The organism is Alkalispirochaeta americana, from assembly GCF_900156105.1.
GTDB classification, from domain to species: Bacteria; Spirochaetota; Spirochaetia; order DSM-27196; family Alkalispirochaetaceae; genus Alkalispirochaeta; species Alkalispirochaeta americana.
The window spans coordinates 1-57671 of sequence record NZ_FTMS01000016.1 but is presented as its reverse complement, the minus strand read 5'-3'; the positions used below and the strand labels follow the sequence as shown (position 1 = coordinate 57671).

Here is a 57671-nt window from a genome sequence, read left to right as displayed (position 1 = left end):
TTGTCGATTTCCTGGAGGGTCGTCTCCAGGGTGCGCGCTTCTTCTTCAAGTTTGCCCAGAAGTTTCTCCCGCATCGCCGAAAACTGATCCCGGGTGTCTGCGATGAGGCCTCGGAACTCGGAGGACTGGTCCTCAAGACGTGCCGATATCTGCTTTTCGTGCTCCTCCGTCCGGGCACGCAACTCCTGGTAACGTCGGGAGAACTCTGCCAGAGCGGTCTCTCCCTGTTCTTCAAGCTGGGTTTTGAGACGAGTCACGTCTTCAGCGGTTTTGTCCAGCTCCTCCCGGAGTGCCCGGCGCTGATCCAGGGACTGATCAACCAGGTGTTCCCGCTCGGCAGCAAACTCCCGTTTCAGCTCCTGGATGTTATCCGAGAGGCGAACCCGTGCATCGGCCAGCTGGTTGCTCACCTCAGCGTCGCTGGAACGCAACTCGTTGAGAACTTTGGTTTGCCAGACCGCCACATCGCTTCTGGCAGCCTCCACCATCGCTTCCAGTTCGTCCTTGCCCGCCCCTACGGCATGACGAATTTGACCGACCTTTCCTTCCACCTCATTTTCAAAGTTTTTCAGTTCGCCCCTGATGCGGTCATCGAACTGCGAGAACTCCTGGCGAAAGGTCTGGTTCGATCGATCTTTCAGGGAGACAAGCTCCTCGGAAAGAGTTTCTTCAAAACCTGTCATGGATTGCTCCAGGGCGTCCATACGGGAACCGATTCCTCCGCGAAATGAATCCACCTGGGTATCGATCTTGGTGAGCTGACCGTTGGTACTCTCTTGAACCTCGTGAAGCCGGGCGCGCAGATCATCGGAATACTGCTCTTCCACAGCAGCACGGGACGCCTCGAACTCCGTTTGAAGTGTACCGAGTCTCTCATGGACCTCATCCCGCCAGCTTTCGATGCGGGACTCCATGGTGGCAGAACGATCCCGCAGATCGGCGAAGAATTCGTCTTCGAAGACTTTGAGTTTCTCACTCACGTTATCGTAGGCACGCTGTTTCAGCTCGTTCAATCCGCCCTCAAGCTCGCTCATGGAACCTCGAAGGTCATCCATCCCCTGAATGGCATCCTGCCGATCCTGCTCGCGAAGGGCCCGGAGCTCCTCGCCAAAGGCGAGGAAATCGCTGCGAACACGCTCGCTCACCCTGTCCATGGTGGATCGGAGGTTTTGCTCCAGCTCGTCCACGTCGTTATTAACCGCTTCGATCTTGGAGAACCGGTAGCCCAGGGATTGCTCGTAATCGGTTAGCCGGGAATCAACACTGGAGAGAACCCGCTGTTCCATTTCCTGCGCCGTTGTGTCGATGCGGCGGTCTGCACCGGTTCGGTACTCCTCGATCTTCCGGTCGATTCCGGCGCGGCCCTGATCAAGCAGCTCCTGAAGGCGGGAGAACTCTTCCCGGGCTGCTGCATCGAGTTCCTGGATCTGGCCCTGCCGTTCCTGAAAGGTCTCGGCCAACCGGGTCAGGCTCTCCTCATGGTGCTGACGGATTTCCTGGTATTGGCCTTCCTGGCTGGCCTCCAGAAGCTGGATCCGCTCATCCAGGGACTCTCTCGCCTGGGTGATGTGAGTGTCTATCTCGGTGGATACCCTGGTCAGGCGGTCCGAGATTCCGCCCATCTGTTCCTGTGCTGCCGAATCAAGCTGGCTGATCCGCTCGTCCAGATGCTTTCCGTGTGTTTCGAGACGCCCTTCCGTTTCGGCAATGTGACGATCCAGAGATTCCTTCTGGCTCTGCTCCTGTTGGAGAGCCCGTTCCAGCAACCTCTCTACCTGTTGATCCATCTCCTGAATTGTCTGACGGGTCTTCTCGCTCCACTCGTCGGCGCTCGCCCGGAGCTGGACAAACTGCTCCTGCATTGCCGAAGTTTCGGCTTCGCTATGATTCCGGACGGCTTCTACCTTCTGGTCAATCCGGTCCTGGAGAACAGCGATTTTCTCATCGGCCTCTTCCTCGAGCCGCCCCCTGGCGTCAGCGGTATACTGACGGACCGTGAGAAGGGCTTCTTCGGCGCGTTCCCGCCCGGTAACCTCGATATGCTCCCGCAGCGCTGCCAGAGCCTCTGTTTCCAGGGCAGAGCCCTTCTCGGCCAGTTCCTGCAGGCGGGCTTGAGTACCTTCCAGAAGCTCTTTCAGAGCGTTCCGAATCCCCTGATGCTGCTCCTCCCCCTCACTGCGGTGCCGTTCAAACTGTTCCTGCGACGACACAAGGATTTCGTCCATTTCCTGTCGGGCCGAGGAAAAGGCCCTCCGGGAGGCTTCGGTGGATTCAGAGATGTTTTGCTCCAGTTCGCCAAGAAGGCGATCGTGAAGCTCCTGGATCTCGACGCAGGCCTGGCGAGAGCGGCCCTCGGTTTCGGCCTGTATGCGGGCTGCATCCTCGGAAAAGTCCTGAACTCGCCCGGCAGCTGTCTCGACCCGGCTTTCCAGACCGTTAACCCGCTCTTCTGTCTCTGCAAGGATACGGCTCTCCACCTGATCAAGGCGCTGGGTGTTTTGCTTCTCGAAACCCGTAACGATCCCCGGCAGGGACCGCTCAAGCTCTTCTATTCGAGCCTGGGTTACTTTAATCCGTTTCCCCACCTTGTCGATGTACTCGCTCTCGTTCTGAACCCGCTTCAGGTTTTCCTCGGCCTGTTCGGTCATGGTGATCAGTTCTGTCAGAGCGGTTTCGTAGGCGCCCAGGCGGGTCCCAATCTGCTCGAGTCCTCCCGAGCGCGTGTTCAGGTCTGCCTCGATCGCCTGGATGCGTTTCAGGACCTCTTTGGCGGCCTTCTGGTGGACGTCAACCTCGATCCCGATATCTTTGAGCATGGTGACTTTTTCTGCCACGATCTCGTCCATCTCGCCCTGGACGCGCTCGACAAACCGCTTGACCTTTTCCAGAGACCGATTGTTGTGGTCCAGGCGGCGGTACACCGCCAAAGCCACTGCTACCACGAGCAAAATAATAATATCGCTTATGGAAAAACCCATACGCCCCCTCTTTTCGCGCTACCCGTTATCACCCTGTCTCCTGCAGCTTCTGCTCCCGGCATCATGATCGTGCAGAGACTCCTACCCGGTGTTCCAGCCATTCCCGAAGCGCAGAAAAACGGAAGAAGGAAAAATCAGCCTTCCCGGCAACAACGGGTTTTCTGGTGAGGTGGGCGGTTTGCATTCCTGCTGACGCAGCCCCCAGCACATCGTAATCATAACTGTTTCCTACGTAGAGGATCTCCTCGGCAGGAACCCCCAGATCATGGGCCAGTTTATCAAATGGCGCCCGATGGGGTTTGAGTGTCTCTGTCTCCTCCGAAGAGAAGGCTACATCCCATAGCCCCTCAAGACCCAGAATGCGCAACTTTGATTCCGTAGGAAAATCCGACATGGCCCCCAGAGGCACCCCCTGGTCCTGGAGCCACACCAGGAGTTCCCGTGCGCCGGGATAGAGAGAAACTTTTTTGAGAGTTTGTTCCCACCGATCGTAGATTATTGTCCCGATCGCCCCGGCGGTTTTTTCTTCGGTCCAACCGAGCCGTTCCGCCGTGAGTGCCACCGTTCGCTGTGCCAACGCTCCCCGGGGTGGTGGCCCCTGGTGGTGCTCCCGACGAACCTCTTTTCTTGCCTCGCCAAAGGCCCGAAACAGGCGAAGGTGGCGAAGCGCCAGAAGGGCTGTGGCTCGGTACATCGCCGAGTTTGGATAGAGGGTGCCATCAATATCAAATGCGACTGCTGAAACTCTATTTGTCACGATCACTGTCTTGCCTTTGTCTCCACGATGATTGTAACCGATCCCTCCACAGGGGGCGACCCTTCTGAAGGCTCAAACCGCCATTCCTGCACCGCCCGGCGGATGCGCTGATTTAAGGCATCCGAGGGTGTGGGCGGCGCCAAACGGGCCGAGATTACCTCTCCCCGGGCGTTCACGGAGAAAATAACCCGTACCGGGTACTCTGGCGGGAATCCCGCCGGAAGTGCAAGCCCTTGCAGGTCAGGACTGCCTCCACCAACCCGGAGACGCCGCCCTCCGGAACCGGTATCCCGGGAACGATCCTGGGCGGGGATCGATATCCCCGAGGAATCAGCCCGGTCCCGGGGTTGATCTGAAACAGCGTCAGGGGTCTCGAGATCAGCCGAGGTGACCACCTGCTCCCCCGTCTGTCGCAGCTCGGCCAGCATGCGCGACAATTCTTCGGAGAAGGAGCGTCGCAGGGCAGATCTTTCCTGCTCGGGGAGGCTTTCCGTTGCCGAGAGGCGTTCCTGCTGCTCCTGGTCATGAGCCGCCAGGGTTTCCTGGAACTCCTGTTGCCACTGGTACAACTCCGCGATCTCCTGCTCCACCCGGGGTGCGTCCTCCCGGGCTGGAGCCTCCCGGAGGGCGTTCGGATCGAAGGATCGCTCTCTCGGGGGAGGAGGAGGTGGTGGCGGTGGTGGCACCGGATCAGGCTGCGCCGGTTCCGGTGCAGACGGAGGTGCCGGCGGATCATCGGCAGGCACCGGTGGCGATGGTGATGGCGGAGGTGCCGGTGGAGAATCCTTTTTTTCGGGAGCCTCTTCTTCCTGGAGGGGAGATTCCGGCGAGAGGTCTTCGGGAGGAGGCGGGGGAGGCTCTTCTTCCGGGTCGGGAGAAGGCTCCTGGGGCGGAACCTCCGGAAGAGGATCGAAGGTGACATACAAAGGGGGCTCCAGAACCTCCATGTCTCTTGCGTCGAGAGAAGGAAAGAGAAAAAAGAGCACCCCGTGGAGCACCAGCGCCAGCGCCAGCGCCAGGGCAAAGCGGGCACGATCCGAGGAAGGGAGCCTAATCGGTCCCATGACGCTCCCGGATTTGCTCCGCCACCAGGTTGGCCCCACGAAAGCCGTTCAAACGCAATACGTCAAGAACAGAGATCATCGTGCCGTAGGGAAGAGATGCGTCAGCTTCGATCGAGATCGCCCGGTCCTGGAACTCGTCCTTTTTTTCTCCCAGCAGGACTTCCAGCTCGGCCAGAGTCATACGATCCTCTCCCAGATAAATCTCTTCCCGGGAGACCACCGAGAGAACCACTGAACTGGACACGGTTTCCTGGGAGCTCCTCGCACCGGGAAGATCCAGATCCAACCCTGTGCGGGTGATCAGGGTGCTGGAGAGCATGAAAAAGATGACCAGCTGAAAAACCACATCGATCATGGGGACCAGATCGACCTGAACCTTGGGCTGGAGGCGTCGCTGAAAATGGACCATATCACTCCTTCCTGAGGTAGAGCACCAGCTCGTTCACCCGGTTTTCCAGACGAATGATGGAGTGGTTCACGCGGCTTACCAGGTAATTGTAAAAGGCGATAGCCGGAATCGCGACAATGATTCCCGCCGCCGTAGTAAGAAGCGCCTCGGAGATTCCTCCGGCGAGTATGGCCGGGTCGCCCGTGCCGATTCCTGTCTGCCCCAGCACTCCAAAGGCCTGGATATTTCCCGTCACCGTTCCCAGAAGTCCCAGAAGGGGTGTGATGTGAGCGATCGTTCCCAGAGTCGAGAGAAACCGTTCCATTTGAGGGATTTCCATGTTCGCGGCATCACTGATCGCCATCTTGATCACTTCCCGTGAATACTCCCGGTGATCGATTCCGACCTTCATGAGATTCGTGATGGGACAGGGCATGGTCTCGCAAATTGCCAGGGCCTCGTCAAAGTTTCCCTTGGCCAGCGTTGCCTCAAGGCGTTTCATTATCGTGTTCTCGTCACCCTGGTTCTTCCGGAAATAGAGGAGCCGCTCGATGATAATAGCCACTCCAACCACGGAAAGAAGGATGATCAGGACGATAATCACGCCTCCTCGCTGTACTAACTCAATCATACTGTTCAAGCCTCCTCGCTGAAAATTCGCGATAGCACGTCGGGGTGCCCACGATACGACCCATCTCCATCTGCGGGCAGGGCCGCTCCGGAGAGGACAGGTCCTCAAAGAAAAAAACCGGGACCACTAAAAACTTACCCGAACCGAGGCGCCAGCTTCAAAGCCCGGCTCGATAAAGGGATCTGCCCCCGAAGGCTTGATCCCCCGTCGGGTTCGCCCCTCTGTCTCGAAGGGGGCCAGCAGGTCGGACACAAAGACCCGGAGTTCCACATCCCGGGCCAGGCCATACCGAACCCCCGCTCCCAAAAGAGGAACCTTCATCTCTCCCTTTTCGAGAGGGATATCCATTTCCAGATCAGCAACCAGGCCACCCCGATCCCCCCGGAGAGAGAAGTTCAAACTTTGCTCGGCCACGCCGGTGTCCCGGTCTTCCCAGCGACCCGTCCACCCCATCTCGGCCAGGAGCCAATCCCGGGGCGAGACAGAAAGCCCAACCTTCGTCTCAAGGTGTTCAAACTCATCGATTCTCAAGGGATACACCGCCCGGTCATCCCGGTAGGCCTCGGAAATGAGCCGATCCTGGTGAAGAAACCAGCCAAATCCTGCGTTAGCCTGAAGGAAACCGGGACGAAGATTCAGGGAAAGCTCTCCCTCGGCAAAGAAAACTTCATCCAGAGGAGGATGTTCTGTGGCATCTTCGGGGATTTCCACAACGGGGTACTCCTCCCAGAGGTCGACGTAGGATTGCTCCAGCACCCGGTAGCCTCCTCCACCCCGCAGGGTCCAGCGGTCTCCGTGATTGTACTGAAACCCTGCCTCGACGGGGAAATAGGGCTTGTCGTCAAAGCGGTACCGCACGGCTCCCCTGCCCGTAAGGGACAGCCCCTCCAGGGGGATTCCCTCTATCCGCAGAGATGACCCCACCAACGATGCGGGATCAAGGCCGGCACCGGTGGAAAAATGCCCGCTGTAGTCAAGATCAGCCTCTACGGTCAGCCTCGGCAACTCCATAGTTCCTGAGAGAACAGGAGCAACCCGATAGAACTGCTCTCGCTCGGAGTCACCCGTGGAATCCATGGCCGTCAGGACGCGACTGAAATCATCCACCTCCAGAGCAACTGAGGAGGTTGTCCGGTGATCCCAAAGATATTGCACTTCGGCACGGCCCTGAATGGCCCTTGTCTCGGCCGAGTAATACACAGGCTGTTGCTGAAGTCCAAAGCGGTGATCGCCGTACTCCATCTCCACCTCGAGGCTGATCTTCTCCTGCCGATCTATTCGCAACCACGCTTCGATCAGGTTTTCCTGAAGGAAAAATCCGCTCCCCACTTCCTCGAAGTTGAAGCCGTCGCTTGAGCGGTGGTTGTAGCCCAGACGGAACTGAGGCCCCTCACCAAGGCGAAAGACGTTGATACTTCCCAAAACCGAGTGTATCGAACCGGCTCCGAGGGTGGCGTTAAAAAAGAGCTGCTCCTCCGGAACCGCCACGGCCTCTCCCACAGCTTCGCGGGGGATCGAGGGAACGGGAAGTGCCGCCGCCAGGGCGTCAGCGGGACGGTAGTCCGGATCCAGAAGTTCCTCCACCAGAGGCAGGGTCTCCAGGGCAGGCAGCCCTCCCAGGGCAACCTCTACAGGAGCAACTTCGACGGCTGTTCGCTCGGGGCTGAGATCGATTATCTCCTCCGCTTCCAGGCCCAGGCCCACTCCACCGGTTACTACCAGGAGGGCTGTTATCAGGAGAAAGCAGGCTGTGTTGCGTACCATCTTCATCGGTTCTGCTCCATCAGGCTCTTGGCGCGATCCGCCCAGACCGATCCGCTGAATCGATCGAGCAGCTTCTCCAGGGCCTCCTCCATGGCGGCCCGTTCACCTTCATCGCGCGCCAGCACCGCCACCTCGTAGAGGCTCTGGGCTGCCCGCTCGCTGGAAACCCCGGGGATCCCCGCCGCACGAAGGTATTGCTCCAGGGCAGCCCTGGTTTCTCCCCGGCGACGGTAATACTCCGCCAGGAGAATCGCCGCCTGAGCTCCTTCATCAGTGTCAACACGGGCTCCCTCAAGGAGATATTCTACAATGCGGTTTCGCTGGCTGGTAAGAACAATTTGCTCGCGAATCGCAATCGTTCCAAGCTCGAGAACCGCCCGGAACCAGGCATCGCTGCCGGGAGGCGGCGGGTCGCCCGTGGCGGGTTCCAGAAGAACCCAGAGTTCTGCCTCGCGAGCGCTCAGACCGTCAAGCTCCAGCCGGATTCTGCGACGGTTTCCCTCTGCCTCGGGAGCCCGGTCGTGGTCGGGATGGGCAGCAACAAAGCGGTCGTAGAGTTCCAGAGCCTGGCGTCGCTGCCCCCGTTCCTCGTAGATGCCCGCCGTCTCCACCAGAGCCCGGGGAGTAAAGGCGCTACGGGGGTAATCCCGTGCCAGGGGCTCCCACCACAGGAGGGCCCGAGCCGGCTCCCCCATTTCCAGAGAGATCGCCCCTGCCCAGTAGAGGGCACGGTCCCGATCGGGCCCGTCGGGGTACCGAGCCTGGTATTGACGGAACCGTTCCCGGGCCTCACTGAGGGTCCCCTCGGTGTAAAGAACCTGGCCTGCCTCAAGAAGAGCGCCTTTCCCTGCAGGGGTATCACCCAGGCGGGCGTGAAGCTGATCAAACTCGGCAACTGCCTCCAGGGGCTGGCCCACCAGAGCCAGAGCGGAACCATACTGGCTCCACAAAGCAGCCCGTTGCACCGGATCTGTAGCAAGCCCCGGAAGGGCCTGGTAATGACTGAGGGCATCATCGTAGGCGCCTTTTTCCAGATATACCGAGGCCAGAAGCTGGCGAACCTGAATTTCCCGTTCCCGGGGGGGATTCGCTGCCAGAAGCCGCAGAAGCTGGAGAGAACTTTCCCGGTGGCGCCCTCTCTGGGAGAGAATCCACCCGTAGAGGTAGCCTCCGTCGAAGAAAAGTTCCCGGGGAAGGTCCTCTATCACCGAGGCGATCGCCCCTTCGGCCTGGGGGACTTGGCCCGCCCGATAAAGGGACCAGGCAAAATGATAGGACCGAAGCGGTTCGTAGCTTTCAAGGGTAACACGCTCAAAGAGCTCCGCTGCCCGCTCGTAGCGACGGCCATGAAACGCGGCAAGCCCCTCCAGATACCACAGATCCTGCTGCTGCGCCGGCGAGACCTGGGCCGTGTCGATACGTTGAAGCTCCTGGGAGGCAGCAGAAAACTGGGAGGCCCCTACCAGAGCCCGGATTAGTTCGATTCGGGCGTCCCCATCCCGGGGATGCTCTCCCAGGTACTCCCGGAAGGAACGCACCGCCTCGGCGGGATGGCCCAGATCCAGTTGCAGACGCCCCCGCAGACGCATCAATGCCGGCAGTTCCCGCACCAGGGGCTGGCTTGAGCTCCGATCGAGAATGGTCAGGGCCCGGGAGGTGTCTCCCGCCCGATAGAGGGCGTAGGTCCAGGCGTAGAGGGGCCGTGCCTGGGTCTGTCGTTCCGGAACTTCTTCCATCACCCGAACTGCTTCCCGGGGGTTTTCCCGGGCTATCAGCAATCGCGCCAATACCAGCTTTCGCTGGAGTTGCGCTTGATCTTTCCCATGTTCCCCTTGCAGGGACTCCCTCAGGATTTCCAGAGCTTCGTCGGGCCGTCCCTGCCGTTCGATGGCTCGAGCCAGCAAAAACGGAACTTCGCCGGAAACGGCCTGTTCGGTTCGCAGATCCCAGACACGGTAGAGATGGAGCTCGGCCAACTCGTAGCGGCCTGCAGCTACCGCTTCGGAACCCAGGAAAAACCAGAAGTCGCTCATCCGTTGCGGTTGCGCGGCCAGACGCTGTTCGGCACGCCGAAAGATGGCCTGCATTTCCCCGCGATCACCCTCTTCCCGGGCAATCGCGTAGAGTCGCTGAAACCCCCACTGTGCAGCATCGAGAGAGTGGGAGACCAGGGCTGTGTAGAGTTCCCGGGCAAGATCCCCTTTCCCTGCCGAAAAAGCGGCGTCGGCAGCAAAGCGAAGACGCTGCTCCTGATACCCGTCATCGTCACTCAACTGCCCTCGATAGGATTCCCAGAGGGCCAGGATTTCTTCATTCTGCTCAAATCGGGTAAGGAGCTCCATCAGAACCGCTATGGCAAACCCCTGTTCCCGTCCCTGCAAATCCTTCAGGGCTGCGGTGATATCGTCTCTGGCCCGGGCGGGATCATCCTGTTCTGCCAGGGAGAGGCCCCGATAAAGCCGGGCACGAGCGATCTGACGGGGATCATCGGGGCGATCCTCCAGATAGCGGGTGAAGGCCCGGATTGCCTCGGCATAATCCTCCAGCTGAAAGTGGGTCAGACCGATCCAGAAACGAATTTGCCTGGCCACAGGACCACCAGGCGCACGCAAGGCGGCCCCCTGAAATCGATCCAGCGCCAGCTCGTAGTTAAAAAGGTTATAGTGACTTTGGCCTATGCGAAAATGGGCCCGTGGAGAAAATTCCGATCCCGGATGATCCGAGAGGAGCCGCTCGTACCGTTCGATCGCCAGGGAATAGTTCCCTGCAGCGAAACGCCGTTCCGCCTCCTCAAAAATATCCCGGCCCCCGGCGTGAACCGTCGGGACCGCCAATAACACCATCACCGCCCCGAGCGACAAGAGAAGTCTTCGATACATACGTGCGAGTCTATCCCAGCAGTGGATGAGATTCAATCGGGAATCGCGCGACCTCCGGGTTCCAGGACCGAAAGATCGGGAACCGCCTGGTCCACGCCAGGAGGAGAAAAGGACGATCCTGCCTGAATTCGGACCAAATGAACAAATTCACCCCCGTAGCGACGGTTCAGGGACTCAAGATCTGTCTCGATTCCTCGCTCCATCACAGCCAGGCGGAATCTCCCGGACAGATCGAACCAGGGGAAAAAAACTGCCACATGGGCGTGCTGCCGCAGTACCGGAGCATCTCCAAAACTACGACTCACACTCCCCAGGTAGATGTGGCCCGGTTCCCGCAGGGCCAACCAGTAGAGAACCCGTTCCAGCTGATCCAGAGGGAAACCCAGATTTTCCCGATATTCTCCCAAGGCAGGGTTTCGTACATCCCATTGGCGGGGGTCATCCCGGGAGGGGTCCTTTGTCCGGAAATCGCGCAGTCCGTGATACTGAAGGGCAAGATTCCGCGTCCAATCAAGCCCGAAATAGGGATCCCTGCTCTCTTCCAGACGGGAACTCCAGGACGTGCCCCTCAGATCCCGATGGCGCTCTCTGAGGGGCGCCAGAGGGAGGCCTTCCCCCCGGAGGGGAAGGAGAAAGCCATCCACCACCCACTTGGCAAAGCCGGAGCAGTTGAAGCCGCCGCCATCTTCCTGGGGAAGCTCCGTAGCGATATATACCATTTCACCGGCGGCGTTCATTCCTCCATCGTCGGCATCTCCCAAGAGGGGCAGAACCGGACGAATCCGGGTGACTGCGTCCATAACGCGTCTGTAACCCTGGTGATCCCGACGAACATCAAGGAGGCTCCAATCGACAATTCCGGCAGTGCTTTCCTGGAGAGTTCGCAGAGGAGCCGTGAGAAGGCGTCGCATTGAAAGGGGAACCGGCACCCCTCGGTAGAAGGGAATGCCCGCAAGGTCCATCTCCAGAACAGCCCCGGCTCCCCGGGGAACGATGCGAAGGAAGGACCCCTCATGGTGCTGCAGAAATATCTTGGCCTGCTCAAAAGCCCCGTCCTCAAGACGTCGACGGATGATCCAGGTTCCCGGCGCAGCCAGGGTGATCCCCCCCTCCTGATCGGGATGAGCAAAGACATAATAGATTCTCCCCCCCTGGTGGTAGGTCCGAAACAGGACAATATCACCCGAGCGTTGCCTCAAGGCCTCCCGACGGGTCTCCGGGGACGGGCGGTGCAGAGATGTCATGAAGGAAAGCATTTCCCGTCGGGCATGATCGGTCTCGGGCAACACCGTGAGTGCCGCCAGAGCGGGAGCCAGACAGAGGAAAAGCCCCCATCCAGCCCCGAGGCGCAACGCCCGTACCCGCACATCCCTCATCACCCTCAACGCACCTCCCCGGGAAAACCGGAAAAGGGAGCCTCTCCCCAGACCAGGCGCACCTGCTCCAGCCAGGATGACCCCCGCCACACCCCGGGGTGCCGACCGGCAGATACCAGCACAGCCGCCCCTTCGAGCGCCGACAGATCCCGCAACCACAGCCGGAACGAGGAAAACTCTCCCGGCAGGGGGCCTTTCTTCGGGGGCCGACGGACCCACCGACCGCAGCGCAAGGTTTTTTCCAGATGAGGCCTCCAGGCCTCAAGATGGATCGCTGCAGATTCTGTTAGCCGATAGCCCGAGGGAGCAGCCCGGACCCCCAGGACCACGCCGCAGGAGGTCTCCCTCGCCCGGGGAGAGAGCGTATCCTGCGGTATCGAATGGGGTGAATCGGCTGCCCAAATATGAATTGTCTCCCGCTCCCACCGCCGCAACGCCAGGTCCAGGTCCCGAGAGGAGGCTACCGCCAGAAGAACCGCCAGGGTGGGCGCACAACAGACCCGCTGGCGATAGCGCAGGGGAGGAACCGGCAACAGAAAGGTTTCTTCAGGAAAAAACTGTCGGTAAAGCTCCTGGCATCCCCAGGGAACAGCTACGACCAGAGGAACCGGGTCCTCCTGCCGGGATTCCTGGCTCAAACGATACCTCACCAGGGCCGCCAAAGCTCGAGCGACAGCCTCGGGGGCACCCCTGGCGAAGAGATGACTGTAGACGAGCCGAACTCCTTCCCGTTCAGGGATGGCCGGGGACACCACAGGGAGAGGGGGATAGCCCCCTCCACTCTTTTCGTCATCGGGAAGAGGCAGCACCCCTTGAGCAATCAACTGCTCCAGGGATACTCCGACCCGGGAAGGATCTCCCGGATTGGCCCCCTCAAGGGCAGGAGGGCGAAGCCCCTCGCCGGGACCGGAAGAGTTGCGCAGACGAAGGAGCGTTGCCGCGAGTGCATCACGAACTCCCTCGAGCCCGGCCTTGACTTGGGCGGAATCGCCCGCAGCCTCCCGCAGGAGCGCGTCGCCCGCAGCCGTCACTGCCACGCCCCGCTCTACCACCAGGTGGCGGACACGAAGAAGCATTCGGAGTTGCCCTGCCGTCCAGACCCGGTGTCCCCCTTCATCACGACCGGAGCGGATCAGGGGGAGCATCTGCTCCCAGTAGCGCAACACATGGGGCTTCACCCGCACCAAGGGCATCACGTCCTGCAAGGTGTAGCCCTCTTTGTCGAGCAGGCCAGAGACTCCCACGGTTCACTCCCTCAATTCGACAAAAAATGGAATATGCCGAAATCCAAAATCCTGACGTATCTGGTTTTGAATATAACGCAGATAAAACTCGGGAAACAGTTTTTTCCGGTTCGTGAAAAGCACAAACCGCACGGGGTTTGCGTGAACCTGAGTCATGTAGCGAATCTTGATGGGCCGCTTGCCCGAGGGAGGAGGAGTCTGCTCGAGCCATCGTTTCAGGGCCTGGTTGAGCGGTCCCGTATCGATCCGGCGATGGAGCTCTCCCCTGACATGCAGGAGCATATCCAGCATCTTGCCGACCCCCTCCCCGGTAATGGTGGAAGTGGGAAGGATCGGCACGTGACGAAAGACAGGAAAGAGAAAATGAATCCGGTCGGTCAGGGCGTTCAGGGCGTTTTCACGGTCCTCCATGAGATCCCATTTGTTCAGGATTACCACTACTCCGCGACCCCGTTCTGCCACCCGGGCGGCGATCTTTTTGTCCTGCTCGCTCAAGCCCTTCACGGCATCGATCACAAGAACCACCAGCTCTGCATCGTCTATGGCCGCGAGCGCACGTTGAACCGCATAGTACTCCACGGACTCCCGGACCCGGGATTTGCGGCGAATACCTGCAGTATCCACCACATTGAATTCCGTTCCCTTGTAGGAAAACCGGGATTCCACGGTGTCCCGGGTTGTTCCTGCGATATCCGAAACCAGAGCCCGTTCCTCGCCCACCAGGCGATTCAGGAGACTCGATTTCCCCGTGTTGGGCTGACCAAGAATGGCCAACCGGACCGGCCGGGTCAGAGGGTCTTCGCGGGGATGGTCCCCGTCTTCTCCTGCGAGGGAGTCCTCATCATCGGTATCGGCGCTACTGTGGTCAGGATCGTTTGCCTGCTCTCGGGCCTCGGAGGATTCCTCCGGGGCATCAGGGTCTACGCCCAGAACCTCCAGGACAGCGTCTTCAAGATCGTCCATGCCCAGGCCGTGGGCAGCCGAGATAGAGACAACCCGCTCCAGACCGAAGCGCCAGAACTCGGATACATCCTGAACTCGCTGCTCGTTATCGACCTTGTTCACCACCAGGATCACGGGACGGTCGCACCGGCGAACGTACTCGATCAATTCCTCGTCTTCGCCGGTCAGATCAGTTACATCGACCAAAAGGAGCACCAGGTCGGCCCGGCGGATCTCGTTGCGGCTTATCGAGCAGACTGCCTGCTCAAGCTGGGCCTCGCCCTCGCCGATTCCTCCGGTGTCAATGACCTCCAGGGTCAGATCCCCCAGGGAGACGGTGCCCGAGATCGCGTCCCGGGTGACACCGGGCATACTGTCGGTAATCGCTGACCGCTTTCCATACAGGCGATTAAAAAGGGTCGATTTTCCCACGTTGGGCCGACCCGCTATACATATTCTGTGCATTATCCTGTCCGTTTCTGTGTGTTCCGGTTCTGCTTGCCCGGGTTTGTTTCTCCGGGTTTGTTTCTCCGGGTTCTTTGTTCCCCTGCCCTGCGTCCATGGTACTATCTATCTACCAATGCTTCTACTGTACTACTACTGTAGTACTACCACTGTACTAAAAGAGGGCAAACCGCTCCTGCATGTACGTTCGAACTTCCCGATCGATCTCGGCGGAGCTGCGCATTTCCATGACGTTCCCGGCCAGTTCCTCAGCCTCGGCCATGGAAACGGACCGGATGATCCGCTTTACCTCGGGGATTCCGGCAGAACTCATGCTGAACTCGTCCAGGCCCAACCCCAGCAGAACCATCGAGGCCACGGGATCGCCCGCCATCTCACCGCACATGGCTACAGAGATACCCTCGGCATGGGCACTGTCGATCACGATTTTGATGAGCCGAAGAACCCCGGGATGAAAAGGTTCATAGAGGTACGCCACGCGTTCGTTTCCACGGTCAACCGCCACGGTGTACTGGATAAGATCGTTGGTGCCGATCGAGAAGAAATCCACCTTCTTGGCCAGGATGTCCGTGGTCAGCGCTGCCGAGGGCACCTCGATCATGATCCCCACGGGGATATCCTCGTTGAAGGGAATCTCCTGATCCCGCAGCTCCTGCCGCACTTCATCAAGGATCTCCATAGCCCGGGTGAGCTCCATGACCCCCGAGATCATGGGGAACATGATCCGCAACTGCCCGTGAACACTGGCCCGCAGGAGCGCTCGAAGCTGGGTCCGGAAGACTTCAACCTCGCTCAGGCAGACCCTGATTGCCCGCCACCCCAGAATGGGATTTTTTTCATCCCTGGCACGGATCTGCTCCGACACCTTGTCGCCGCCCACATCGAGGGTCCGAATGGTGACAGGTTTTCCCGCCATGGCCTCCAGAACGCGGTAGTAGGCCCGGTATTGCTGCTCTTCCGAAGGGAGTTGGGCCGTTCCCAGGAAAAGAAACTCCGAGCGGTATAACCCGATCCCGTCGGCGCCGTGGTTTCCCACGCCCTCGACCTCCTCGGGAACCTCGATGTTTCCTTTCAGGGAGATCAGCTTGCCATCGGTCGTCTCTGCCGGAAGGGCATTGAGCCGCATGAGCTGTACTTCGTGCTCCTGCCACTCGCCCTGGAGGCGGGCGTAGCGCTGGAGAGTCGCCGCATCGGGATCAACGATTACCACCCCGTGGTTTCCGTCGACAATGATTTTTTCTCCTCCCGAAAGGGTCCGGGAGATCGTCTCCAGTCCCAATACTGCGGGAATCTCGAAACTGCGCGCAAGAATAGCTGTGTGGGATGTCTTCCCCCCGGCATCCATGGCGATCGCCTGGACCATACGCTTGTTCATGGCGACGGCATCGGAGGGCATCAGATCATGGGTTACCAGCACTACCTCTTCGTCGAGATCGGCCAGTTCGGGCCGACTTCGGTCAAGAAGATGATTAAGAATCCGCTTTGCCACGTCAAGGATGTCGGAGGTGCGCTCCCGCAGGTAGGCATCACCGGCGGTGCTGAGCTTGTTCATCATTTCCTTGACGGTCCGTGAAAGAATCCACTCAATGTTCAGGAGCTCCTGCTCCATGCGGTGCTTCAGGGAATCCAGGAAAGAGGGATCCCGGAGCATCAAGAGGTGCGAATCGAGAATTGTCCGCTCGTCTCCCTCGAGATCATCACCGTTTTCTGACTGTATCGCCTCTATGTCCGAACCGGCCCGGGCAACAGCTTCTTCCAGGCGGGTCCGTTCCGTCTCCAGTTGCTCCTCACTAATCCGATAGCGGGGAATGCGAGGAATGTCGTCACGATAGACATAGACTGTGCCGATCGCGATCCCCGGGGATGCAGCGATACCATTGAGTTCTGTCATTAATTGGTACTATAGTTTGTTCCACGATTTACTGTCAAACAGGATTTCCAGTCAAACCCGAGGGAAAGAACGCCGAGAATAAGAGCTATGGCACGATCACGAGGTTCCAACCGCCCCCATCTGGGAGTCATCTTCTGGATTGCGGCGATTTTATTTATATCAATACTGCTGATGTTCAAGCTTCCCTCGATTCGCGAGGTCCTGGAAAACACAGGGTTTGTGGAGGTCGTCTTTGAGAACGGTCCGTCCCGGGAGCCTTCCGATGGCGAGAGATCTCGCCGCGACGAGGCGGTCCGTGAAGAGGCTCCTCTCCGGGATACCACCGATCCTTCCGCACTGCAGGACCTTCTTGTGCCGGGATCTCCTTCTCCATCCGGGGAGGAGGATGCTCCCGTAGCAGAAGCCCCCCGCGACAAGGCAACAGACAAGGCAACAGAAGACGCGCCGCAGCAGGTCCTGGAGGTATCACCGCCGCCCCAACCCACGGAAGAGGAGCGGCCCGTCAGGACAAGCCAGAGCCGGGTCTATTTTATTCGGGTCACCGACGACGGACGAATCAGGGCCGAAGCAGTTTCGCGATCGGGACCGGCCACCAGGAGCCCCCTCACCAAAGCGCTGGAGACCCTTATCAGCGGTCCCACCGCCGAAGATCTCGACAAGGGCCTTCTGACGCTCCTTCCCGAAGGAACACGGCTTCTCTCGGCTCGTGTGGAGGGAGGAGTAGCCTACCTGAGTTTTAACGAGGCCTTCCGCTTTAATTCACTGGGAGTGGAGGGGCATCTGGCACAACTTCAGCAGGTGGTTCTCACGGCCACCACGTTTTCCACCGTCGAGGCTGTACAGATTCTTATTGAGGGCCAGCAGATGGATTACCTCAGCGGTGATGGTGTCTATATCGGAAGGCCCCTGAGACCGGGAGATTTTCGCGGGTAATCCCGCTCAACCCGCCCTACCAGGAGCAATTCTTCGCGGTTTCCCTGTCTTCCAGGAAGGGGGCTGGCGAGGCGGCGCAGCACGCACACTCCTTCTTCACGCTCCAGAGAGACGATCACCTGGGAAACCACTTGATCGCGAAGCGCCCCGCACAGCACTCCCGACCGGGTATCGGCAGGATCCCTGCGACCCCAGCGAACCTCGGCGGCCGCTTCGAACTGGGGTTTGAGCAATGCCACGGCCCACCCTTCCAGAGTAAGATCAAGAAGATGACCCAGAACGCCCCGAAGGCTTCGAAAGGAAAGGTCGCACACTGCAGCGTGGGGCCGGGGAGACAGAACCTGGAGGTCACGGATGTTAGTTCGCTCATAAACCTGAACGCGGGGGTCGCTCCGGAGGCGGTAATCCAGCTGGTTGTATCCCACATCCACGGCATGAACCAGGGAGGCCCCCTGCTGAAGGAGACAGTCCGTGAACCCTCCGGTACTGGCCCCGGCGTCGACCCAGCGCCGACCCGAGGGGACTATGCCCCAGGCGGAGAGAGCAGCTTCCAGTTTTTCGCCACCCCGTGAGACGAAACGGGCTCGGGTGATGAGGAAGGAATCATCCCGCCCCACCGGTTCACGGGGATTTGTTATCTTCTGATCACCCCGGCGAACCTCCCCGCACATAATGCAACGGTAGAGATAATCCCGGGATTCAGAGGGGTATTGGCGGCACAGAGCGTCCAGGAGGGAGATTCGTCGCGCCACGGCGGGCCTCGCTACACCAGGGAGCGGAACTGGACCCGCTCGACCGAGACAGCCTTGAGGCCCCCTTTTTCTGTTTCCACGCAGAGCCCGTGAATGACCGCTGTTCCCTGGGCAACCTCGTTACGCAGAGGCAACTGTGTCAGCGCCCGCCGGGTACTCACGGCGGGGTTAAAACCGATCACGCTCTGCTCGGCCAGGCAGGCTCCCACATCGGTGATGTAGGCTGTTCCCCCGGGGAGAAGCCGCTCATCGGCGGTCTGAATGTGCGTATGGGTACCGTAGATCACAGAAGCATCACCATCGACAAAGCGGCCGAAGGCTTCCTTCTCACTGGTGGTTTCTGCGTGAAAATCCACGATGAGGGCGTCCAGGTTGTTTCCCAGGGTTTTGCGAATCTCCCGGAACCGCCGGAACGGACAGTCAATGGCAGGCATCCGGTCGCGGCCCTGAAGGTTCACCACGGCCACCCGGCCCTGACGCCCCTCACTCACGAAGACGCCGCTTCCGGGAGCACCCTTGGGGTAGTTGTCAGGCCGAAGGACCTCGGGACGGTTTTCCAGAAGCTGGGCCACCCCGGGATCGTGCCAGACGTGGTTTCCCGTGGTTATCGCCTGAGCCCCGGCCCGGAAGAGCTGATCGGCCAGCTCCTGATTAATTCCGAAGCCATCAGCGGCGTTCTCCCCGTTGACCACAACAAAATCTGCCCGATAGCGGCGGGTGAGGCTCTTGAGAGCACTCACCACGGCCCGCATACCGGGCTGACCAATGATATCACCGAGAATCAATATTCTCATATCAACGAGCGTATTCCACGATCCGGGTTTCACGGATCATGGTAACCTTGATCCGCCCCGGGTACCGAAGCTGATCCTCGATCTGCCTGGCGATCTTCTTGGCGATCTCCCGAGCCTCCTGATCGCTTACCTTCTCATGGTTCACCATGATCCGAAGTTCCCGTCCCGCCTGAATTGCGAAGGATTTATCCACCCCCTCAAAACCGTCGGCGATCTCTTCCAGGTTCTCAAGACGCTTGATGTAGTTGTCCAGGGTCTCTCGACGAGCCCCCGGCCGGGAAGCCGATATGGCGTCGGCGACCTGAACAATCACCGATTCAATGCAATTGTGCGGTACATCGCCGTGGTGCGCAGCTATGGCGTTAATCACCCGGGGATCTTCTCCCAGGCGTTTTGCCAGCTCCACCCCCAGCTCCACGTGGTTGCTGTCACCGTCGGTTTCGATCCCTTTACCGATATCGTGAAGCGCGCCACCCCGGCGGGCTATCTCTACATCGGCACCAACCTCGGCAGCAAGAGAGCCCGCCAGAACGGCCACCTCTTTGCTGTGGGCAAGAACATTCTGGCCATAACTGGTCCGGAAGGCCAGACGGCCCAGACCTCGCACACCCTCGGGCTTGAGGTGGTGGATATTCAGCTCGTAGAGAACTTTTTCCCCCTCCTCGTAAATCGCCTGGGTCATGTCGGCCGTAACCTTCTGCACCACCTCCTCGATCCGCGTGGGATGGATGCGCCCGTCAGAAACGAGCCGCTCCAGGGATCGCTTGGCGATCTCCTTCCGGATGGGATCAAAACAGGAGACAACCACCGCCTCGGGCGTATCATCGATGATGATATCAACGCCTGTGAGGGTCTCCAGGGTGCGAATATTTCGCCCTTCCCGGCCGATGATCCGGCCCTTCATCTCGTCGTTCGGCAGGCTCACCGAAGAAACCGTTACCTCGGTGTTTACCTCGCTGGCGAGGCGCTGCACCGTGGAAATAAGGATTTCCCGGGCCTGGCGATCAGCACTGAGGATCGCCTCTTGCTCAATCTTGTGGGCGATTCCCTGGGCATCATGGCGCACCTCGTCCTCGAGGGAGGAGAGAATCAGCTTGCGCGCCTCCTCCTGGGTGAGACCCGAGACACGCTCCATTTCGTTACGCCAATGAATTTCCTGTTCCATGAGCGTCTTATCACGCTCGTCCAACTTCCTCTCGCGGTTTGCCAGCTCCTGCTGGGATCTCTCCACAGCCGAAGCCTTTTCATCCAGGTTTTCTTCCTTCTGAAGAAGCCGCCGTTCTACACGTTGCAGCTCGCTCCGTCGTTCGCGAATTTCCCGTTCCTGTTCATTCCGCTCTCGCTGAAGGTCATCTCGTGTTTCTAGTATCAGCTCTGTCTTCCGAGCTTCCGCGTCCTTTACCGCGTCTTTTCTTAATCGCTCGGCTCTCTGTTCTGCCGACGAGAGCTGAAACCTGGCGTAAAGCCAGCGGATAGTCCAACCTAGAATCCCACCTGCAAGAGGAAGGGCTAACATCAACAAAAGCCGCATAACCTTCCTCCCCAATCACAATGGTAATAGGGCAAATTATAGCGCCTGTACGGGTCGTGTCAAGTTTACAGGTGAATCCCGGTGAATCCCGGGTTCGGAGGAGGCTCTTTCTGATGTCACCCGAGAGAGCCGGCAGCGGAGAAGGGCCTACCGAAATCGGCCCAGAAGCAGCCCCCATTGCGCGGCTACAATACAGAAGACCACCACATGCCCCGGAATCGAAGAGCGCCGGGCAGTACCTTTGCGTGCCCCTGTGTCAGCAGGCACCTCTCCCCGGGAGAGCAACTCCTGATACACCCCGAGCAGAAGCTCGTCCCCCGAAGCAAGAAGCCGCCGGGGCTCCATCTGGCCACGCCGCTCCATGATCTGCTCGAAGGACCAGAAAATTTTCCCCGCCAAAGCCCCGGCGCGGCCGGGCAAACGCAGATCTGCCCGTACCGAGGCCAGAGAGATGAAGACAAGCCCCACCACCGTCAGCGCTTTGAAGAGGCCGACCTCCAGCCCCCCCCGGGTAATCCGGAACGTCCCGAATGTTGCAAGAACCCTGCCCGAAGGGATCAGGAGATGAAAGAGGGTTATCGTGGCGATGATTGTGAGAAAATAGACCCATTGAAGCCGCTTGCCGGCTCTGCGGGCACACCAGCCAAAAAAGAGGACCTGCACAAACCTCACCAGCAGATCTTCCTGGAGCAGGTAGGCCGGCAAAAGCGCCATTCCCCCGGAAAACAGGAGCCCTGCCGATATGTTCCGAAGCATCCAGGGATGCTGATGTCGCAAACTCACAAGCCCTCCTCAGGCGACTGTCCGGTAATCGGCGGTGACCCGGGCGACCCAGCGGGAGCGACCCTGGAGATATTCCGCCAGAACTCCCACAAAAACCCCCGAGATTATCCCCAGGATAAGAAACGGAGGGGCCATCACCCAGGACTGGGAACCAAAAATAAAGAGCACCGAGAGACTCACCTGGACCACATTACTGGCAAGCGCGCCGGCAGTGCTCACCCCTACCAGACTGACCTGGTTCCTTCCCGCATGAACAACGCCGATCATGACAGCCACGCTGGCCAGGGTCCCCGCCAGCGAGAAGAGGAAGACGTAGCTGGCCAGGGTCCCGTTGATCAACCCCTGCCCCAGGACCTTGGCCAGAGCAAGCGCAAAGAGATGGCGGGGACGAAAAACCCGGATCATCACCAGCAGCGGAATATTTGCAAGACCGATGCGGAAAAAGGGGACCGGTTTGGGAATCAGATATTCCAGGGTGGAGCAGAAGATCGCCACCGCCGCCAGAAGCGCCAGGAGATCCGTGAGCGAGGGGACGGGAGCGGCACGGCTGGAATCACGAGGTTCCTTCCGGCCCTTGTCCGGGAGATCGTTCTGGCTGCTCATGTAATCTGTGGCCTCCCGGGGCTGATACACAGAGCAACCCCCACTCCGGCTTGTTTCTTCGTTGCCTCTCTCTGGCCAGACGAGGCTTTTTCCGAAGGGCAATTTTTGCGCGATTTCCCGGGATTGGCAAGGCCCCACGCACTCCGCAAGGCCTTACGGAGCAACCGGCGGCAGGAGACGATCCAGAAATTTCCCGATTTCCCGGGAATAGCGGGGCTCGCTCTCGCGGGAGCCCGTATTATGCCCGCCCTGGATCGTCAGAAGTTGTCGGGGCCCCCGGGCTGCGGCATAGACCGCTTCGCCGTGAGAAAAGGGGACGATCTCATCGTGAAGGCTGTGGATGACCAGGACCGGAGCCTCGATCTTTGCGGCGTAACGCTCGGTGGGATAGTTGTAGCGGACCAGAAAACCCAGGGGGAGCCAGGGATAGAGGCTTCGTGCCAGAGCCGGTACCGACCGGAAGGGTGACTCCAGAATGACAGCAGCGCAGGAGACCTGGCGGGCCAGCTCGGCGGCCACGGCAGAACCCAGGGATCGGCCGAAGATCACAATCTGCTCTGGCGAAACGCCTCTGGAGCTGGTCAACCAGTGGTAGGCGGCCCGGGCATCCCGCGCGGTCCCCTCTTCGGAGGGAGTTCCCTGGCTGCGTCCGTAGCCGCGATAGTCGATGATAAAAACCGAGAGCCCCAGATCGTGGAACTGCCTGATCGAAAAGAGTCGGTGAGAAATATTACCTGCGTTACCATGAAAAAAGAGCACCGCCCCCCGGGGATACTCTGCGGGAACCCACCAGCCGTCGAGGAGTACCCCGTCATCGGTTTCCAGCTGGACCGATTCCCAGACGAGACCAAGATCGTCGGGAGTTCCTACCCATTCCCTGCCCATGTGGGGCTGATAGAGGATGCGGGACTGACACCCCGCCAGAAACAGCGCCGAGAGAAGGCCGAAGGCGGCGATCCCCCCCAGCAGTACCAGAATGTGTCTCATGGCCCCTCCCTGGGATCCTTCACGTCGGGGAAAGCCCCTCCCGGTGAGGTATAATCCATGGTACCATCGTTTCGCAATACTAGGGGGCCCGTCCACGGGAGGCTGCGCCACGCACGAAAGCGATCCCGATACCCGGAGATACCTCCGGTGGCCCAGGACCTGCGGATAGCCTGAAAAATACAAGGAGCCTGCCCATGATCACCCAGCCTGCCATGAATACTGAATCTGCCGAGACTCTGGTGGAGTCTTTTCTTGGCCGTTCGCCCAGACCGGCCATGGACGTCCGGGTCCAGCTCCAGGACCAGTCCTGGAGCTGGCAACAGGGCCACTCCGAAAGCTCGCCATCCCGGGTCTTCGAGATAGGTTCCGTGGGCAAGATGTTCACAACCACCCTGCTGGCTCTTCTGGTGCAAGACAGGCAGGTGAGTCTCTCCGACCCGGTTGAGCGGTTTTACCCGTCCCTGCCCTGGTCTGCCGGGGTAACGCTGGAAGAGCTTGCTACTCATACCTCGGGATTGCCGGGGAATCCCTTCGGGCAGTGGCAGCTGATGCGGCGGGGTCGTCAACTGGCTGAGGAGTTTCAGCCCCAGGATCTTTTTTCCTTTCTCCAGGCTCTGGAGCCTCCCCTGAAGGGGGCCGGGAAGGTGCGCTATTCGAACCTGGGGATGGCCGTGCTGGGCCATATTCTGGCCATGGTCTGCGGAAAACCCTACGGGGAGGCTGTGAGATCACTGATTCTTGATCCTCTGGGGATGAACGACACCCGCCTGGATCCCGAGGACTACAGCGCCGGGCGCCTGATGAAAGGCCACAATGCACGGGGCGAGGAGATGCCTCCCTTTGCATGGGCCGGCATGGAGGCTGCCGGCCTGTGGCGCTCCACCGGTGATGACATGATGATCTTTTTGAGCGCCCAGAGAGGGGTGCTCGGCGAACCCTGGGCATCCCTGGCAGAGGAGACTACCCGGGCCAGGGCAAAGATCGGACGAAACGCCAGAATTGGTCTGGGATGGTTTTTGAGCGACCACAAACAGTGGGGGCCGGTGGCCTGGCACGGCGGCGGCACTTTTGGCCAGCATTGCGTGGTGGCCTGGCCGCTGGATCGCTCGGCGGCGGTGACGGTCCTGACTAACCGCATGCCTCCCTGGTGGCATCACGCCATTCCGGGGCGGCAGATCGAGCGGCTGCCCTACCGGCTGGTGAAGGCGCTGTGCCGGCCCCAGGGGGAGTCTCCCCGGGATTGACGCTCCGGGCGTGAGTGATTGGAGGGGAGCCGCAGGCTGCCCCGGGCGGAGAGACTCCGCCCGGGGCCGAAGCGATAGCGGAGCCCCGCAAAGCACGACCCGAGCAGAGCGAGGGGCACGCTCACTCCCGTTCCTGACGATCGGCCTGGTCCGAGAGGACCTCATGCCATTGGGCGCGGGCTCAGGCCTCACAGGCGGTTTCGCAGAGTTTGTTCCGGCTGAAGGTTTGGGCGGCGTTGGTTGAGTGCTGGTAATAAAGACTTTTTATTCCCAGTTTCCAGGCTGTTATGTAGAGGTGGTTGATCTCCCGCGCTGACATCAGGGGGTTCACCATAAGGTTCAGGGACTGGCTCTGGTCAATGAAGTGCTGCCGTGCTGCTGCCTGATCGATGATTTCCAGGGGGTTGATCTCGCTGAAGGTTTTAAAGACCCGTTTTTCCTGGTCTGAGAGGATCTCCAGGTGTTGCACCGAGCCGTCGTGGTCGCGGATGGTATTCCATACTTCCCGGGTGTCCAGGCCTTTTTCATGGAGGATCTTTTTCAGGGCGGGGTTGTGGATGGTGACTTTCATTTTATCGATGTCCTTGACGTAGCAGTTTGACCAGATTGGCTCGATGCTCTGGGAGACCTGGCCCAGGATGAAAGCCGACGAGGTGGTGGGGGCCACGGCGTTGAGGGTGGTGTTTCGGCGTCCGTAGCCTTTCAGGAGTTCCGGCTCCCCATATTCCCTGGCCAGGTCTTCCGAGGCTTTGAGAGAGCGCTCCCGGATGACTCTGAAGATCTCCAGGTTTATCTGCCGGGCTTCCTTGCTTTCGAGGGGGATCATCCGGGATTGAAGGTAGGAGTGCCACCCCAGGACGCCCAGTCCCAGGGCCCGATTCTGGCGAGCGAAGGCGTGAGTCCGCTTCATGTAGTGAAACGCTTCCCTGTCATGCCGGTTCGGGGAGTCGCGCAGGGCTTCAAGTTTGACGATAAAATCAGTCATGACGGCGTCCAGAAAAAAGATCAAGGTTTCCACGGCGTCGGTTTCTTTCCACTGATCGTAGTGGAGAAGGTTCATCGATGAGAGGTCGCACACGAAGGACCAATCGTCGTTATCGGGCAGGGCTATCTCGGAGCAGAGGTTGCTGTGGGTTATCCTGAGCCCCTTGTCCTTGTAGACATCCACCGTATTGCGGTTCACCGTATCGGTAAAGACGATGTAGGGATAACCGATTTCAACCCGTCGCTGGATTACTTTTGCCCAAAGAGCCCGTTTTTCCTGATCGCCCCCGACCATGGACTGCATCCAGCTGTCGGAAACGGTAACGCCGTGAGTCAGGTTCTGGATGAGGTTTCCTTCGGTCCCGATTTCCAGGAACTCGCCGATATCGGGATGTTCGATTGGGAGGTAGGGAGCGAAGTGTCCCCGCCGGGTTGACCCCTGGCTGACCACATTGACGATTGTTTCGAAGAGCTGCATGAAGTGGACGGCTCCCGAGGATTCCCCGTTCATTCTGATGGGGGCACCCCGGTGGCGCAGGTCGCCGAAGTATCCCGAGGTTCCGCCGCCAAATTTGCTCATCATTCCTGCCTCGGCCTGGGCGTAGAGAATGCTGCTCATGCTGTCCGAAAGATGCCCCCCGAAACAGCTGATGGGCAGGCCCTTTTCTGTTCCGAAGTTTGACCAGATTGGCGAAGAAAGGGAATAATAGCCCCGGGCCATGTAGTCCGTGAACTTTTCGGCGAAATCAGTTTTTTTCAGGATCTTTTCGGCCTGGAGGGCGATGGACCGGATGCGCTCTTCGGGGTCGACTCCTTCGGTCAGGTATCCTTTGGCCAGAAAGGCCCGGCTGTACTGGTTTAACCATTCCATAGCGTTTTCCTTTTCCCTGTGGGGGGGATTGGGCAGGGGTTCCTGCCTATCGTGGGTAGATTTCCTCGTCGCGGGAGATCCTTCCGGAGATCCTTCCGGAGATCCTTCCGGAGTAGAGAGAATCCGGGACAGAACCGTTCTAGAATAAATCGTCGCCGGTTATGCTCCTGGATCGTTTGTTGTAGTTGATCGATCGTTTAACAAAGAAATCACCATGTTTGGTGGTGATCACTTCGTCATCGAACCAGTCCGTTTCCTGCAGCATCAACTGATCCACCTCCAGAAGAGGTTTCTCTCCGATGCTCTTCAAAGATTTATTGAAACGATTTTTCACGAATTCCCTGATCAGGGCCTTGGGAAGAAAGTCGAGTTCACCCTCCTCGAAAAACCAGTCGATGATTTCCGATTCGGCGCACCAGGCCTCCTGGCAGAGGGTCGCAATGGTCCGGGACATCTCCTGGTCAAACCACTGGGGTTGTTCCTGGCGTATAATTCGTATCAGATCTATTCCAAAGAGGCCGTGGATCTGCTCTTCTTTGGAGGTAGCCTCGATAACGTTGGAGATTCCCTTGAAGAGGTTCCTGTATTTGTTGAAGGACATAATGATGAGGAACTGCGAGAAGAGCGATACGTGCTCGATAAAGAGGCTGAAGAGCAGAATCGAGAGTGTATAGTCCCGGGGCTCGCCGCCTTGGGCGATCAGATTGGTTTTTTCCAGGTATCGGATCCGCCCGAGAATGCAAGGAATTTGATGAATTGTCTCGAATTCCTGGTTCAGCCCCAATAGTTCCAGGAGGTGCGCGTAGGCGTCGTGGTGCCGCACCTCGCTTTCGGCAAAGGTATACCCCACGGAGCCGATCTCCGGCTTGGGAAGTTTTTTGTAGATATCTCCCCAGAACGTTTTTACCGAGACTTCAATTTGGGCTATGGCGAGCATCACTTTGCGAATAACGTCGCGCTCACAATCCGTCACGTGAACCTTGAAGTCCTGAATGTCCGAGGTGTAATTGAACTCCGTATGGATCCAGTAGGAATGGCGGATTGAGTCTACATACCGGGCGAGTTCGGGGTACTCCCAGGGCTTCAGGCTCAGACGGCGGCGGAAGATGTTTCGCTGCCGCTGGCGAGCGTGATCCTGGCGGTACAGGATGTAGGCCTTGGCAGTGCGGGTGTGGGCCGATTCCAGCAGGATTTCCTCTACCAGATCCTGGATCTCCTCAACTTCCGGTCCGGGAGTTGCGGCTTTCTCCGGGGTTGCTTCCGATGCTGGCTTTTCCCGGGTGCGAAGGAGGTTCAGGGTTTTCTCTGTGAGTTCTATCGCCTGGGCGGTGTCAAACTCGCCGGTGTGTCGGCCGGCCTTGAGCAGGGCCTCGGTGATTTTATCGGGATCAAAGGGCTCCATTGATCCATCCCGCTTGATGATGTGACCGGGCAGGTCTGAACTGGCCATGATATCCTCCCTGATTTTATGCGAAATGCTCTGGTCGTATAGGGAATTTCCCTTCCGCCGAGGGTTTCCCGAGATATCACACTGCTTTCAAGGAAAATTCAGACGAGGTTGCTGAATGGTGCTTGACGCGAGCAGAGTGAGCCCCGGGGGCAGACGAATCGGGATCGGACTTTAACCGCTGCGCGACAGTACCGGAGTTTCACCGGACTTCACCGATTCGATCACAGCCCAAATGTAACGAACACGATGGCCCGTGTCACTATGCCCGGAGAAAAAACAAGAGTTTTTTTGTAATCTTTTTCGAACGGGTCGGGACCACCCCAGGACGGTCGTGATTCGAAGCGCCACATCCGAGGGTGATCGGGTGTCGGGTCAGGGTGTCGGGTCAAGGTGTCGGGTCAAGGTGTCGGCTTGGCTGGTAGCAGCGATTCTGATACCTTCCCTGGGGACGTCCTGATCTCCTGCGAATCCCCTGAAGGGGAGGATAGACCCTGCAGGACAAGAATCCGCAGAAAAAAGGAGAACACCGATGACACCGATGAAACAATACGATTTCCGAACCTCAGGGGCCTTTGTTGAACACTTTGAGATAGAACCCTACAGGGCTGGAGTGCTGGAGGGATTGTCTTTTGCCGTTAAAGACAACATTGATGTCCGCGATCATGTAACCTCCTACGGAAGCAGACCCTGGTGCGATGGACACCCCCCGGCTTCTTACCATGCTCTTTGCGTGGAGCAACTTTTATCTGCGGGAGCGCGCTGCCTTGGGAAAACCGTGGCCGACGAATTCACGTATAGTCTGGACGGTGAAAGCCACTTCTACGGTACGCCGGTGAACCCCCGTGCACCGGCCAGAATCCCCGGGGGGTCCTCCAGTGGATCGGCGTCGGCAGTCGCCTGTGGGCTTGTGGACTTTGCACTGGGTACAGACTGCGGGGGATCGATTCGGATTCCAGCCAGCCTCTGCGGGGTTTTCGGCATGCGGCCAAGTCTGCACCGCATCTCGGAAGCCGGGGTGCTGCCGTTTGCACCAAGTGTCAGCACTGTTGGTATTCTGTCACAGACCATTGACGTTTTGCACCAGGCAATGGGCGTACTTCTCCGTAGCCAGGAAGCACCACTGCCACGGGTGAACCATGTTTATGTCCTGAAAGAGGCCGTTGCCCTGGCCGATCCTGCGGTTCGACAGGCTTTTTCCGAGTTTACTGCATATTTTCACACGCTTCCCGGTGTTACTGTTATACCTCTTTCGCTGCGTGATATTACCGGCTTGGATATCAACCTGGACGCGTGTAACACCAAAGCCCTGCGGGTGCTTCAGACAGCAGAGATTGCCAACTCCATCGGGGGGTGGATCCTGCAAAACGATCCCGAGAAGGGGCCGAATTTCCAGGCAGGATTTCGCAATGTCGAGGAGTTTGATCGCACCACCATGAATGACGCCCTGAACCTGAGCGAAGCACTCTTCTCGCGAATTGCCTCCTTTACCCAAGCAGGCGATATTTTTTGCTATCCCACAGCGCCCGTGGAAGCACCGGAAAAAGGGACCCTCACCGGCGACAATCTTCCTGCGGTAATAGACTTTTACGACCGCACCATGGCAGTTACTGCATTTGCGGGTGTGGGCCGGTTACCCGAGATCACCCTCCCCGTGGCCCAAATCAACGGAGTACCTCTCGGTTTCTCTCTGGCTGCGGGACATTATCAGGATGAGTTTTTGCTACACACCTGTCGGGATATATGTCGGGATATAGCTGTCGGGATATATGGAGGATGATAGAAAAACCGGAAAGCCTTTAGTATAGCCTGTGCAGGAAGATCTTCCTGCAGTTTTTTCGAAGGTGGCGGGGCGGTTTCGGCCTTTCCCCCGCTGTCTGCGCAGGTTTGATAATCAAGGAGGACGTGCTCATGTTACTGGACCTGAATGCCATCGAGATGGTGGTGGAAGAGCTTCGGGACGCTCTGAAAACGGAAGATGCGGCGGCGGTAGCCCGTTGCGCCGGAAAACTCTCGTCACGCCGGACGGCGCGGGAGCTGGCCCAGGCGCCACCAGGCCTGGTCATTACAGTTCTCACGTCGATGGATGCGGTAAAAGCCGGCCGGGTAGCCGGATACCTCCCTCCACCTGGGGGAGCCGATCTTCTCGCTGCGATGGCGCCGACCGAAGCTGCCTCGTTACTGACCACGGTTCCCTCGGATCACGCAAGTAATCTCCTGCAATTAATGCCCCCCCTGGCACGGGAAGCGCTGGTGGCGCACCTTGATCCCGCCATGAGGGAGGAACTGGACACGATATCCCGCTACGCTCCGGAAACGGCCGGGGCCGCAATGACCACGTCTTTCCTGGTGGTTCCCCCCGAGGCCTCCGTGGCTCAAGCCCTGGAGGCGATAGCCTCTGCCCCGCCAGAAATCGAAAAAAGCACGTATGTCTATGTGGTGAGTGAAAAGGGAGCTCTTCTCGGTGTTGCCTCTGTACGGGACCTGGTGCGCGCATCACGGTCAGAGACGGTGAAAAACGTCATGACCAGGAATATGATCGCTGTCCGCATCAACGACTCTGCTGTTGATGCGGCCAAAGTTCTTCGAAATCGCCGCTACGCCATGCTGCCCGTCCTCGACGAACAGGAAAAACTGGCCGGAGTGATTACCCTGGACGATGCTGCTGATATTCTGGCCCGGGAGATAGCCGATCAGTTCAGCAGCATTGGAGGAGACCGGGGCGACGAATCTTTTTTCACACGACCCCTGGGCGCTGTGCGGCGCCGCCTCCCCTGGATGGCAAGCAACGTCCTGCTAAACCTTATCGCTGTAGCTGTTATCACCGGGTTCGAAGATACCATTGCCCAAGTGGCAATTCTTGCAGCTTTCCTGCCGATGATCACCGATATGGGAGGGAACGTGGGGATTCAGTCCCTCTCGGTGGCCATCCGAAGCATCGCCCTTGGAGAGGCCCAGATCCGGGACGTCTCCAGGGCTGTGAAAAAAGAGCTGGTCGTGGGGATATGTAACGGGATCGTCCTGGGTGCATTGTTTGGTGCAATAGCCCTGATTATGCGCGGACAATGGCTTCTGGGACTGGTCGCCGGCACCGCCCTCGGCATAAATGTTGTTGTTGCCGGTATCGTTGGAGGCTCACTTCCGTTTCTGATCAAGCGATTGGGAAAAGACCCGGCCATGATGACAGGCCCACTACTGACGACGATCACCGATGTCACGGGGGTAACAATTTACCTTGGGTTAAGCACCTTGTTCCTGGCGCAACTGGCGGGCTGACCTGCCCGGCGAGCAGGGGCCGGTGACTTCTCATGGCGGCTCCTCATGGCGGCACTTCGTGATCGAGCGCCAGCGGGAAGCCTGCTCTAGTCCTGATCGGAGGCGATCTGCAGAGCTACCTCGATGCGGCTCTCCCCGTTCCGGGAGATGGTAACAGCACCGTCGTGGCGCTCGGCCAGAGCGTGAACCAGGCGCAGTCCGAGGCCGAAGCCTTCTCCGGAGGGAATCTCCTCGGGAATGCACCCTCCGCTGTCACAAACGGCCACCACAATCCGGCCCGGCCCGGTCGAACCGAGATGAACGGCCACATCTACCGGTTTTTTGCTGTTATCGCAACGGCCGTACTTGTAGGCGTTTGTCACAAGTTCGTTCACAATGATACCCAGGGAAACGGCGATGCGCGAAGGTAGCAGGAGAGGTTTCTCGGGAAAGGAGCAGGCGATATTATCCCCCGCATCTCCGTGGGAAGTGGCAATATCGTGAACCAGGTCCCGCAACATGCTCCCCAGTTCGATAACGGCTCTGCCGTTGGAACCCGAGATTCGATCGTAGACGCGCGCCAGAGTGCCCACACGGTTCACTGCCTCTTCCAGAACCTGGCGAACCTCTTTTTGAGGGGCTTCCGAGGCCTGGAGAGAGAGAAAGGATCTGACCAGGGTGAGATCGTTTTTCACCCGATGCTGAACCTCGTTCAACAAAGTATCCCGCAGAGAAAGATCTCTCTCAAGAATGGCGATCCGGGCTCGAAGGGCCTTTTCCCGAGAAGACGCTTCGGGGACACGCCGCAGGGAGGCAAGAAGGAGGGGATGATCGGCCTTCCCCTTGCGGGAAGTATTTCGGGAAGGGGCTTCGCCCCGGGCGATAGAAGCCTGCATCTCCAGGTGCAGAACCTCCCCCGATTCGAGGGGGATTGCGATGCCTCCCCGAACAGCGACGTTCTCATGATCCCCCTGGGCGAACTTCTTTACAAGGGGAAGGAGTATCTCCCGACACTGGGCGAGAGCGGCCTTTTCGGCATGATCCGGCATCCGGGAAACCCCAGGCGTGCCACAGGCTTCGTCTGACACCGGCGAGGGGGCGGAGGGGCCGAAAAAGAGCGAGTTCAGAAACACCTTCAGCTGGCCGGGCGTTACCCCGAGGGAAACAGCTACCAGGGGGCCAAGAGAAAGCGTGTTTCGAGCTATATCAAAAGAAAATAATCCGTCGGACTCACCAGGGAGGGGCTCTGCGGGGGGACACGTACACCCCGGAAGCAACGGTGAAGCGACCGATACCGTTCCGAAGGTTGATTGTGCCATACCCTCCCTGATCGGCATAAGCCTACCACAAGTTGAGGTTTCTGTAAAACCTTTTGTGCACCCGGGGCGCCATGCCGCCACTGCCAGTGACTTCACTGCCATTTCGGTGGGACATGCCCCTCGCCCAATCCTTCGGGTTGACAGAAGAAATACAAAGTATTACTTTTGTCGCGGTATTTCTGTATATTTCGCCCAAGGAGGCCTCTGTGTTTCGTACTACCCTTTTCAAGGCAACTCGTTGTGTTGCTTTTCTGGCTCTGGCTCTTTTTGCTCTCAGTCCGGTTTGGTCCCGAGGATCCCGGGAAGAGATCAGACCAGGACTCTCTCTGGTTGCTACCACCGGGATGATCGGCGAGGCCGCAGCCCGCATTGCTCCCGGGGCGGAAGTCACGGTGCTCATGGGGCCTGGAACCGACCCACATACCTATCTTCCCAGCACGAGAGAGGTTCAGCGCATCCAGCAGGCTGATCTGGTGTTCTGGAACGGACTCCAGCTGGAGATTCAGATGGTGCGAACCCTGGAATCGCTGGGGGACCGGGCGTTTGCTGTGGCCGAGGCAATACCGGCAAACAAACTGCTCCACTGGGACAGCGACGCCTCCTGTCGGCATGGTCATCACCATGATCACGATCATCACCACGACCATGACTGCCATCATGATCACGATCATCACCATGCCCACGATCATCACCACGACCATGACTGCCATCATGATCACGATCACCACCATGGCCACGATCATCACCACGACCATGACCACGGTGAATACGATCCCCACGTGTGGCACGATCTGGATTTGTGGATAATCGCTGTGGAGGCCATGGTGCACCGCCTGAGCCATCTGCGCCCCGAAGAGGCCGACGATTTCCAGAAAAACGGGGCTGCCTACGTCGCTGAACTGCGGGAACTCCAGGCCTTCGCCAGAGAAACCCTGAAAGCCATACCCCGAGAGAAGCGTATCCTGGTCACCAGCCACGACGCCTTCTCGTACTTCGCCCGGGCCTATCACTTTGACACCCGCAGCATCCTCGGCATCAGCACCGAAGACGAGGCAGGCGTGCGGGATGTGCAGGATCTGGCCCGGCTGATCGTGGAACAGGGCGTAGAGGTTCTCTTTTACGAGACCGCGATCGACCGCCGATCGATGGTAGCCCTCCAGGAGGCTGTGCAGGCCCGGGGCGGCCAAGTCCGGATTGCGCCGAACCCCCTCTTTGCGGGAACACTGGGAAGCGACGGTCCCACACAGACCTTTCCAGGTGCTTACCGCCGAAACGTGGAGACAATCAAAGCAGCGCTTCTTGGCGATAGCTGATCTTTCCGGTACCATGGGCCGGTAAGAAGGAGGAGCCCGTGTACCTGGATCACACCTTGCTGATCGTTCTCTCCGGCAGCGGCCTGGCGGGAGCCCTGGCGGGAGCAGTGGGGTGCTTTACCTACCTCAGAAAAGAGGGGCTCCTGGGGGGGATTGTGGCGCACTCTTCCCTTCTCGGCATAACCGGAGCGTTCCTCCTGGGATCGCTCCTGGGAGGAGCCGGGCTGGCAGAACAGCTTATCCTCCCGGGAGCCCTCCTGGGAGGGATCACCAGCATGATCTTTGTCTCCCTGGTAACTCAGGCTACGCCCGTCAAACCCGACACCGCCATGGGCGTCACGGTGGCGCTCTTCTTCGGCGGCGGTCTCTTTCTGTTACGGATACTTCAGTCGCTGGCACTCCCCGGCCACCGTGTTTTGAGGGATTATCTCTTCGGTCAGGCAGCAACCATAACCCGGCAGGAGACGCTGATCCTGCTCATCCTGACCTGTCTGGTTGCAACAGCCCTCTTCCTTTTCTGGAAAGAGCTGAAACTCCACAGCTTTGACCCACACTTCCTTGTCTCTTCGGGCTATCCCTCCCGGGTTCTGAATCATCTTCTCATTTTGATTGTCGTCATAGCCGTTATTGCCGGACTCCGGACCATGGGGGTAATCCTCATGGTGTCGCTTCTGGTAAGCCCTGCCGCCGCGGCCCGGCAGTGGACAAAACGGCTCGGTACCATGATGGGGCTTGCCGCACTTCTGGGGGCGCTTGCGGGAGTAACAGGAACCCTTCTGAGTGCTACGGCCCGAAATATTCCCACAGGTCCGGTGATAGCCCTGGCAGCAACGGTCTTCGCCCTGGCCTCCATTTTGGTTGCACCCCGCCGGGGCATCCTGGCCCGGTCCATCCAGCAGCACCGCAACCGCCAGCATTTTTCATCCTCCCCGGGACCGGATTCTCCGGGTCGAACCAGGGGGCATCCCGAAAGAACTCCCGGGGCGCGCCGATGAACTTCATGGTTGCAAATGTCCTCATAGCCCTTGTTACCGCCCTGGCCTGCGCTCTGCCTGGTGTGTTCCTGGTCCTGCGACGCCTCTCACTGGTGGCCGAAGGAATCAGCCACGCCGTTCTGCCCGGCCTGGTAGCCGCCTTTGCCGTGTCAGCCGCCCTGGACGGAGCAGGCATGCTTCCCCCTGCTCTTGCGCCGCTCCTGATAATTCTGGCACCCGCCCTGATAGGAGTCCTTCTGGTCTTTGGCGTGGAAACCCTCAACAAGACAGGCCTTCTCACCAGCGACGCCTCCCTGGGGATACTCTTTCCCGCCCTTTTCAGTATCGGGGTGATCCTGGTAAGCCGCCGGTACTCAGGAATCCCCCTCAGTGAAGGCTCAATTCTCATGGGCGACATCACCTTCTCGGCACTCCAGCAACTCCAGGTGGGCAGCCTTGTTCTGGGCCCCCGGGCCCTCTACCGTATGGGAGCTATTCTGCTTCTGAACGCTCTCTTCATTCTGCTTTTTTACAAGGAGCTGAAGATCACCACCTTTGATCCCCTGCTGGCCACGTCGCTGGGAATCCGCCCGGGAAAACTCCACTACGCCTTTACCGCTCTGGTGGCGATCACCATTGTGGGGGCCTTTGAAACGGTTGGGGCCATCCTGGTGGTAGCCCTCCTGACGGCTCCCGCTGCAGCGGCCTATCTCATAAGCAAGACCCTTCCCCGAATGATCTTTTTCAGTTGTCTCATCGCCGCCACGGGAGCCCTGGGAGGGCTCTGGATCGCCTGGGTTCTCGACTCCACCACCTCGGGAACGATGGCCATGGTTATGGGTCTCATCTTTCTGGGCATTTTGACAATAGCTCCCCGACGGGGGCTGGTCGGCCGCTGGCTTCTGGTGCGTCGCCAGCGCCTGCGTTTCGCCGAGCAGGTTCTGGTGGCCCATCTGATACACCACGCCCGGGGCGAACGGGCCGCGCCAGCCTGTAGCACCACCGGCATCGGCATCCATCTCCAGTGGTCCCGGGCTTTTGCAAACCGCGTGGTGGCCCGGGCGCTTCTCCAGGGGACGATAACCCTGGACCAGGGAAACCTCCTGCCCACCGAAAAAGGCAGGACGTTTCATCGCTCCTTTTCCTATCAGGATTCCGGCCGACCCTCCGGCCGAAACTCCCTGCCATGAGGTTCCATGACTGCTGAAGGATCTTCCCTGCTGCCTGCCCTGACGATTACCGATCTCACCGTGGCCTACCACGAAACACCTGTGCTCTGGGATCTTTCCCTGACCGTTCCTGCCGGTTCAATCACCGGCGTGGTAGGCCCCAACGGGGCGGGGAAAAGCACACTGGTCAAGACAATTATGGGAATCGTTCCTGCAGCGGGCGGCGACGTTCGCATCTTTGGGAGCATCTCGGACAAAGCGCGCCGGCGCGTGGGATACGTGCCCCAGCGCGCCAGCGTGGACTGGGACTTTCCGGCAACGGTCCTGGATGTAGTCCTCATGGGTTGCTACGGGCGCCTGGGCTGGTTTCGCAGACCCCGAAAGAGCGATCTGGAACGAGCCCGGGAGGCGCTGGATACCCTGGGCCTGACAGACCTGGAGCATCGCCCTATCAGCGAACTCTCGGGAGGACAACAGCAGCGCACCTTCCTGGCCCGCGCCCTTCTACAGAATGCCGATCTCTACCTGATGGATGAGCCCTTTCAGGGTGTCGACGCCACCACAGAACGCGCTATTGCGATGGTAATGCGTCGGATGCAACAGGAGGGGAAGACGCTTCTGGTGGTACATCACAACCTTCAAACGGTAGAGACCTATTTTGATTCGCTGATCATGCTGAACGTACGGCTCATTGCCCACGGCCCTGTAGCCGAGGTCTTCACCGAGCAGAGTCTCCGCGCAACCTACGGAGGGGGCTTTCCCTGACCTGCTCCCTGATCGCGGTGCCGGCGGGACTAACGCCTGAGATAGATCAGCGATGCAGGCAGGGAGATATTGTTCCCAAAGCTATCCTCACCGTAGCCATGGTGCGCCAGAGTTCGTATATCCTCCAGGACCCGCACGTCTCCCCGAACGGTCACATCGATATCGGACCGGATGTCTATTTTCCCCGTGGCCAACAAGCGGGCGATACCCCGATTGGCGTACTCGCCGATGGTCTCCCCGGGAACCCGGGGAAAATCCTGAAGATGCAAATCTCCCGAGTAGAGAACAATTTTTTTCTCTTCCAGAAGCGAAAGAAAAACCGGCATCAGATCGTCTCCGCCCAGGCGTTCTGCAATGGTTGTCACCTCCTCGGCCAGGCGGCGACGCTTCACGGCGTAGATATTCTCGTTAAACCGGATGATGTCCATGGCCGACGAGGCATCGCAGGTTTCTCCATCGAGCTCCAGGGTCACCTCGGTGCCGTAATGAAGAACGATCTTGGCCACCAGCGATGAAGGCCGCACGTGAAAACCGCGGTACACAGGAACGGGAACAGTGACAGATCCTATCTCGGCGTATTTCTGAAGGAGCATTCTGCACAGATCTCTTGCCTTGCCCAAATAATGAACTGAAAACTTCAGGGCGTAATCAAAAAGCAGGGCCTGGATGCGCTGCTCCCCGAGAAACCGCACGGGGAGGCCCCGGGCAGCACAGAAGATCACGTGGCGCTCGTAATAGTGACTCAGAGCCGTGGCAAGCTCCAGTAAATGGAAGATCACCGTGGCGTGCCCCCTCAGGTAGGGAAGTCCCTTGTCGCATTGCTCTGTTTTGGTCCCCGCCAGGGCGGTATCGTATTCCGCCTGAAGGTTGTGAAACTCGTTCTCGGAACGCCTCAACTGGCGTTCCGAGAAGAGGTGGGGAATCGTCTCGGCCAGGGGACAATCCCGGGTTGCCTCGTAGGAGCCGATAATCCCGCTGCTTTCTACCTGGTTCAGGAAAGCTGTTGCAAGATCGGCAACAAACCGCCGAGCCTCCGGGTTCAGACGGCACTCCCGGTCCTTGGGAAGCACAAAAGAAGGGGTCTCGCGGCCCGAACAGAAATCGTCGAAGGCAGAATCGGGAAGGGAGAGCCCCTTTTCCTCCCCCAGCTGCAACAGGGCCTCGGAAATCTCGGCGAGCACCTCCGTGAGAAGGTGCGCCGCCTTGTCAGTAGCAACCAGAAAATCATCCTCCAGGGGGAAGAGTGAATAGAAGGGCGCTGCGTACTTAAGGTGCAAGACTTTGTAGAGGAGATCCGAGACCAGTTTTGCTGCCGCCGAGACGCTTCGGAAGGGTGCCCAAAAGGCGTTGTCCCGGGAGCCGAAAGCGTCGAGCAACTCCTCAAGCCGCCGGGTTTCCTGTATATAGATTCCCAGGGGCGCCCGTTCCACGCACCCCTGAACGTCGCGGCAGGAGATTACATACCGGCACAGCCGTGACAGGCTGCGACAGGCACATTCCACCAAAGGAGAAAACTCCTTCGGATCAGCTGCCACAGGAAGCTTAGGTCGCAAGGCTTTCACCCTGCGAAGTATAATCCGCCCCCGGAGAGATTTCAAACAAAACCGGAAAAGGGCTCAAACGGAATTATTTCCTACTCTTGAATGAGCTCCATGTCGGCTTTTCGCTCCTGGGGATTTACCCCCACGATCTTCACCCGCACCCGGTCGCCCAGGGTGTAGACCGTTCCGGACGTACCGCTTTCAAGGCGATAGCCCTCGGTGTTGAGCTCGAACCGTTCCTTTCCCAAAGAAGAGATGTGAACCAGCCCTTCCACCAGATAACGGTTCAGCTGAACAAAGAGTCCGAAGGACGTCACCCCGGAAATGACCCCGGAATAGACGTTCCCGATTTTCGTGTTCAGGTACTGGAGGCTCTTGAGCCGGGTGTAATCCCGTTCCGCTTCGGTGGCGTTCCGTTCCCTTTCCGAGGAGTGGGAAGCTACGTGATCGAGCAGATCCTGAACACCCCGGCGCAGGGCGATACGCCCGGGAGCAATATAGCGCTTGAGCATTCGGTGAATTATCAGATCGGGATACCGGCGGATGGGAGAGGTGAAATGGGTATAGGCCTCGAACCCCAACCCGAAGTGCCCGGCATTATCGGTGCTGTAAACCGCTTTGGGGAGCGACTTCAGGGCGAGCTTCTCCACAAGATCCTTGAACTCAAGATTTTCGATCAGGGCCAGAATATTCCGGTAATCCTCGGGTTGAACCGTATCGTCCAGGTGATAGCGAATTCCCAGTTGTTCCAGGAGTTGCAGAAGTTGTTCCACATCGCTCTGCTTGGGTTGAGGATGAACCCGGTAGAGAAAAGGCCGGCGGTGACGCGCTGCTTCTTTCAGAACAAACTCCGCCACCATGCGGTTTGCCAGAAGCATGCACTCCTCTACCAGGCGGTGTGCGTGGAGCCGTTCCACAGGCAGAATTGAGAGCGGAACGCCATCCTCGTCCAGGGTGATGGTCGTAGCAGGAAGGTCCATATCAACGCTTCCCTGATCCCGTCGCCGCCGCCGGAGCATCTGGGCCAGAAGCTCCAGAATGTGAAGGCTTGGTGCCAGAGGGTCCGACTCTCCCTGAAGGATCTCTTCGACTTCTTCATAGGTAAAGCGTCGGGAACTCTGAATAATGCTTTCCGTGATTGTCAGATCGTGTACGGTACCGATGCTGTCCAGAACGACAAGCACCGAGAAGGCAAGGCGGGGTCTGCCCGGGACAAGACTGCAGAGATCGTTTGAAAGATGCTCGGGAAGCATGGGGAGCACTTCATTCACCAGGTAGACCGAGGTTGCCCGTTCCCGGGCCTCCGCATCCAGGGCAGATCCCTCTTCAACAAAGTAGCTCACATCGGCTATGTGGATACCCAGCTCGAAGAGGCCATCCTCGCGCTGGTGAATCGAAAGCGCATCGTCGAAATCCTTGGCTGTTGCCGGGTCGATCGTGAAGCAGGTAAGGCTCCGCAGATCCTGACGGGTTTTTTCCCGCAGGGCCTTTCGGGGAGGAGGAATCTTCATCTGCTCCGCCTCCTGGAGCAATTCTTCCGGGAAGCTCAGGGGCAACCCCCGGGACAGGGCGATCAAACGCAGATCAATGCCGGAATCGTCCCGGCGCCCCACGAGTTCCAGAGGCTCCCCCAAAGGGTGCTTCTGAGGATCCGTCCAGAGCGTCATCTGCACCCGGAGGATATCACCTTCCTGAAGCGGTCCACCCGGAAGATTTTGCTCAAATCGGGTCAGTGCGGCGGTCTCGAGAATCAGGGCGCGGGACAGGCGCTGTCCCTCGGGGTAGAAACGGACTTCCCGGCCACGCCGCCCCACCCGCCCCACCAGGGGTTCCTGACTGCGTTCCAGGACTTCCACAATTCGACCTGCGGGTTTGTCCGACGCAGTTTCGGGAAAGAGCTCTACCCGGACAAGATCGCCCGAGGCGGCGACGAAAAGATGATCGTAGGGAACGAGTATATCAGGCCCTGTCCGGGGCTGGACAAATCCAAAGCCCCGGGCTGTGAGGGAAAGCTTTCCCGTGAGGCCATCGTGGGATGATTTTTTTGTTCGTCGGGGGGCTTCCGTGCGGGGTGGCTTCTTACGGGGCGGATTTTTTCGGGAAGGGTTCGTAGCAGAGGAATCTCTGCGAGGGGAACGTGGAGTTCTATTCATACTACCATGAGTGACCGATATTGCCCGTGCGGTCAAGGGGTATCGCCAAGAAGAGTGATTTTCTTCCCTCGCGGCCGGGTCTGGTCCAGCAAAAATCGGGGAAAGAGCGTTAAATCGGCGTCTTTCTCCAGTAGAAGCCCGCTGCCACCACGACGAATAACGGGTTCCAGATCCACGTCGTAGCGATCTCCCACAAGGAGAACCTCCGCAGGGGAACAACCCAGCTGATCAAGCGCTGCCTGAAAGATCGGCCAGGACGGCTTGGAGCATTCTCTGGTATCGAGCCCCGCCAGAACCGGGAAGAGATCCTCCAGACCAAGAGCTTTCAGGGTGCGCCACCCCGTCTCTTCGGGGTTGTTGGTCACCACCCCCAGGGGAAGCCTTTGGCCAAGCTCGCGAAGTGCACCGGCCAGGACAGGATCGGGACCCAGGAAATCTCCGGGCCGCAAAAGCTCCCTCCGCCAGAGAATGCTCTCGGCGATGGGTACCCCCAGCTCCACAAAGGTAGTTGCCAGGGATGGGGTTCGTCCTGTGGCGCTGGCGATCTCCCGCCGGGTCTTCTCCACCAGCTGTCGTGTCCCGGCCTCGTCCTGTCCCCGCTGCCGGGCAAGGCGGGCAACAAGCACGTCTGTTTGATGCGCCACATAGGGAGCATGCCGGTAGAGTGTGTTATCTATATCAAAGAGAAGCGCCTTCGGCGTTTTTTTTCCGGGGAAATACTGCACAGGGGGATCTCACAAAGCAGGAAAAAACGGGGCACCAGGCGCCGAATTGACAAGGGGCGTCGCAGGACACAGGCCTCCTGCGACGCCGTCACAAAAACTGATCCGATCAGCCGCTCTTGCCCTGGCTCGCCACGGCGTTTGCCTTGGCTGCGATCGCCTCCTGATCGCCCAGGTAATAGTTGCGAAGAGGTTTCAGGTCTGCATCAAGTTCGTACACCAGGGGGCTCCCGGTGGGAATGTTCAGACCAATGATCTCGTCATCGCTGATGTTGTCAAGATACTTCACCAGCGCCCGCAGGCTGTTGCCGTGGGCAGCGATCACCACACGCTTGCCGGAACGGATTGTAGGGGCAATCGTATCGTGCCAGAGCGGGAGAAAGCGCTCGACCGTATCTTTGAGGCACTCCGTCCGGGGCAGTTCAGCCTCGCTCAGATCGGCGTAGCGGGGATCATGGCCGGGATGGCGCTCATCGGACGTCTCCAGCGCCGGCGGCGGGGTATCGTAGCTGCGGCGCCAGATTTTCACTTTTTCTTCGCCGTGCTGCTCTGCCGTCTCGGCCTTGTTCAGCCCCTGAAGCGCGCCGTAGTGACGCTCGTTCAGGCGCCAGCTCTTCTCTACAGGTATCCAGACCTGATCCATGGCGTTCAGGGCCAGGTGCAGGGTATTAATGGCACGCTTCAGAACAGAGGTGTAGGCAATGTCGAAGACAAAGCCTTCTTCTTTCATCAGACGACCTGCCTCGGCGGCCTCCTGAATACCCTGTTCGGAAAGGTCAACATCGGTCCAGCCGGTAAAGCGGTTCTGTTTGTTCCAGTCACTTTCGCCATGACGCAACAAGACAAGTTTGTACATGGTTGTGCTCCCTCTATTTGATTAGATCTCAGAGTATCGAATGACTTGGCTGGTGTCAACGCAATCGGAGGATTCCCTCTCCGCGAAGGCCTCGGCGAGAGCCTCCCAGCTCAGGGTTGCGCACCGCCGACGCCCCGGGGCGTTCTTCACAAGCTCCAGAAGTTCAAGATCCCGCAGAATATCTTCGGGCAGAGTGCAGGACAGAGCGCCGGGCAACGCGACGCTCTCCTGCTCCCTGGCTGCTGTGATTCGGGCGATCATCTCCCGGCAGAGCGATACAATCTCCTGAACCGACAGGAGTGCCGCCGTCGATTCAGCCAGGGCCGCTGAAGCCTTGCATACCGCGCACCCCCGGGCCACAATGCGAAGGCCCTGAACTCCACAGCCCCCCTGCCCTCCCGGGCCACGGCAAACGGTAACAGAATCACCGCAGCTGCGGTTTGTCACGGTGATCTCCGTGACTGCTTCGGGATACCCCGGGTCTGGCGGGACCTTCGGGGCAGCCCCTGCCGGCCCCCCGGGGGTATAATAGCGCCTGACCAGCTCCAGCAGGAGTTCTTCCCAGGTTTTATCCCCTGCACGACCGCTCATATCTTATCCCAGGATTCCGTAGAGCCGTTCCAGGGCGGCCACAAAGCGATCGATCTCCTCCCTGGTGTTATAGAGATAGAACGATGCCCGCACCGTTCCCACCACCCCAAAATGGGCCATCAGGGGCTGGGCACAGTGAAATCCTGTTCTGACGGCGATTCCCTGCTGGTCCAGCAGGCTCCCTACGTCGTGAGGGTGGACTCCTTCCAGAGCGAAGGAGAAAATCCCGCCCCGGCGTTCGAGAGCGGCGGGGCCAAAGGGGCGCAGGTACGAAAGCCTTTCGGTTGCCTCCGTGACATACCGGAGGAGATCCCCTTCGTGGGCGGCGATCTCCTCGAGACCGATCTCCAGAAGATACTCGGCCGCTGCGGCCATCCCCACGGCACCGGCGATGTGAGGAGTCCCTGCCTCGAACTTCTCCGGCAGGTGTGCCCAGGTGGAGCCTTCCAGAGTCACCTCCTGGATCATGTCGCCCCCGTAATGAAAGGGGTCCATCTCTTCCAGGAGCTCCCGCTTTGCGTAGAGCACCCCGATTCCTGTGGGGCCACACATTTTATGCCCCGAGAAGGCGAAGAAATCGCAGTCCAAAGCGGTGACGTTCACGGCGTGGTGGCAGGCGTACTGGGCTCCGTCCACCAGAACCCGCGCTCCCTGATGGCGAGCCCGGGCAACAAGACCCTCCAGGGAAGGCATATACCCGGTCACGTTGGACATGGCCGTGATTGCCACGAGCCGAACCCGAGGCCCCAAAGCCCCGCAGAGGGCCTCATCGGTGAAAGCCCCCTCGGGAGTCATGGGGATATAGCGCAGGACCGCACCCGTCCGCTGCGCCACGTACTGCCAGGGAACAATGTTGGAGTGATGCTCCATGGCTGTGAGCAGTATCTCGTCGCCAGGCTTGAGGAACTTCACGGCCCAGGAATAGGCTACCAGATTGATCGATTCCGTGGTGCCCCTGGTGAAAATGACCTCACCCTGCTCCGGCGAGACCCCCAGGAAACGGCGAATCGTTTCCCGGGCGTTGTCGTAGGCAGCGGTTGCACGCTCACTCATCTCGTAGACGCCACGATGAATGTTGGCGCTATAGTCCCCGTAGTATCCCTGGAGGGCCTCAAGAACAGGCCGGGGCTTCAGGGAGGTGGCTCCATTATCAAAATAGATCAGGTCCTTGCCCCGCATGGTCGTGGCCAGGGCGGGGAAATCTTCTCTGATCGATTGTATGTCCAGTGTGGATGTCATGGCTCTTAGTATACCTGTTTCGCGGGAAGCACGACAACGAAGGCCGCGATACCTCCCGGGGAAAAAAGATCCCCGGCGAAAGGCCGGGGACGGAAAAATCGGGAGCTTCTTTCGGAACGTTAGCGTGCAGCCTGGTAGTTTTTCTCTACCTGGTCCCAGTTGACCACGTTGAAAAAGGCCTCGATATAATCGGGCCGACGGTTCTGATACGTGAGGTAGTAGGCGTGCTCCCAGACATCGAGCCCCAGGATGGGGGTCTTGCCCTCCGTGAGGGGGCTGTCCTGGTTCGGGGTGCTTGTAACCTCAAGCGCTCCCGCTGCGTTCACTACCAGCCAGGCCCAGCCGCTCCCAAAGCGTGTGGCCGCAGCGTTGGCAAACTTCTCCCGGAAGGCCTCAAAACTGCCAAAGGCCTCGGTGATCGCCCCGGCCACGGCTCCGGAGGGCGCGCCACCTGCCCCGGGAGCGAGAACTGTCCAGAAAAGATTGTGGTTTACATGACCGCCGCCGTTATTCCGGACAGCGCCACGAATGTTCTCGGGAAGCTCTCCGAGACGGGTTACCAGATCCTCGGCGCTCCAGGAGGCATAGTCTGTGCCCTCCACGGCCGCGTTCAGTTTGGTGGTATACGCCACGTGGTGCTTGTCGTGATGAATTTTCATGGTCATCTCATCGATATGGGGTTCCAGTGCGTTGTAGGCGTAGGGCAACGCCGGTGTTTCAAAAGCCATTTGTGCCTCCTTGATTGGTTCGCTTGCGTCCTGTACTGCGCCGCCCCTACGGGCGGGCTCTCTCAAAATAATAACAACAGAACTCATGAAAGGGCAAATCGCCAAGGTTCGTATCGGGTCCCGGGGAGAGGATTCCCGGGATTTCTTGAGGACTTCCCCGAAAGAGTGTAAAATTCGCAGGTGCTCTGGTCTTCATATCTGTCGGGACTGATCCTGGGGTTGGGAATATGCAGCCTCCACTGCTCTCTCCTGCTGGCGCCCCTGGCGGCGCACCTTCACAGCACCTGGCGCGGAGGAGTTCGCACAGCTCTCCTCTTCAGCCTGGGCAAAACAATCGCCCTCACCGTCTACGGCGGCCTGGCCGTTCTCATGGGATTTCTGGTCTATGACATCTTTCATCACCGGTGGGTCACCTTTGCTGCAGGCATGATTGTGGCGATCACGGGAATCTGGTTTCTCCTCTACAGCGGACACTGCGGGTGCCTTGCCCGAAGAGGATCACCCTTCATGCTGGGACTGGTGGACGGAGCCGTACCCTGCGCTGCCACCTCGGGGTTTCTTCTCTACCTGGCCACCCGGGGCGGCAGCCCTCTTCTGGGAATGGCCGGGGGCTTCTTCTTTGGACTTGGCACCGCCACGGGTCCGGCCCTCCTGGTCTGCGGGATAGCCCCTTCCTTGTGGAGGCGCCTGACCGGAAAACCCCAAACCCGGATTATCCTGCGGGTAGCAGGAGCATCGGTGCTCTTCCTCTGGTCTTTTTTCCTCCTTGCAGGAGCGGGACTGTGATTCTTCCCAAGGACCGGATCAGGGGACGCCTTCTTTGGGCCGCAGCAGCCACGGGCGCCAGCGGTCTTCTGGCCCAGATGGTGCTCCTGCGGGAACTGCTTGTGGTGTTTGCCGGGAACGAGCTGACCATCGGAATCATCCTGGCGAACTGGCTGGCCCTGGAAGCGGCCGGTTCCTTTTGGGCCCGTGGCCGGGCGCGGCTCGCAGGGAGTTGTGGAATATCCCGGTACAGCATGACCAGTCTTGCCTTCTGCATCACCCTTGTTCCGGCTCTCTGGGGAGTTCGCCTGATCAAACCCCTCCTGGGTCTTTCCGTGGGGACCGTACCAGGCCTTGCCACGGCCGCGGCGAGCACCTTTCTTGTCCTCCTGCCCGTGAGCTTCACCCACGGCGCACTCTTCACGTGGGGTTGCGCGATAGCCTCCCGGGAGCGCTCGGGATTCCCTCAATCCCCGGCTACCCTCCCCATGGCCTCGATCTACATTCTGGAAACTGCAGGAACCTTCCTGGCGGGGCTTCTCTGGACGTGGCTCCTGGTTCCCCGGGCAGGGTCATTCCAGATCGTGGCAGGTATTATTCTGCTTCAGTCCGTGACGGTGATCATTCTGATCGCAAAATTCCCGGGTTCACCACCGGAAACCCTTCCGGAAGAGAACCAGACCCCGGCCCCGGGAGCCTTCGCGGGCGCCCTCATTCTGGCGGCCGGGGCGGCCCTGCTTCTCGGGACGGGCGGAGCAGAGTATCTGCAGCATCGCTCGATCCGGCGGCTCTGGCAGGACCAGAATATTCTGCATTACGAAAACACCCTGAAGGGCAACATCGCCATCACCGAGAACCAGGGACAATATACCTTCTTCACCGATGGCACCCCGGCCTTCATCCAGCCGATCCCCGACATGACCCTGGTGGAACCCCTGGTCCATATCGCCATGACAGCTCATCCCCGGCCAAAACGGGTTCTTCTTATCGGCGGAGGAGCAAGTGGAGTTCTGGAAGAGCTTCTGCATCACCCCTCCCTGACCCTGGTGGAGTATACCGAACTGGACCCCAGGCTCCTGGAACTGCAACGCGAGGTTGCGGCCCTCACCGGGGAGACATGGATCGATGATCCCAGGATACATCTCCGGGCGCGGGACGCCCGGGCACTGCTTCAGGAATCGGCCACATCCTACGATCTGATCATCAGCCGAACCAGCGACCCCTCGAACCTGCACAATGCCCGTTACTTCAGCCAGGAGTTCCTGGAACTGGCGGCACAAAACCTGACGGAACAGGGAATTCTGGTGCTGGGCTTTCCCGGGTTGGTGGGGCACCTGACAGAACCGCTCCAGGAGATGAGCGCCAGTCTGATCCACACCCTTCGCCAGAACTTTCCCTGGCTTCGCGCCTTCCCCGGCGAGGGGCAGTCCTTCCTGCTGGCGTCGCAAGATCCTGCCATCATCCATCTGGACCACCAGATCTTCACCGATCACCTTCGAGAGCGGGGGTTGCTCTCGGCCGGGGTTATTCCCTGGTACATGGAACAGCGCCTGCATCCCCGCTGGCACCACTGGTTCGAGGAGTTCGCTGCCCCGGGGAGGTCCCGAATCAACAGGGAATTTCAGCCCCGGGTACTTCTCCTGAGCATCGCCCACTGGAGCAGGCTCAACGCGCCCCTCACAGGCCGCCTCCTGGAAAGGATCTACGGACTCCACCCTGCCCTGATCGTCCTGGGGACAATCCTGATCCTTCTGTTGCCAGCATCCGCCTTGAACCGCCTGAGCCCCCGGCCCCGAACCTTCATTGTCCCCTCGGTGATAACCACAGGGTTTTCCGCCATGGTGGTAAACCTCGCGCTTCTCTTCTCGTTCGAGGTCCTGGCGGGCCGCCTCTTCGGCTGGCTGGGACTACTCTCGGCAGCTTTTATTTCCGGCCTTGGTGTGGGCGCCCTCGTGACCAGACACCGCCTCGGCCGCCCGGGACGAGAAGACCGACTGGGATACGAATCGCCGCGAATCTGGGGCATGGTTGTGCGAAGCGAGCTGGCGATCCTGCTTTTCTGCTCTCTCCTCCTGATCCTGCTTCCCCTGGTGGCACCGCTTGTCTCGGGGAAGGTCCCCCCGGCGCTCCTTCGGGGGGCTTTTCTGCTGATTCTTCCGGCGGCAGGGATGGTCTGCGGGAGGCAGTTCCCCATAGCCTGCGAGGCCCTTCTGGAGAAGGGCTCCCGGGGAGGATCGCCTGCTCCTGCATCTACGGCGGGGCTGGTCTACGGAGCCGATCTTGCCGGAGGCTGTATCGGAGGCATTCTGGGGGGTGTTCTGCTGCTGCCACTGCTGGGACTGACCGGCGCAGGAATCACTCTGGGGTTGCTGAAATCAGGAACACTTCTGGTTCTGCTCTTGCGAAGCCCCTGGCGTATTAACTACACTTGAAGTGACACGATCCGATACGCAGGGCAGGAACAGACAATGAAGATGTCCATATTCAGGACCGCCACGGCGCTTGGTCTTCTTTCGGTCTTTTTGATGGTTGGTCTCTCCACACGAATCAGCTATGGCGCGGGCTCCGGAGAAAAGCCCGATCTGCCTCGAACCGACGGGCGGAGTGGCAGCACGCCGATCTCTCGGGAAAGTGACTTTGTACCCTCCTACGTGGAGCTTCACAAGAGCGGCGAGCTGGCCCGGCGCGCAGGCGAACTCTGGCAAATGATGGAGTCCTGCACGCTCTGTCCGCGCTCCTGCGGCGTCAATCGTCTGGCTGGAGAACGAGGCTATTGCCGGGCCCCCGGATATCGGCTGATCCTGGCCGCGATCCAGCCCCATTTTGGCGAGGAACGGCCGCTGGTCGGGCGCGGCGGCTCGGGAACGCTCTTCTTTAGCCACTGCAACCTGCGGTGCGTCTTCTGCCAGAACTACCAAATCAGCATCCAGGGGCGGGGAACGGCCGTATCGATCAACGATCTTGCCGCAGCGATGCTGAGTCTCCAGGAACTGGGATCTCATAATATCAATGTGGTCACCCCAACCCACTATTCACCTCACATCGTGGCTGCCCTGGATATCGCGGCCGGTCAGGGCCTGCGTATCCCCCTGGTCTGGAACACCAGCGGCTGGGAGCGGGTTGAGGTTCTTCGCCTTCTTGATGGCGTGGTGGATATCTATCTGCCCGATATCAAGTTTGCCGCCAGCGCCGAGGCCGGAGAGTACACAGCCACTCCAAGCTACCCCGAGGATACCCGGGCAGCTGTTCTTGAGATGCACCGCCAGGTAGGGGTTGCCCGGCCAGACTCCGGAGGGATCATCAACCGGGGCCTCATGATACGCCATCTGGTGATGCCCGACAGCGCCAGCGGCTCCCGGGAGGTCCTGGACTGGATAGCAGAAAACCTGCCCTCCGATACCTACATCAACATTATGGAACAGTATTCGCCCCACCACCAGGCCTTCAATTTTCCCCGGATCGCCCGCCGGATCGACCCCGGAGAATATCAGGCTGTGGTGGACCATGCCCGGGACCTGGGACTGACCAACCTGGATTCCCGCACGGCCCGGTGGCTGGATTAGGGCACGGGTGTTTTTGAGGGCTGCCGGGGGGATGAGCGGCGGTTCATGTGACGGATAACACTGGCTGTGCCTGATTAGTGTTTAATCGTCTCCATTTATCGGGCAACGAGCCAGCAAGGAGCTGATTAATTCGTTCCATGCCGATTGCCGTTCTGAAATGCTCTCAATGGTCATGGAGTTGGAGATCGCACCGGGTGAGAAGATTTCCAGCCGATCAGACAACAGATGCAGGCGAATCCTGGAACCGTAAATGGAGTAATCCCGATGGGCCATGGAAAGGGCGACAGCATTGACCACCGCCTCGAACACCGCATTCATGGAAAACTGGGGCCTTTCGATCCGATTGGGCGCTTTGATGGCAAAAACCCGCATGTTTCTCTCCACGAACTTGCAGGCGTCCCGAACCTGGACATCAAGCGGGCGAGTGATGTCCTTGACATCCAGTTGACAGTTGCCCGCAGGGGGGCATCATAGATGTGGCAGGAACTGTCTGCGCCGTCCGTCGAAGCAATGAGTCGCACCTGACTGCGTTGCTGAAATCACCGCGCCAAACCATCCGGTTTTATCTCGCGCCAGGAACTTCCTATGCGATGGAAATAGCCATTGGGGCTTTTGTGGACAAACAGACTGCGGGGCACGTCGATTCGCAGGATAATTTTCTCATCACTCTGTTGATCGGGCACAATGAGTTCGCGTATGACGCAATCCAGGGGAGGATCAATCGAGTCGTTACAAATGGAACGAAGCCAGCCTTCAACTATGTCAAGTTTCTCCGCCGGTATCCCCAGAATATCCCTGGTCTTGTCGCCAACCCTCAGAACAATAATGCCCGATGCCGTATTCGCCATGGCCGCCAGTTCGTCCGCCATGCCATCCCTGTGCGGGCCTCAACACTGGTTTTCTTGTATAAGGTTGATTTGCTGAGCCCAAGGTATTCGGCCGCCTGGTCAATGGAACGCAACTTCACGAGAAACCTCCCACGATAGAATCCACGCGATGGCTGGTCGCGCAACTATTCAGTAGTGAGCCACGGGAGGATTGTGGAGAAGAATCCGGTGCGGATCTCGTTCAACTGCTCCACCGTTACCGGTTCTCGTGTCATCCCGTCGAACTCTACGACGAACTCTCGATCAAGCTCCTTCGCGTTGGGAGAAAGGAGTTCAGAGATCGGACGGTTGTGGGAGATGAGGTAAACCAGGAAGGCTGCACGTAATCGATCGTCCATGGCCCCGGATTGGAGAATATATTCCACGTCGAAAATGTCGCGGGGATGCTGCCGATCCCAGGGCATCGCTAATGTTGTTCATGCTCGTGGCGCGATCATGAATGGGCAGGTAGACGAGATCCAGGTCCACTGAAAGGCGCGGCATGTCCCGGAGAAACAAATTAATGCCGTTCCACCCTTTAGCGCCACGTTTCCACGGTGGGAAGAACTGTTGCTTACGACGTGTGAGCGCGTGGCGTCTGCGCACCGGCCGCAAAAGCGCTGCAGTCGTGCTTTCGTCATCCGAGGTCGTAGCGCTCTCGGAGCTTCTCAATGTCGAGCAGATACTGCTGAAACGTCTCGCCTCCGAGCCACTCGATTGCAAGCATTACAAGATTTACAAAATGCATTGGGACAGCCATGGAACTGTGCAAGCGAATGCTTCCCCTTGCCACGAAGTACACCTGGTCCGCCATTTCGGTCAGTTCAATAAGCATTGTGTCCGTGGCTACGACGACCAGAGCGCCACAGTCATGCGCGAGCTTCATCGCGCCGTGGGTGCGGCGCCGGTCTGGAAAGTAGTGGAATACAAGAAGCATATCATCCTCGTTGATGCCAAATGCATCTTCGACAATATGTTGAGAATCCTCGCCGAGAATGCGTACGTCGAGTTTGTAGCGTTTCAGTCGTTGAAAGAGATAGTGTGCTGGATACATACCGGTGCTTGTTCCGAGGATATAGATTCTACGTTTGTTGAGCATTGACCGAGCAAGCTGCTCTACGTCGTCGGTCGGCACGTGCTCGAGCTGCCGCTGTAGCGCCTTTGCCTCCTCCTCGATTGACGTGGTCACAAGCTGGTCGAACGATCGAATATCCTTGAACGTCGCCTTGGAGGCCCGGTACGCGTTTATGTGATGCGCGTAGAACTCTTCAACCCCATTTCGGAACTCTTTGTACCGCTCGTATCCGAGTTTGCGATACAGCTGAATAATCTTGGGTTTGCTCACCCCGGTGCGTTCGCAGAGGTCCTTCAGAGACATGAACGCTGCCTCGTGGGGACTCTCGGTAACATACTCCAGGACGCGTGTCTCGGTTTCGGTCAGACGACCGGCCAATTTCGATACTCGTTTACCCCACCCGAATTTGTCTGCCATAACAACCGCAGTGTACCGTCTTTTTCGCAAATCGTCAAGAAAAGTAATTTACAACCGGTTATTGTTTACCATTTACCGGTTTTGGGCGGCAATATGGTAAAAATAAGTAAACTATATTGGAAATTGCGTAACTTTTTGTTGACAGGTGCTGAATACCCGCGTACGCTTACTTAATGTCACGTTCGCCGCTTGCCGGCGAGAAAAAGGAGATTGTCATGAAAAAAGCATTACTGTTTGTGCTCGTGCTTCTCGCATCCGCCGCACTGGTATTCGGCGGTGGCCAGCAGGAAGCGTCGGAGGAAGATCCGGAAAGTCTCGTTCTTGGAATGGTTCCCTCACGGGAAGTCGGGCGAATGATCCAATCGATTAATCCGCTGACCGATCTGCTGTCCGGAGAGTTGGGCATGCCTGTGGAAGGAACCATATTAACCAGCTTCACCGGTGTCATTGAAGCAATGGGAACCGGCCGCGTGGATATTGGAATTTTTGGACCATTTGCACTTGTTCTCGGTGAAGAACGGCATGGCCTCGAAATTATACTGAACTCCATTCGCCGTGGTGAGTCCGAATACTTCGCTCAGTACGTGGTCCGCAAAGACAGCGGAATCGAAGATTTCGAGGACCTGCACGGAAGGACCATGGCCTTTGTCGACCCGGCATCGGCATCCGGTTATCTATTCCCGTATGTTGACCTGCTGAACAACGGAATTGATCCGGAAACGGATTTCGCCGAATATTTTTTCGCCGGCGCACATGATGGAGCGGTAAGCGCAGTTATGACTGGTGAGGTCGATGTCGCAGTCAGTTTCGAAGATGTTCGCAAAGAATTGGTAGTGGAGTTCCCCACCATCATGGAGGAAACGAAAATACTCGCGCGCACTGAAGCGATTCCTAACGACGGCGTGGCGGTACGCCCGGGGCTTTCCGATGAACTCAAAAGGGCAATTCAAAACGCATTCGTCGCGGTCGGCGAAACAGATGAAGGCCGGGAACTTCTTAATACCCTTTATAACGTCTCCGGATTTGTCCCTGCCGACAGCGAGCGCTACAACATTGTCCGCCAGACATTCGCAGAGATGGAAGAGTTCATCGACTTCTAGAGATTTACGGGAAACCTTTGAAGTGAGGCACGGAGATCGACATGTCGCTTCTCCGTGTGCTTCCACTTTCGTTGTACGCCGACTGCCAAAGGTGATGTTGCCTGTGGTGGTCGGTGCGGCCGGGATTCGTACCGAATCAGAATATTACTGAGGGATAGCTGCCATCGTTACTTTAGAAAATGTCACGGTAACCTACGCTGCTGGTTCAGTGAAGGCACTGAAGAATTTCAATATAACCATTAACCCGGGCGAGTTCGTTGTTGTCGTCGGTCTCAGTGGTGCCGGCAAATCGACCATGCTACGCTGCGTGAACCGACTTGTAACTCCAACCGACGGGAAGGTTTATATCGACGGCAAGGATATAACCGGTGCCAACGGCACCGCCTTGAAGCGTCTTCGTCGTGAAGTCGGTATGATCTTCCAGAACTTCAATCTGGTAAAACGATCACCGGTACTTCGAAACGTTCTGGCCGGGCGTGTCAGTTATGTACCGACCTGGCGAACTCTGTTAGGCCTGTTCCCCAAAGCAGATAGGGAAATCGCGCTAGACTGTCTGCAACGCGTGGGAATTCCCGAAAAGGCAGCTGTTCGCGCCGATGCTTTGTCGGGGGGACAACAGCAACGCGTCGGTATTGCGCGGGCGCTGGCACAAAAGCCGAAAATCATTCTGGCGGATGAACCGGTAGCGTCGCTTGATCCTCCGACGTCCCATGCGGTTATGCGCGATCTCAAGCGCATAAACCGTGAAGACAACATTACGACACTGGTGAATCTGCACTTTATCGATATGGCGCTGGAGTATGCCGATCGGATAATCGGCCTGCGCGATGGCGAGCTTGTGTTCGACGGGTCGACGAGTGAAGCGACCAGCGATGTGTTTGAAGAGATCTACGGACGTCCCATTACCGATGACGACGTGATAGGAGAGGACTCAGATGCCGCAAGTTTCTAGTCATACGACTAACCCTCCGGTTATTCTCTGGAAGGGGAAACTCAAGAAGGCGGGTGCGATCACAGCGATCGCCGCAATATACATCTGGGCCGCCCGCGGAATCGGTTTTAATCTCTTTGAGATTATCCGGGAGTTGCCCCAGTTTTTTTCCCTGCTCGGGGAAATGATTCCGCCGAACTGGGGATACACAGCCCGGGTGTTTCCCGCGCTTCTCGAGACAGTTCAGATTGCCGTTCTCGCAACCCTTGTCGGAAGCATTTTAGCCTTTCCCCTTACGCTGTTTTCGGCGAACAACATCAACACAAATACTCCTCTCTATTTCCTTGCGAAAGGGTTCATGAACTTCATTCGTACGATACCTGAGCTTTTGTACGCCTCAATACTGGTCGCAGGCATAGGGCTCGGCGCATTTTCAGGTATGCTCGCGCTGACCATATTTTCAACGGCTGTCATTGCGAAACTTGCGAGCGAAAGCCTTGAAGCCATTGATCACGGTCCCATCGAAGCCCTGCAGGCGGTCGGTGCGAACAAACTGGAGGTAATACGCTTCGCCGTTGTTCCGCAGATGCTCTCGTTCTACGCAAGCTATACCCTGTATGTCTTCGAGATTAATATTCGTGCGTCAACCGTGCTCGGGCTTGTAGGAGCAGGAGGAGTCGGTGTATTGCTCAGGACATCACTCGACCTGTTTCGCTATGCAAATGCAGCGACCACAATACTTATTACGTTTGTGTTCGTTATGATCATTGATTACACGAGCACCCGAATGCGGGAGAGGCTGACATGAGCGATCAATCCGTTTCCAGAAAAATTCGAATTATCGGGAATCTTGTCGTTCTCGCGGTGGTCCTGCTTTGGGCTGCCGACGGAATGAATATTAATCTCGAACGTATCCGAACCGGCATACCGACTATCGGCCGGATCGTGGCCGCGATGATCCCTCCGGATACAAGCTTTCTCGTTCAATCATCGCTCGCGATGCTTGAAAGTATTCAGATTGCCATAATGGGAACAACCGTCGCTGCGATACTCACGTTTCCGATCAGCTTTCTTGCAGCCAACAACGTTGGTGTACCCGGCGTTGTCGTCTGGATATCAAAGCAGATCCTCAACGCGATACGGACCTTCCCAGAGCTCATCCTCGGAATTTTCTTTGTCGCGTCTTACGGTCCCGGAGCGCTGGCCGGGGTCATGGCAATTGGTCTGAACTCTATAGGCATGCTCGGAAAACTCAATTCGGAGATCGTCGAGAATATCGACCGGGGGCCAATTGAGGCGCTGCAGTCGAGCGGTGCAAACGGTGCAGAGATTTTCCTTTACGCCGTTTTCCCGCAGGTGCTTCCCGAGTTTGTAGCCACTGCGCTGTACAGATTCGAGCTTAACCTGCGCAATGCCACGGTGCTCGGACTTGTCGGCGCCGGCGGAATTGGTGTCATTCTTCTCCAGAGCCTGCAGTTCCGCCGCTGGCCTGTCGTGGGAATGTCGCTTCTCGCGGTTATTGTTGCCGTAACCGCAATCGACTATACGAGCGCCTATATCCGCAAGCGGATAATTTGACGGTGGCGCTAATGATCGCGGCACGGGCTCCTACGCCTACATATGTATAGTGATAAACAGCGCGCGTTGGCAGATCTTGTGAACAGCGGCCCGCTGGCCGCTACCCGACAACGGTCACACTTTTTATGGGAAAATGGAGAACCATGAGCGAAAATGCAAACAGGGCCGGACGCCGGCCCCTGATACTTGTCACCAATGATGACGGAATAGAATCGCCTGGTCTGCATGCGGTAGCCGAAGCTGCCGTTGCGGCCGCAAAGGGAGCGAATGGAGCCGGCGAGGTTATCGTCGCCGCACCCACAAACCAGCAGACTGCGCGCGGCAGAAGCATGAACGGAAACGAGCGCGATCATTTTCATCCGTATGAGATTCCCGAAACGAACACGGATAACAGACGGCTTACCGCATGGCATATCGATGCCAGTCCGGCGCTTGTGTGTCAGCACGCCCTAACCGTACTCTGTGATGGTCGCACACCCGACCTTGTCGTTTCCGGGATTAACTACGGGGAAAACATCGGCACGGATATCGGAGGGTCGGGCACGCTCGGCGCCGCCTTTCAGGCTGCCGCCCAGGGAATTCCTGCGCTCGCACTGTCGCGCCAGACCGGCGTTGAAAATCACTTTTTCCACGGCCACCTCGACTGGAGTGAAACCATCCGGGTCGCTGAGCGATGGATTCGGAAAATCCTCGATCTTGCTCCATCCCTAGCTGCTCAACCTCCCGGGCGCCGTCCGTTCGACGTGCTCAAAGTAGATATTCCCGACCCCTGCCCGAACGAAACTCCGGAGCGGCTTACCAGGCTTTCAATGAGCCGCTATCTCGGATTTCACATCGAAAAGCCTTCGTCCCGAACGCGACTCGGCGAATCCCGAACCTACATCGCAGCCGACGCACATTCGCTTGACCCCGCCGACGACGGCTATGCGGTCGCCGTTGACCGGGTTATCGCGGTGACTCCGCTTACCATCGATTGCACCGCATCAATGATCGAGGCTCAGCGGGTACTTCAAGTCTGAATCGTTGACACCGTTGTAGTTTGGAGCCTGGGGGTGCGGACAAAAACTTGGACTAGATTCTGAAGGAGGTAGTCCGTGTATTCGTATGAAGAGAGAATGAGAGCGGTGAAGCTCTACATCCAGTATGATCTATCAGCGGCGGCAACCATTCGGGAGTTGGGTTATCCGTCCCGGCAGAATCTTGACAGATGGTATCAAGAGTATAGAGAGTACGAAGACCTCCATAGGAGCTTTCCGAGTAACCCTGGCCTGTACTGTCAATAGTGGACACGACCGCTTGATCTATGCGGATCTCCTTTCTGAGAAATAGTTTTCGGCGAAGATCGCCGGAGCGAGGTTTCCGAGAGCCGAATGACGACGCATGCGGTTGTAGAATACCTCAATGTATTCCTGGATAGCTGCCTGGGCCTCAAACCGGGTCCGAAACCGACGGTGATAGACTAACTCCTCCTTTAGTGTGCCCCAGAAACTTTCCACTGGGGGTCGAGTAGCGCGGTGGGATTTCACCACCACGCTCTCACAGAACCGTACGTGAGCCTCTCGACTCATACGGCTCTTGTCATCCAAGCTTGATACCTCCAGTGAGCAAACAGGTGTGGACTCCGACGCGCCAAACCTTTTAACCATGCATGCGCACGGGTCTTGCGCCGTTGTAGCCGCTTGAACTTTCTCCTTGCCCAACTGGCTAACGCCTTGTTGACATGATCCAACACAGAGTGAAGCTCCGATCTTCTGAAACGTCCATAGTAGTTCATCCAACCCGAAATTACCGGATTCAGGCGACGTGCCAATTCCTCAAGACTCAAATGGGTGCGGGTCTGCAACCGCCATTCTCGGCGCACTTTCTGTCGTAGCGCTTTAGCGGCCTTTCGACTTATCGCAGGGCTGAAGCTCACAAAAAACTCTCCACAATGGTCTCGCGCCGACCGTGGCCGGAAGGTGTACCCCAGAAAGTCGAAACTTTTGCAGGGCCAATTTTCCTTTCGTCGCGTATCCTTGCAGTACACAATTCGCGTTTTCGCCGTGTTCAGGGTGAGCCGACATCGCGCTAATCGCGTTTCGATCTTCCCTCTGATCCATTCCAACTGCTTCAGCGAGCGGCAATGCACAACGATATCGTCGGCATACCGTTCGAAGTGGACGTTCGGATAGTTCTCCTTCATCCATTGGTCAAACCCCAAATGCAGAAAGATGTTGGCAAGGAGCGGACTGATCACTCCACCTTGTGGTGTTCCCTTCTCCCGTGTCTGCACCGTTCCGTTAGACAACTGCACGTCGGCTCGTAGCCACCGACCTATGTACAGAAGTACCCACTTGCACGTCGTGAATCTCTCCACAGCCCGTAGCACTAATGCATGATCGAGCGTGTCGAAGAACTTGCTGATATCCAGGTCAAGCACCCAGTCATCTCTCCAGCAACGTTCGCGCGCCTGTGCTATTGCATCCAGCGCTGATCGTCCCGGACGATACCCATAGGAGTTCTCGTGAAACTCAGGCTCCACGATTGGCTCCAGGTACCGTTTGACTACTCCTTGGGCTATGCGGTCAGCAACAGTCGGGATGCCCAGCGGCCTGAGTCCGCCATCGGTTTTCGGTATTTCAACCAGTCTCACCGCTGACGGAAAGTAGCTGCCCGACGACATCCGGTTCCAGATCTTGTACAGGTTGTTCTTCAGATCAACTTCGAACTCCTCTATGCTCTCTCCGTCGATCCCTGGGCCGCCTGAACTGCGTTTCACATCCAGATAGGCTTCCCAGACCAGCGCCTTTGGTATTTCAAAGGCTTTTGTCGAACTCATGCGCTCCTCCCCTTGCGGGTTGACACACAACTTCGACCAGATGACGCAGCCCCTTCGCTCTGCAATCTTTCAATTGCTTCACCGCTACTACGGGCTGCTCCGCCCCAGTGCTTCGCCTCGGTACTCTTCTCCTTCGGGGGGCTTCCCCTTCGGATTTCTCCCTTCCCATCGAAGCGACAGGTTCCCACGTTCCCCATGAGAGCCTGAAATGAGATCACGCCGCCTCCACGCCGGACACCACTCAGCCCGTAAACAGGTAGCGTCTGAGCTTGTCCCGAGCCAACAACGCTGCTCGGTTTTGATGTCGGTTGAATTGCTTTTCGACGCGTCATCAGCGGTTCACTTCCGTTCGTCTTCTCATTTCTCACTTGACGTCTCCAACGGACGCCTTTCCATCGACGCTCACTACCTTGAGGCTCTTTACCTCGGCAGCTCGATGTAGTTTGGAACCCGGTCCTGCAACCCGATTCCGGGAGGCCATACAACTCCCATCTCCCATGGAGCATCACCTTTCGGTGTTCGTGGCACACCGTTGTCGTAGCAGTTCCCTTTGCGGGACATCGAGGGTCTCATTCCCAGCGCGACAACCGCGCGCTGGTAGGTCGTTGCGCAGTACTGGCTGCCT

At 58.4% G+C, this 57671-nt stretch carries 50 protein-coding genes, 1 pseudogene and 1 riboswitch (1 of these 52 running past the window's edge); of the genes and pseudogenes, 17 read left to right on the top strand and 34 right to left on the bottom strand.

All coding sequences use genetic code 11. The features are described 5' to 3' along the window. The 11 genes from BW950_RS11945 to ptsP form a co-directional block, all read right to left on the bottom strand. Positions 1-2978, bottom strand: partial view of a SpiroCoCo family coiled-coil protein gene (locus BW950_RS11945; RefSeq protein WP_076489532.1) — the 5' portion only. 907 nt of this gene lie to the left of the window's left edge; 2978 of the gene's 3885 nt are visible here — the first part of the coding sequence; it begins with the start codon at positions 2976-2978; its stop codon lies beyond the left edge, outside the window. Between the two features lie 61 nt (positions 2979-3039). Beyond that, a complete protein-coding gene (locus BW950_RS11940) occupies positions 3040-3735 on the bottom strand; it encodes an HAD family hydrolase (RefSeq protein ID WP_076489571.1) in 696 nt (231 codons plus the stop codon). Positions 3736-3737: 2 nt separating this feature from the next. Further along, entirely contained in the window at positions 3738-4799 is a 1062-nt protein-coding gene (locus tag BW950_RS14945) for an energy transducer TonB (RefSeq protein WP_143559233.1), read from the bottom strand. Further along, a complete protein-coding gene (locus tag BW950_RS11925) occupies positions 4786-5208 on the bottom strand; it encodes an ExbD/TolR family protein (protein WP_076489529.1) in 423 nt (140 codons plus the stop codon). Before BW950_RS11925 ends, BW950_RS14945 begins: the two co-directional genes overlap by 14 nt. A 1-nt stretch (position 5209) precedes the next feature. Beyond that, positions 5210-5818, bottom strand: coding sequence for a MotA/TolQ/ExbB proton channel family protein (locus tag BW950_RS11920; RefSeq protein WP_076489528.1), 609 nt, complete (start codon positions 5816-5818; stop codon positions 5210-5212). A gap of 126 nt (positions 5819-5944) precedes the next feature. Then, positions 5945-7588: a TonB-dependent receptor gene (locus BW950_RS11915; RefSeq protein ID WP_076489527.1), complete on the bottom strand. Its 1644-nt coding sequence runs from the start codon at positions 7586-7588 to the stop codon at positions 5945-5947. After that, positions 7585-10461: a tetratricopeptide repeat protein gene (locus tag BW950_RS11910; protein WP_076489526.1), complete on the bottom strand. Its 2877-nt coding sequence runs from the start codon at positions 10459-10461 to the stop codon at positions 7585-7587. Before BW950_RS11910 ends, BW950_RS11915 begins: the two co-directional genes overlap by 4 nt. Positions 10462-10493: 32 nt before the next feature. Continuing rightward, positions 10494-11837 carry a DUF8515 domain-containing protein gene (locus BW950_RS11905; RefSeq protein ID WP_499697563.1) on the bottom strand — a complete coding sequence of 448 codons (1344 nt, stop codon included), beginning with the start codon at positions 11835-11837 and terminating at the stop codon, positions 10494-10496. A gap of 5 nt (positions 11838-11842) precedes the next feature. Continuing rightward, positions 11843-13081, bottom strand: a complete 1239-nt coding sequence (locus tag BW950_RS11900) for a MerR family transcriptional regulator (RefSeq protein ID WP_076489524.1) — start codon at positions 13079-13081, stop codon at positions 11843-11845. Between the two features lie 3 nt (positions 13082-13084). Continuing rightward, entirely contained in the window at positions 13085-14488 is a 1404-nt protein-coding gene (der, locus tag BW950_RS11895) for a ribosome biogenesis GTPase Der (protein ID WP_076489523.1), read from the bottom strand. 154 nt (positions 14489-14642) lie between these two features. After that, a complete protein-coding gene (gene ptsP / locus BW950_RS11890; protein ID WP_076489522.1) occupies positions 14643-16379 on the bottom strand; it encodes a phosphoenolpyruvate--protein phosphotransferase in 1737 nt (578 codons plus the stop codon). A gap of 87 nt (positions 16380-16466) precedes the next feature. Between ptsP and BW950_RS11885 the strand changes: the two genes are divergently transcribed. Next, positions 16467-17312 (top strand): GerMN domain-containing protein, encoded by an 846-nt coding sequence (locus BW950_RS11885; protein ID WP_076489521.1) that lies wholly within the window; start codon positions 16467-16469, stop codon positions 17310-17312. Here the strand turns inward: BW950_RS11885 and BW950_RS11880 are convergent. The 6 genes from BW950_RS11880 to BW950_RS11855 form a co-directional block, all read right to left on the bottom strand. Next, positions 17270-18064 carry a TlyA family RNA methyltransferase gene (locus BW950_RS11880; protein ID WP_076489520.1) on the bottom strand — a complete coding sequence of 265 codons (795 nt, stop codon included), beginning with the start codon at positions 18062-18064 and terminating at the stop codon, positions 17270-17272. The genes BW950_RS11885 and BW950_RS11880 overlap by 43 nt on opposite strands. An 11-nt stretch (positions 18065-18075) precedes the next feature. Continuing rightward, positions 18076-18858, bottom strand: coding sequence for a TIGR00282 family metallophosphoesterase (locus BW950_RS11875; protein ID WP_076489519.1), 783 nt, complete (start codon positions 18856-18858; stop codon positions 18076-18078). 1 nt (position 18859) lies between these two features. After that, a complete protein-coding gene (gene rny, locus BW950_RS11870) occupies positions 18860-20389 on the bottom strand; it encodes a ribonuclease Y (RefSeq protein WP_076489518.1) in 1530 nt (509 codons plus the stop codon). A gap of 147 nt (positions 20390-20536) precedes the next feature. After that, positions 20537-21172: a DUF8519 domain-containing protein gene (locus BW950_RS11865; RefSeq protein ID WP_143559231.1), complete on the bottom strand. Its 636-nt coding sequence runs from the start codon at positions 21170-21172 to the stop codon at positions 20537-20539. 9 nt (positions 21173-21181) lie between these two features. Then, a complete protein-coding gene (locus tag BW950_RS11860; protein ID WP_083943986.1) occupies positions 21182-21775 on the bottom strand; it encodes a Gx transporter family protein in 594 nt (197 codons plus the stop codon). A gap of 153 nt (positions 21776-21928) precedes the next feature. Further along, complete coding sequence (locus BW950_RS11855; protein ID WP_076489516.1) at positions 21929-22762, bottom strand: alpha/beta hydrolase; 834 nt, start codon at positions 22760-22762, stop codon at positions 21929-21931. 194 nt (positions 22763-22956) lie between these two features. Here BW950_RS11855 and BW950_RS11850 point away from each other — a divergent pair, with 194 nt between their 5' ends. Continuing rightward, entirely contained in the window at positions 22957-24006 is a 1050-nt protein-coding gene (locus BW950_RS11850; RefSeq protein ID WP_200796829.1) for a serine hydrolase domain-containing protein, read from the top strand. 181 nt (positions 24007-24187) lie between these two features. On the opposite strand, the gene BW950_RS11845 is transcribed toward BW950_RS11850, so the two are convergent. Beyond that, entirely contained in the window at positions 24188-25897 is a 1710-nt protein-coding gene (locus BW950_RS11845; protein ID WP_268760106.1) for a ribonucleoside-diphosphate reductase subunit alpha, read from the bottom strand. A 103-nt stretch (positions 25898-26000) separates the two neighbouring features. Next, positions 26001-27311 (bottom strand): ribonucleotide-diphosphate reductase subunit beta, encoded by a 1311-nt coding sequence (locus BW950_RS11840; protein ID WP_076489514.1) that lies wholly within the window; start codon positions 27309-27311, stop codon positions 26001-26003. Positions 27312-27462: 151 nt separating this feature from the next. Then, positions 27463-27541: riboswitch (adenosylcobalamin-variant (AdoCbl-variant) riboswitch) on the bottom strand. Between the two features lie 299 nt (positions 27542-27840). Between BW950_RS11840 and BW950_RS11835 the strand changes: the two genes are divergently transcribed. Together BW950_RS11835 and mgtE are read left to right on the top strand one after the other, a co-directional pair. Next, positions 27841-29088 carry an amidase family protein gene (locus BW950_RS11835; protein WP_200796828.1) on the top strand — a complete coding sequence of 416 codons (1248 nt, stop codon included), beginning with the start codon at positions 27841-27843 and terminating at the stop codon, positions 29086-29088. 131 nt (positions 29089-29219) lie between these two features. Beyond that, positions 29220-30584 carry a magnesium transporter gene (mgtE, locus tag BW950_RS11830; protein ID WP_076489513.1) on the top strand — a complete coding sequence of 455 codons (1365 nt, stop codon included), beginning with the start codon at positions 29220-29222 and terminating at the stop codon, positions 30582-30584. Between the two features lie 86 nt (positions 30585-30670). On the opposite strand, the gene BW950_RS11825 is transcribed toward mgtE, so the two are convergent. Next, positions 30671-31882 (bottom strand): sensor histidine kinase, encoded by a 1212-nt coding sequence (locus tag BW950_RS11825; RefSeq protein WP_076489512.1) that lies wholly within the window; start codon positions 31880-31882, stop codon positions 30671-30673. A 206-nt stretch (positions 31883-32088) separates the two neighbouring features. On the opposite strand from BW950_RS11825, the gene BW950_RS11820 reads away from it, so the two are divergent. From BW950_RS11820 to BW950_RS11805, 4 genes are read left to right on the top strand one after another with little or no spacing between them, the layout of a single operon-like run. Beyond that, positions 32089-33195 (top strand): metal ABC transporter solute-binding protein, Zn/Mn family, encoded by a 1107-nt coding sequence (locus BW950_RS11820; RefSeq protein WP_076489511.1) that lies wholly within the window; start codon positions 32089-32091, stop codon positions 33193-33195. Positions 33196-33233: 38 nt separating this feature from the next. Further along, on the top strand, positions 33234-34190 hold the full coding sequence (locus tag BW950_RS11815) for a metal ABC transporter permease (RefSeq protein ID WP_076489510.1): 957 nt from the start codon (positions 33234-33236) through the stop codon (positions 34188-34190). After that, positions 34187-35359: a metal ABC transporter permease gene (locus BW950_RS11810; protein ID WP_083943978.1), complete on the top strand. Its 1173-nt coding sequence runs from the start codon at positions 34187-34189 to the stop codon at positions 35357-35359. The genes BW950_RS11815 and BW950_RS11810 overlap by 4 nt, the downstream gene beginning before the upstream one ends. 6 nt (positions 35360-35365) lie before the next feature. Beyond that, positions 35366-36103 carry a metal ABC transporter ATP-binding protein gene (locus BW950_RS11805; protein WP_076489509.1) on the top strand — a complete coding sequence of 246 codons (738 nt, stop codon included), beginning with the start codon at positions 35366-35368 and terminating at the stop codon, positions 36101-36103. Between the two features lie 29 nt (positions 36104-36132). On the opposite strand, the gene BW950_RS11800 is transcribed toward BW950_RS11805, so the two are convergent. From BW950_RS11800 to BW950_RS11770, 7 genes are all read right to left on the bottom strand, one after another. Continuing rightward, on the bottom strand, positions 36133-37605 hold the full coding sequence (locus tag BW950_RS11800; protein WP_143559230.1) for an HPr family phosphocarrier protein: 1473 nt from the start codon (positions 37603-37605) through the stop codon (positions 36133-36135). Between the two features lie 131 nt (positions 37606-37736). After that, entirely contained in the window at positions 37737-39797 is a 2061-nt protein-coding gene (gene rnr, locus BW950_RS11795) for a ribonuclease R (protein WP_076489507.1), read from the bottom strand. A gap of 32 nt (positions 39798-39829) precedes the next feature. After that, a complete protein-coding gene (locus BW950_RS11790) occupies positions 39830-40522 on the bottom strand; it encodes an HAD family hydrolase (RefSeq protein ID WP_076489506.1) in 693 nt (230 codons plus the stop codon). Positions 40523-40628: 106 nt separating this feature from the next. Beyond that, positions 40629-41375, bottom strand: a complete 747-nt coding sequence (gpmA, locus tag BW950_RS11785) for a 2,3-diphosphoglycerate-dependent phosphoglycerate mutase (protein WP_076489505.1) — start codon at positions 41373-41375, stop codon at positions 40629-40631. 21 nt (positions 41376-41396) lie between these two features. After that, positions 41397-41966, bottom strand: coding sequence for an iron-sulfur cluster assembly scaffold protein (locus BW950_RS11780; protein ID WP_076489504.1), 570 nt, complete (start codon positions 41964-41966; stop codon positions 41397-41399). Between the two features lie 3 nt (positions 41967-41969). Continuing rightward, positions 41970-43205, bottom strand: coding sequence for an aminotransferase class V-fold PLP-dependent enzyme (locus tag BW950_RS11775; RefSeq protein ID WP_083943977.1), 1236 nt, complete (start codon positions 43203-43205; stop codon positions 41970-41972). 119 nt (positions 43206-43324) lie between these two features. Next, complete coding sequence (locus tag BW950_RS11770; protein ID WP_076489503.1) at positions 43325-43933, bottom strand: superoxide dismutase; 609 nt, start codon at positions 43931-43933, stop codon at positions 43325-43327. A 180-nt stretch (positions 43934-44113) separates the two neighbouring features. Here BW950_RS11770 and BW950_RS11765 point away from each other — a divergent pair, with 180 nt between their 5' ends. Genes BW950_RS11765 through BW950_RS11755 form a run of 3 tightly spaced genes read left to right on the top strand, consistent with a single transcriptional unit; the run spans position 44114 to position 48261 of the window. Further along, complete coding sequence (locus tag BW950_RS11765; RefSeq protein ID WP_076489502.1) at positions 44114-44719, top strand: urease accessory protein UreH domain-containing protein; 606 nt, start codon at positions 44114-44116, stop codon at positions 44717-44719. Then, positions 44716-47130 carry a spermidine synthase gene (locus BW950_RS11760; RefSeq protein WP_076489501.1) on the top strand — a complete coding sequence of 805 codons (2415 nt, stop codon included), beginning with the start codon at positions 44716-44718 and terminating at the stop codon, positions 47128-47130. The genes BW950_RS11765 and BW950_RS11760 overlap by 4 nt, the downstream gene beginning before the upstream one ends. 36 nt (positions 47131-47166) lie before the next feature. Continuing rightward, positions 47167-48261 carry a radical SAM protein gene (locus BW950_RS11755; RefSeq protein WP_076489500.1) on the top strand — a complete coding sequence of 365 codons (1095 nt, stop codon included), beginning with the start codon at positions 47167-47169 and terminating at the stop codon, positions 48259-48261. 81 nt (positions 48262-48342) lie between these two features. Here the strand turns inward: BW950_RS11755 and BW950_RS11750 are convergent, their stop codons facing one another. The 4 genes from BW950_RS11750 to BW950_RS11735 all read right to left on the bottom strand — a co-directional run bounded on the left by BW950_RS11750 (position 48343) and on the right by BW950_RS11735 (position 50619). Further along, on the bottom strand, positions 48343-48633 hold the full coding sequence (locus BW950_RS11750; protein WP_076489499.1) for an ATP-binding protein: 291 nt from the start codon (positions 48631-48633) through the stop codon (positions 48343-48345). A gap of 167 nt (positions 48634-48800) precedes the next feature. Next, a complete protein-coding gene (locus BW950_RS11745) occupies positions 48801-49130 on the bottom strand; it encodes an AlbA family DNA-binding domain-containing protein (RefSeq protein ID WP_076489498.1) in 330 nt (109 codons plus the stop codon). A 143-nt stretch (positions 49131-49273) separates the two neighbouring features. Continuing rightward, positions 49274-49552, bottom strand: coding sequence for a nucleotidyl transferase AbiEii/AbiGii toxin family protein (locus tag BW950_RS15410; protein ID WP_076489497.1), 279 nt, complete (start codon positions 49550-49552; stop codon positions 49274-49276). Positions 49553-49764: 212 nt separating this feature from the next. Further along, positions 49765-50619 (bottom strand): MurR/RpiR family transcriptional regulator, encoded by an 855-nt coding sequence (locus BW950_RS11735; RefSeq protein WP_076489496.1) that lies wholly within the window; start codon positions 50617-50619, stop codon positions 49765-49767. Positions 50620-50834: 215 nt separating this feature from the next. Between BW950_RS11735 and BW950_RS11730 the strand changes: the two genes are divergently transcribed. The 6 genes from BW950_RS11730 (at position 50835) to BW950_RS15565 (ending at position 55511) form a co-directional block, all read left to right on the top strand. Next, a complete protein-coding gene (locus tag BW950_RS11730; RefSeq protein WP_076489495.1) occupies positions 50835-51719 on the top strand; it encodes a phosphate/phosphite/phosphonate ABC transporter substrate-binding protein in 885 nt (294 codons plus the stop codon). A 154-nt stretch (positions 51720-51873) separates the two neighbouring features. Then, on the top strand, positions 51874-52671 hold the full coding sequence (gene phnC, locus BW950_RS11725; RefSeq protein WP_200796831.1) for a phosphonate ABC transporter ATP-binding protein: 798 nt from the start codon (positions 51874-51876) through the stop codon (positions 52669-52671). Then, a complete protein-coding gene (phnE, locus tag BW950_RS11720; RefSeq protein WP_076489493.1) occupies positions 52655-53458 on the top strand; it encodes a phosphonate ABC transporter, permease protein PhnE in 804 nt (267 codons plus the stop codon). The genes phnC and phnE (BW950_RS11720) overlap by 17 nt, the downstream gene beginning before the upstream one ends. After that, a complete protein-coding gene (phnE, locus tag BW950_RS11715) occupies positions 53455-54228 on the top strand; it encodes a phosphonate ABC transporter, permease protein PhnE (protein ID WP_076489492.1) in 774 nt (257 codons plus the stop codon). Before phnE (BW950_RS11720) ends, phnE (BW950_RS11715) begins: the two co-directional genes overlap by 4 nt. A 143-nt stretch (positions 54229-54371) precedes the next feature. Further along, positions 54372-55247 (top strand): 5'/3'-nucleotidase SurE, encoded by an 876-nt coding sequence (locus BW950_RS11710; protein ID WP_076489491.1) that lies wholly within the window; start codon positions 54372-54374, stop codon positions 55245-55247. 96 nt (positions 55248-55343) lie between these two features. Further along, complete coding sequence (locus BW950_RS15565) at positions 55344-55511, top strand: helix-turn-helix domain-containing protein (protein WP_369094798.1); 168 nt, start codon at positions 55344-55346, stop codon at positions 55509-55511. An 18-nt stretch (positions 55512-55529) separates the two neighbouring features. On the opposite strand, the pseudogene BW950_RS15405 reads toward BW950_RS15565, so the two are convergent. From BW950_RS15405 to BW950_RS15400, 3 genes and pseudogenes are all read right to left on the bottom strand, one after another. Beyond that, positions 55530-55727, bottom strand: a pseudogene (locus BW950_RS15405) (IS3 family transposase); the annotation flags it as partial. Positions 55728-55792: 65 nt separating this feature from the next. Continuing rightward, a complete protein-coding gene (gene ltrA, locus BW950_RS11695) occupies positions 55793-57046 on the bottom strand; it encodes a group II intron reverse transcriptase/maturase (RefSeq protein WP_076489490.1) in 1254 nt (417 codons plus the stop codon). A gap of 420 nt (positions 57047-57466) precedes the next feature. After that, positions 57467-57671: hypothetical protein (locus BW950_RS15400; protein WP_234969104.1), on the bottom strand; the 205-nt coding region annotated here is incomplete at its 5' end.

Excerpts from the sequence above, each read along its gene's own strand:
- BW950_RS11850 (WP_200796829.1), top strand. The coding sequence starts at position 22,957 with ATGATCACCCAGCCTGCCATGAATACTGAATCTGCCGAGACTCTGGTG.
- BW950_RS11755 (WP_076489500.1), top strand. The coding sequence starts at position 47,167 with ATGAAGATGTCCATATTCAGGACCGCCACGGCGCTTGGTCTTCTTTCG.
- BW950_RS14945 (WP_143559233.1), bottom strand. The coding sequence starts at position 4,799 with ATGGGACCGATTAGGCTCCCTTCCTCGGATCGTGCCCGCTTTGCCCTG.
- gpmA (WP_076489505.1), bottom strand. The coding sequence starts at position 41,375 with ATGTACAAACTTGTCTTGTTGCGTCATGGCGAAAGTGACTGGAACAAA.
- BW950_RS11750 (WP_076489499.1), bottom strand. The coding sequence starts at position 48,633 with ATGCGGGTTTTTGCCATCAAAGCGCCCAATCGGATCGAAAGGCCCCAG.
- BW950_RS11835 (WP_200796828.1), top strand. The coding sequence starts at position 27,841 with ATGACACCGATGAAACAATACGATTTCCGAACCTCAGGGGCCTTTGTT.
- phnE (WP_076489493.1), top strand. The coding sequence starts at position 52,655 with ATGCCGCAAGTTTCTAGTCATACGACTAACCCTCCGGTTATTCTCTGG.
- mgtE (WP_076489513.1), top strand. The coding sequence starts at position 29,220 with ATGTTACTGGACCTGAATGCCATCGAGATGGTGGTGGAAGAGCTTCGG.
- BW950_RS11920 (WP_076489528.1), bottom strand. The coding sequence starts at position 5,818 with ATGATTGAGTTAGTACAGCGAGGAGGCGTGATTATCGTCCTGATCATC.
- ltrA (WP_076489490.1), bottom strand. The coding sequence starts at position 57,046 with ATGAGTTCGACAAAAGCCTTTGAAATACCAAAGGCGCTGGTCTGGGAA.
- BW950_RS11855 (WP_076489516.1), bottom strand. The coding sequence starts at position 22,762 with ATGAGACACATTCTGGTACTGCTGGGGGGGATCGCCGCCTTCGGCCTT.
- phnE (WP_076489492.1), top strand. The coding sequence starts at position 53,455 with ATGAGCGATCAATCCGTTTCCAGAAAAATTCGAATTATCGGGAATCTT.
- BW950_RS15410 (WP_076489497.1), bottom strand. The coding sequence starts at position 49,552 with ATGCCCTGGGATCGGCAGCATCCCCGCGACATTTTCGACGTGGAATAT.
- rny (WP_076489518.1), bottom strand. The coding sequence starts at position 20,389 with ATGCGGCTTTTGTTGATGTTAGCCCTTCCTCTTGCAGGTGGGATTCTA.
- BW950_RS11915 (WP_076489527.1), bottom strand. The coding sequence starts at position 7,588 with ATGAAGATGGTACGCAACACAGCCTGCTTTCTCCTGATAACAGCCCTC.
- BW950_RS11775 (WP_083943977.1), bottom strand. The coding sequence starts at position 43,205 with ATGACATCCACACTGGACATACAATCGATCAGAGAAGATTTCCCCGCC.
- der (WP_076489523.1), bottom strand. The coding sequence starts at position 14,488 with ATGCACAGAATATGTATAGCGGGTCGGCCCAACGTGGGAAAATCGACC.
- BW950_RS11825 (WP_076489512.1), bottom strand. The coding sequence starts at position 31,882 with ATGGCACAATCAACCTTCGGAACGGTATCGGTCGCTTCACCGTTGCTT.
- BW950_RS11805 (WP_076489509.1), top strand. The coding sequence starts at position 35,366 with ATGACTGCTGAAGGATCTTCCCTGCTGCCTGCCCTGACGATTACCGAT.
- BW950_RS11875 (WP_076489519.1), bottom strand. The coding sequence starts at position 18,858 with ATGAGAATATTGATTCTCGGTGATATCATTGGTCAGCCCGGTATGCGG.
- rnr (WP_076489507.1), bottom strand. The coding sequence starts at position 39,797 with ATGAATAGAACTCCACGTTCCCCTCGCAGAGATTCCTCTGCTACGAAC.
- BW950_RS11905 (WP_499697563.1), bottom strand. The coding sequence starts at position 11,837 with ATGAGGGATGTGCGGGTACGGGCGTTGCGCCTCGGGGCTGGATGGGGG.
- ptsP (WP_076489522.1), bottom strand. The coding sequence starts at position 16,379 with ATGACAGAACTCAATGGTATCGCTGCATCCCCGGGGATCGCGATCGGC.
- BW950_RS11925 (WP_076489529.1), bottom strand. The coding sequence starts at position 5,208 with ATGGTCCATTTTCAGCGACGCCTCCAGCCCAAGGTTCAGGTCGATCTG.
- BW950_RS11710 (WP_076489491.1), top strand. The coding sequence starts at position 54,372 with ATGAGCGAAAATGCAAACAGGGCCGGACGCCGGCCCCTGATACTTGTC.
- BW950_RS11780 (WP_076489504.1), bottom strand. The coding sequence starts at position 41,966 with ATGAGCGGTCGTGCAGGGGATAAAACCTGGGAAGAACTCCTGCTGGAG.
- BW950_RS11840 (WP_076489514.1), bottom strand. The coding sequence starts at position 27,311 with ATGGCCAGTTCAGACCTGCCCGGTCACATCATCAAGCGGGATGGATCA.
- BW950_RS11885 (WP_076489521.1), top strand. The coding sequence starts at position 16,467 with ATGGCACGATCACGAGGTTCCAACCGCCCCCATCTGGGAGTCATCTTC.
- BW950_RS15565 (WP_369094798.1), top strand. The coding sequence starts at position 55,344 with ATGAGAGCGGTGAAGCTCTACATCCAGTATGATCTATCAGCGGCGGCA.
- BW950_RS11735 (WP_076489496.1), bottom strand. The coding sequence starts at position 50,619 with ATGGCAGACAAATTCGGGTGGGGTAAACGAGTATCGAAATTGGCCGGT.
- BW950_RS11910 (WP_076489526.1), bottom strand. The coding sequence starts at position 10,461 with ATGTATCGAAGACTTCTCTTGTCGCTCGGGGCGGTGATGGTGTTATTG.
- BW950_RS11730 (WP_076489495.1), top strand. The coding sequence starts at position 50,835 with ATGAAAAAAGCATTACTGTTTGTGCTCGTGCTTCTCGCATCCGCCGCA.
- BW950_RS11745 (WP_076489498.1), bottom strand. The coding sequence starts at position 49,130 with ATGGCGGACGAACTGGCGGCCATGGCGAATACGGCATCGGGCATTATT.
- BW950_RS11810 (WP_083943978.1), top strand. The coding sequence starts at position 34,187 with ATGAACTTCATGGTTGCAAATGTCCTCATAGCCCTTGTTACCGCCCTG.
- BW950_RS11770 (WP_076489503.1), bottom strand. The coding sequence starts at position 43,933 with ATGGCTTTTGAAACACCGGCGTTGCCCTACGCCTACAACGCACTGGAA.
- BW950_RS11860 (WP_083943986.1), bottom strand. The coding sequence starts at position 21,775 with ATGAGCAGCCAGAACGATCTCCCGGACAAGGGCCGGAAGGAACCTCGT.